Annotated in this window: 40 protein-coding genes; 22 read left to right on the top strand and 18 right to left on the bottom strand. The window is 38.2% G+C overall.

Annotated features, from left to right (window positions below):
• Positions 1 to 229 precede the first annotated feature (229 nt).
• Entirely contained in the window at positions 230 to 1,627 is a 1,398-nt protein-coding gene (locus VB797_RS26900; RefSeq protein ID WP_323240829.1) for an amidase, read from the top strand.
• 104 nt (positions 1,628 to 1,731) lie between these two features.
• On the opposite strand, the gene VB797_RS26895 is transcribed toward VB797_RS26900, so the two are convergent.
• Positions 1,732 to 2,562, bottom strand: coding sequence for an EndoU domain-containing protein (locus tag VB797_RS26895; protein ID WP_323240833.1), 831 nt, complete (start codon positions 2,560 to 2,562; stop codon positions 1,732 to 1,734).
• Positions 2,563 to 2,861: 299 nt separating this feature from the next.
• On the opposite strand from VB797_RS26895, the gene VB797_RS26890 reads away from it, so the two are divergent.
• On the top strand, positions 2,862 to 3,083 hold the full coding sequence (locus VB797_RS26890; RefSeq protein ID WP_323240828.1) for a hypothetical protein: 222 nt from the start codon (positions 2,862 to 2,864) through the stop codon (positions 3,081 to 3,083).
• A gap of 376 nt (positions 3,084 to 3,459) precedes the next feature.
• On the opposite strand, the gene ilvC is transcribed toward VB797_RS26890, so the two are convergent.
• From ilvC to VB797_RS26875, 3 genes are all read right to left on the bottom strand, one after another.
• Complete coding sequence (gene ilvC, locus VB797_RS26885) at positions 3,460 to 4,455, bottom strand: ketol-acid reductoisomerase (protein WP_323240832.1); 996 nt, start codon at positions 4,453 to 4,455, stop codon at positions 3,460 to 3,462.
• 131 nt (positions 4,456 to 4,586) lie between these two features.
• Entirely contained in the window at positions 4,587 to 5,237 is a 651-nt protein-coding gene (locus VB797_RS26880) for a hypothetical protein (protein ID WP_323240827.1), read from the bottom strand.
• A 345-nt stretch (positions 5,238 to 5,582) separates the two neighbouring features.
• Positions 5,583 to 6,452, bottom strand: coding sequence for an aldo/keto reductase (locus VB797_RS26875; RefSeq protein ID WP_323240826.1), 870 nt, complete (start codon positions 6,450 to 6,452; stop codon positions 5,583 to 5,585).
• A gap of 323 nt (positions 6,453 to 6,775) precedes the next feature.
• On the opposite strand from VB797_RS26875, the gene VB797_RS26870 reads away from it, so the two are divergent.
• The 3 genes from VB797_RS26870 (at position 6,776) to VB797_RS26860 (ending at position 11,308) form a co-directional block, all read left to right on the top strand.
• A complete protein-coding gene (locus tag VB797_RS26870; RefSeq protein WP_323240825.1) occupies positions 6,776 to 7,693 on the top strand; it encodes a DUF4349 domain-containing protein in 918 nt (305 codons plus the stop codon).
• Positions 7,694 to 8,199: 506 nt separating this feature from the next.
• Entirely contained in the window at positions 8,200 to 9,732 is a 1,533-nt protein-coding gene (locus VB797_RS26865) for a SagB/ThcOx family dehydrogenase (RefSeq protein ID WP_323240824.1), read from the top strand.
• 955 nt (positions 9,733 to 10,687) lie between these two features.
• On the top strand, positions 10,688 to 11,308 hold the full coding sequence (locus VB797_RS26860) for an NYN domain-containing protein (protein ID WP_416350940.1): 621 nt from the start codon (positions 10,688 to 10,690) through the stop codon (positions 11,306 to 11,308).
• Between the two features lie 277 nt (positions 11,309 to 11,585).
• Here VB797_RS26860 and VB797_RS26855 read toward each other — a convergent pair whose 3' ends face one another.
• On the bottom strand, positions 11,586 to 13,163 hold the full coding sequence (locus tag VB797_RS26855; RefSeq protein ID WP_323240822.1) for an alkaline phosphatase D family protein: 1,578 nt from the start codon (positions 13,161 to 13,163) through the stop codon (positions 11,586 to 11,588).
• A gap of 325 nt (positions 13,164 to 13,488) precedes the next feature.
• Between VB797_RS26855 and VB797_RS26850 the strand changes: the two genes are divergently transcribed.
• Positions 13,489 to 14,940, top strand: a complete 1,452-nt coding sequence (locus VB797_RS26850) for a serine/threonine-protein kinase (protein WP_323240821.1) — start codon at positions 13,489 to 13,491, stop codon at positions 14,938 to 14,940.
• A 284-nt stretch (positions 14,941 to 15,224) separates the two neighbouring features.
• Here the strand turns inward: VB797_RS26850 and VB797_RS26845 are convergent, their stop codons facing one another.
• Positions 15,225 to 15,524, bottom strand: a complete 300-nt coding sequence (locus VB797_RS26845; RefSeq protein WP_323240820.1) for a DUF6679 family protein — start codon at positions 15,522 to 15,524, stop codon at positions 15,225 to 15,227.
• A gap of 327 nt (positions 15,525 to 15,851) precedes the next feature.
• On the opposite strand from VB797_RS26845, the gene glgA reads away from it, so the two are divergent.
• Entirely contained in the window at positions 15,852 to 17,345 is a 1,494-nt protein-coding gene (glgA, locus tag VB797_RS26840; protein WP_323240819.1) for a glycogen synthase GlgA, read from the top strand.
• Positions 17,346 to 17,544: 199 nt separating this feature from the next.
• On the opposite strand, the gene VB797_RS26835 is transcribed toward glgA, so the two are convergent.
• A complete protein-coding gene (locus VB797_RS26835) occupies positions 17,545 to 18,456 on the bottom strand; it encodes a hypothetical protein (RefSeq protein WP_323240818.1) in 912 nt (303 codons plus the stop codon).
• Here VB797_RS26835 and VB797_RS26830 point away from each other — a divergent pair.
• The 3 genes from VB797_RS26830 (at position 18,446) to VB797_RS26820 (ending at position 21,038) form a co-directional block, all read left to right on the top strand.
• A complete protein-coding gene (locus VB797_RS26830; protein ID WP_323240817.1) occupies positions 18,446 to 19,369 on the top strand; it encodes an ATP adenylyltransferase family protein in 924 nt (307 codons plus the stop codon). The genes VB797_RS26835 and VB797_RS26830 overlap by 11 nt on opposite strands.
• 89 nt (positions 19,370 to 19,458) lie before the next feature.
• A complete protein-coding gene (locus VB797_RS26825) occupies positions 19,459 to 19,647 on the top strand; it encodes a DUF4089 domain-containing protein (RefSeq protein ID WP_323240816.1) in 189 nt (62 codons plus the stop codon).
• Between the two features lie 8 nt (positions 19,648 to 19,655).
• Positions 19,656 to 21,038, top strand: a complete 1,383-nt coding sequence (locus VB797_RS26820; RefSeq protein WP_323240815.1) for an AtzE family amidohydrolase — start codon at positions 19,656 to 19,658, stop codon at positions 21,036 to 21,038.
• 79 nt (positions 21,039 to 21,117) lie between these two features.
• On the opposite strand, the gene VB797_RS26815 is transcribed toward VB797_RS26820, so the two are convergent.
• The 4 genes from VB797_RS26815 to VB797_RS26800 all read right to left on the bottom strand — a co-directional run bounded on the left by VB797_RS26815 (position 21,118) and on the right by VB797_RS26800 (position 23,849).
• Positions 21,118 to 21,540, bottom strand: a complete 423-nt coding sequence (locus tag VB797_RS26815; RefSeq protein WP_323240814.1) for a DUF488 domain-containing protein — start codon at positions 21,538 to 21,540, stop codon at positions 21,118 to 21,120.
• A gap of 16 nt (positions 21,541 to 21,556) precedes the next feature.
• Positions 21,557 to 22,357 (bottom strand): hypothetical protein, encoded by an 801-nt coding sequence (locus VB797_RS26810; protein WP_323240813.1) that lies wholly within the window; start codon positions 22,355 to 22,357, stop codon positions 21,557 to 21,559.
• 228 nt (positions 22,358 to 22,585) lie between these two features.
• Complete coding sequence (locus tag VB797_RS26805) at positions 22,586 to 23,035, bottom strand: YbjN domain-containing protein (RefSeq protein ID WP_323240812.1); 450 nt, start codon at positions 23,033 to 23,035, stop codon at positions 22,586 to 22,588.
• 307 nt (positions 23,036 to 23,342) lie between these two features.
• Positions 23,343 to 23,849: an N-acetyltransferase gene (locus tag VB797_RS26800; RefSeq protein WP_323240811.1), complete on the bottom strand. Its 507-nt coding sequence runs from the start codon at positions 23,847 to 23,849 to the stop codon at positions 23,343 to 23,345.
• A 315-nt stretch (positions 23,850 to 24,164) separates the two neighbouring features.
• On the opposite strand from VB797_RS26800, the gene VB797_RS26795 reads away from it, so the two are divergent.
• The 5 genes from VB797_RS26795 (at position 24,165) to VB797_RS26775 (ending at position 29,484) form a co-directional block, all read left to right on the top strand.
• Positions 24,165 to 24,575, top strand: coding sequence for a DUF1499 domain-containing protein (locus VB797_RS26795; protein WP_323240810.1), 411 nt, complete (start codon positions 24,165 to 24,167; stop codon positions 24,573 to 24,575).
• A gap of 91 nt (positions 24,576 to 24,666) precedes the next feature.
• The gene (locus VB797_RS26790; RefSeq protein ID WP_323240809.1) at positions 24,667 to 25,038 is read left to right on the top strand and encodes a hypothetical protein; all 372 of its coding nucleotides are present in this window, start codon (positions 24,667 to 24,669) and stop codon (positions 25,036 to 25,038) included.
• A 302-nt stretch (positions 25,039 to 25,340) separates the two neighbouring features.
• The gene (locus VB797_RS26785) at positions 25,341 to 25,685 is read left to right on the top strand and encodes a YtxH domain-containing protein (RefSeq protein WP_323240808.1); all 345 of its coding nucleotides are present in this window, start codon (positions 25,341 to 25,343) and stop codon (positions 25,683 to 25,685) included.
• Between the two features lie 278 nt (positions 25,686 to 25,963).
• The gene (locus VB797_RS26780; RefSeq protein WP_323240807.1) at positions 25,964 to 26,377 is read left to right on the top strand and encodes a DUF948 domain-containing protein; all 414 of its coding nucleotides are present in this window, start codon (positions 25,964 to 25,966) and stop codon (positions 26,375 to 26,377) included.
• A gap of 230 nt (positions 26,378 to 26,607) precedes the next feature.
• The gene (locus VB797_RS26775) at positions 26,608 to 29,484 is read left to right on the top strand and encodes a GAF domain-containing protein (protein ID WP_416350939.1); all 2,877 of its coding nucleotides are present in this window, start codon (positions 26,608 to 26,610) and stop codon (positions 29,482 to 29,484) included.
• 88 nt (positions 29,485 to 29,572) lie between these two features.
• Here the strand turns inward: VB797_RS26775 and msrB are convergent, their stop codons facing one another.
• Positions 29,573 to 30,076, bottom strand: coding sequence for a peptide-methionine (R)-S-oxide reductase MsrB (msrB, locus tag VB797_RS26770; protein ID WP_323240806.1), 504 nt, complete (start codon positions 30,074 to 30,076; stop codon positions 29,573 to 29,575).
• 125 nt (positions 30,077 to 30,201) lie between these two features.
• Here msrB and glsA point away from each other — a divergent pair, with 125 nt between their 5' ends.
• Both glsA and VB797_RS26760 read left to right on the top strand, forming a co-directional pair.
• Complete coding sequence (gene glsA / locus VB797_RS26765) at positions 30,202 to 31,221, top strand: glutaminase A (RefSeq protein WP_323240805.1); 1,020 nt, start codon at positions 30,202 to 30,204, stop codon at positions 31,219 to 31,221.
• Between the two features lie 184 nt (positions 31,222 to 31,405).
• Positions 31,406 to 31,972 carry a peptidoglycan-binding domain-containing protein gene (locus VB797_RS26760; RefSeq protein WP_323240804.1) on the top strand — a complete coding sequence of 189 codons (567 nt, stop codon included), beginning with the start codon at positions 31,406 to 31,408 and terminating at the stop codon, positions 31,970 to 31,972.
• 11 nt (positions 31,973 to 31,983) lie between these two features.
• Here VB797_RS26760 and VB797_RS26755 read toward each other — a convergent pair whose 3' ends face one another.
• The 6 genes from VB797_RS26755 to VB797_RS26730 form a co-directional block, all read right to left on the bottom strand.
• The gene (locus VB797_RS26755; RefSeq protein ID WP_323240803.1) at positions 31,984 to 33,027 is read right to left on the bottom strand and encodes a WD40 repeat domain-containing protein; all 1,044 of its coding nucleotides are present in this window, start codon (positions 33,025 to 33,027) and stop codon (positions 31,984 to 31,986) included.
• Between the two features lie 266 nt (positions 33,028 to 33,293).
• Complete coding sequence (locus VB797_RS26750) at positions 33,294 to 35,378, bottom strand: protein kinase domain-containing protein (protein WP_416350938.1); 2,085 nt, start codon at positions 35,376 to 35,378, stop codon at positions 33,294 to 33,296.
• 273 nt (positions 35,379 to 35,651) lie between these two features.
• A complete protein-coding gene (locus VB797_RS26745) occupies positions 35,652 to 36,743 on the bottom strand; it encodes a serine/threonine-protein kinase (protein ID WP_323240801.1) in 1,092 nt (363 codons plus the stop codon).
• A 320-nt stretch (positions 36,744 to 37,063) separates the two neighbouring features.
• Positions 37,064 to 39,301: a glycoside hydrolase gene (locus tag VB797_RS26740; protein ID WP_323240800.1), complete on the bottom strand. Its 2,238-nt coding sequence runs from the start codon at positions 39,299 to 39,301 to the stop codon at positions 37,064 to 37,066.
• An 84-nt stretch (positions 39,302 to 39,385) separates the two neighbouring features.
• Positions 39,386 to 39,616, bottom strand: coding sequence for a NifU family protein (locus VB797_RS26735; protein ID WP_323240799.1), 231 nt, complete (start codon positions 39,614 to 39,616; stop codon positions 39,386 to 39,388).
• A 171-nt stretch (positions 39,617 to 39,787) separates the two neighbouring features.
• Complete coding sequence (locus VB797_RS26730; RefSeq protein ID WP_323240798.1) at positions 39,788 to 40,435, bottom strand: DUF3386 domain-containing protein; 648 nt, start codon at positions 40,433 to 40,435, stop codon at positions 39,788 to 39,790.
• Positions 40,436 to 40,991: 556 nt separating this feature from the next.
• On the opposite strand from VB797_RS26730, the gene VB797_RS26725 reads away from it, so the two are divergent.
• The 5 genes from VB797_RS26725 to VB797_RS26705 all read left to right on the top strand — a co-directional run.
• Positions 40,992 to 41,429, top strand: a complete 438-nt coding sequence (locus VB797_RS26725; protein ID WP_323240797.1) for a hypothetical protein — start codon at positions 40,992 to 40,994, stop codon at positions 41,427 to 41,429.
• 536 nt (positions 41,430 to 41,965) lie between these two features.
• On the top strand, positions 41,966 to 43,540 hold the full coding sequence (locus tag VB797_RS26720) for a carbohydrate porin (protein ID WP_323240796.1): 1,575 nt from the start codon (positions 41,966 to 41,968) through the stop codon (positions 43,538 to 43,540).
• Entirely contained in the window at positions 43,537 to 45,894 is a 2,358-nt protein-coding gene (locus VB797_RS26715; protein WP_323240795.1) for a tetratricopeptide repeat protein, read from the top strand. The genes VB797_RS26720 and VB797_RS26715 overlap by 4 nt, the downstream gene beginning before the upstream one ends.
• A gap of 70 nt (positions 45,895 to 45,964) precedes the next feature.
• Positions 45,965 to 47,173 (top strand): glycosyl hydrolase family 8, encoded by a 1,209-nt coding sequence (locus VB797_RS26710; protein ID WP_323240830.1) that lies wholly within the window; start codon positions 45,965 to 45,967, stop codon positions 47,171 to 47,173.
• A 189-nt stretch (positions 47,174 to 47,362) separates the two neighbouring features.
• Positions 47,363 to 48,038: cellulose biosynthesis cyclic di-GMP-binding regulatory protein BcsB (locus tag VB797_RS26705; protein ID WP_323240794.1), on the top strand; the 676-nt coding region annotated here is incomplete at its 3' end.

Genomic DNA, 48,038 nt, shown 5'->3' with positions numbered 1-48,038 from the left:
CTACAAGCTAAAGCTTCTGTTAAATCTGACATACAAATTCTCAGCAGTATTTCGGATAAATAAAAATGTAACAAGATATCCAGGCTACAAAAACTGAGTTAAACTGGATTATCGTACTCTTGCAATTGCTCCCAAACTTAGATTGTATGGGGATTGCAAGCAAGAGTAAAGAATTCAAGTTTGTTTGCTCCCATACGGTAAATTTTTGTTTTCGAGGTAGTTAAAATCAATGAATCAAGTTGATTTAGCGTTCGCACCAGCTTTAAAACAGTCAGAATTAATCCGTCGTAAGGAAGTTTCGCCGCTGGAGTTGGTGGAATTATATTTAGAACGCATTCAACAGTTTAATCCGCAGTTGGGAAGTTATTTTACTGTTACGGCAGAACAAGCGATTGATGACGCGAAAGTTAAAACCGAAATGCTGGCACAAACTGAAGATTTGCCGTTATTTTTCGGAGTTCCAATTTCAATTAAAGACCTGAATCCAGTTGCTGGTGTTCCTTGCAGTTACGGTAATGCAGCATTACTTGGTAATGTACCGGATTATGATGATGGTGTAGTTGTAAAAATTAAACAAGCCGGATTTATTGTATTAGGTAAAACGGCAAGCTCTGAATTAGGTTCATTTCCTTACACCGAAGCTACGGGTTTTCCCCCAACTAGAAATCCTTGGAATTTAGAATATACTTCTGGAGGTTCCAGCGGTGGGGCTGCGTCGGCACTTGCAGCAGGTTTGTGTGCGATCGCCCAAGGTTCTGATGGTGGCGGCTCGATTCGGGGGCCTGCGGCTTGTTGTAATTTAGTTGGTATCAAACCATCTAGAGGAAGAGTGACTCACGCACCAGTTGGCGATCGCCTCAACGGTATTGCTACAAATGGGCCTATAGGAAGGACTGTAGCCGATGCAGCCGCTTTGTTAGATGCCATGTCTGGCTATGTTACAGGGGATTCCTACTGGTTGCCAGAACCCGAAAAATCATTTTTAACTGCTAGTCAAGAAAAAGTAGAAAATCTTCGCATTGCTTTTTGTACAAGTATTCCCCCTTTAGGAGAAGCAGACGCTAGCTGTCATCAAGGTGTGATGCAAACTGTTAAATTATTAACCGAATTTGGTCATACAGTAAAAGAAGAATGTCCGGACATCAGTGGTTTAATAGAACCATTTCAAATAGTTTGGCAAAGCAATGTAGCCGCTTCTGGAGTTCCCCCAGAAGTTTTACAACCTCTAAATCGCTGGTTATTAGCAAGAAGTTGTTCTGCTGGTGAATACCTGCGAGCAGTCTACCAAATGCAGATGGTAGCGCGAAAAATCGTCATGTTTTTCGACAACATAGACGTATTAGTAATGCCAGTTTATTTACATTCACCTATCCGTATTGCTGAATGGGGTGCATTGAGTCCCGAAGAAACATTTGAAAACATAGTTCGATGGATTGCACCTTGTCCCGCAGCAAATGCAACCGGACAACCTGCAATATCGCTTCCCGTCGGCTTCGACGACAAAGGTTTACCCATAGCGGTACAGTTAATCGGCAAACCAACCGCAGAAGCAACTATCATTAGCCTCGCAGCACAGTTAGAAGCCGCAAACCCAATGTATGAAAAACGTCCTAACAGTTATCAGTGAACAGTTAGGAGTTAGGAGTTAAAAATTTTAGATTACTTTGAGGGAAGACGCTTTCGCGTTAATGGATTTTGGATTATAAATATTTTCCCTTGTTTCCTTATCTCCTAAACTTTACACTTTTTCCCTTTCGGAGTCGCATCAGGATAAAAGGTAATAATTCCTTGATTCTTTGCTACGAAAACTGTGGGAAAAGTTTTTCCTGTTTCTTGGTCTAACTGTTGATATATACAGGCTCCTTCGAGATTTTCTTGCTGTTTAAATACTTTAGTTACATCTACCAAAAGTTCTTCAGCGTTAGATAAATAACCATAACCTTTGATATCATCTCTTATGGTGCGATTGGGTTGTTTGATAATTACACCCATTGTATAAATTACACCTGGAACAACTTCTTGTCTTCCAGGATTTACCGGAAGTCTTCCAGCAATCTTTTCTTGTTGCAGTTGTAAATATCTACCAGCAAAATGCAATCCGCCGATATCATTTGCATTGTATATTTCACCACAGAATATATGTTCAAAACCTTTATTTTTGAACCAAACATTGGTTAAGTCTTGTAAAAATTCTGACTTACTTTTACGACCCGGACGCAATTCACCTTTGGTAGCTTGTTGAATTTTGGTTAATACTTCTGGGTGATTTGATAAAAGCTGTTTAAACTGATTCGAGCTAACTCGCGTACCTATGGGACCGCAAGTTTTAAGTACTGCTTTATCGAATGAATTTAGTTGAGGTGCAGGTGGTGTAATGTCTAATTTAGCTCCTGATGGATAGTTAACAGGAACCGGGTTATCTTGATTATCAAAGAAAGGTAAAAGTTCTGTATTTTGCTGCTGTGAATTAGCTGGACTGTTTAATCCAATTGAGGAAAGTAAGACTAAAGTTGTTAATCCGCTAAATATCCGTTTAAGCTTGGATGCAGTATTTGGTTTCATCGGAATTTCGGTATTTGACTCTGTGTGATACAAGTCTTTTAACATACCTTCGGGAAAAATAAGCCAAATCACCCTCACTCTAGCTATGGTGGGGTTACACAAACAAAGCCTAGATGGTGCGTGGACTACATTCGGCGCATCTTTAAAAGAAAATGGTATCAGCTTATCAGTTGATAAAACGAAGATAATCAAAATCTACTTGTATATACTGTTACAGTAAGCAATAAAGAGCGAATAAACTAAATCAATTAAACAATTAATTAATAATTTATTTACGTGTAACGCTTTTATATAAAAAAATGTTGAAGAAGCCTCCGATTATATTAATACTTTTAATATTTATACTATTCGTCGGTATCGGCGATAGTGTTTTACCCGAACCCATGAAATCTGCAAGCTTAAATACCCGCGAAAGCATCAATAAAAATTTACTTGGGTTATTCCCGACTTGGAAGTCAAAGCTCAAACCGAACGAACGAACTAATAAGGCTATAGAAGAAGCGGAGAAGAAAGGGAAATAAGGAGTTAGGAGTTATACCAATTCTGTATGAGTCTGGCTAAATTGCTCTCAAAGACGGAAGAGTGGGGCTACCCAAACAAAGCCTACCTGCGTAGGCTGAATTCGGTGCATCTTTATACAGAAACAGTATTAGAAGTTAAAAGTGAGAAATGAAAGCATCCTTGGAGGTATTAATTTGTTTGTAGTGGGAGCGTCTCGCTCACTGATTGCACCTAGCGAGCAAGATGCTGTTCTTTGGACACACTTCGTGAATCTGCGCTTACGCACACGCACTACGAATTTACGATTTATTATCTTTTTAAAAGGATATTCATGTTAAGAATTATTAACTCCTAACTCCTAACTCTTAACTCCTAACTCTTAACTCCTAACTTAAATCATGCTTCCTGCATCCAGCTAAACATGGCTCGTAAATCTTTACCAACCGCTTCGATGGGATGTTCGGATTCTTGACGACGCATAGCGGTAAATCCTGGCTTACCGGATTGATTTTCAACCACGAAATCCCGTGCAAATTCACCAGATTGGATTTCTTTGAGGATTTTACGCATTTCTGCTTTGGTTTGGTCAGTTACTATCCTCGGTCCTCTGGTGTAGTCGCCATATTCAGCAGTGTTTGAAATGCTATCGCGCATTTTGGCTAATCCACCTTCTACAACTAAGTCAACAATCAATTTGACTTCGTGTAAACATTCAAAATACGCTAATTCTGGTTGATAACCTGCTTCGACTAAGGTTTCAAAACCGGCTTTGATTAAAGCGCTCAAACCACCACATAATACTGCTTGTTCGCCGAATAGGTCGGTTTCGGTTTCTTCGCGGAAGGTGGTTTCTAAAATACCACCACGGGTTCCACCGATTCCTTTCGCGTAAGCCATCGCTTTATCCCGCGCTTGACCGGAATTATCTTGATAAACTGCAAATAAACAAGGTACTCCTTGTCCTTGTTCGTAAGTGCGACGTACTAAATGCCCCGGACCTTTAGGTGCGACCATTACCACGTCTACATTATCAGGTGGTACAACTTGTCCGAAGTGAATATTAAATCCGTGAGCAAACGCTAGAACGTTTCCTTCTTCTAAATTAGGTTCAATTTCTTCTTTATAAACGGTTTTTTGCACTTCGTCGGGTAACAAAATCATGATAAAATCGGCAGCTTTGGCAGCGTCAGCCACACTTTTAACAGTCAGCCCACCTTCTTTTGCTTTAGCTGCGGACTTACTACCCGGATATAGTCCAACAATTACATTCATGCCACTATCTTTAAGATTGAGGGCGTGGGCATGACCTTGAGAACCAAAGCCGATAATCGCTATGGTTTTTCCTGCTAAAAGGTCTAAATTAGCATCCGAATCGTAATACATCCGAGCCATAATTGCGTCTTGTGGGATAAGCATCCTGATTGATTGCAGACTTTTTATCTTACCGCAAAGTGGTTACTTAATTATTTTGTGGTTTGTAATTTGTAATTAAGGGAGTAGGGAATAGGGAATAGGGAGATTTTTTATGCCGAAAAACCGCCCATTATCCATCCAATTGCTAAGCCGACTGCGGCAATTCCGGTTAAACTTACCATTGCGGCATCAAAACTATTAAGTATACTTCTTAACCGTCTTCCAGATTTGTTTACGGTTACAACTAAGTTGCAATACCAAACTAAATGAAAAGCTAGTCTACCTAGACCACCTACTACTAATACAATAGAAAAAAATAATATAAAAAGAGGAACTACAAATCCGCGTGTTTTACAAACAAAAATTAATAAAAATATGAATAAAAATATATTGAAACCCAAAAATCCAAAAAATAATGGGCTAAAACTTGGTAGATGTATGTAACATAATGCAACAGCTAAAATAGTCTGCGAAGCAATTATCGAGAATACTAATACTTTAGTATTTTTAAAAAATATATAAACGGTAGCTGCTAAAGGAAAAACTGCAAAATAGATGACTATTATTTGTTTTAATAATGTTTCTTGTATATCTAAAAATCTTGGTTGTACCGAAGATACATTTACCATCCAGCCATTAAAGATAGAAATCATCAAAAAAGAAATCAGCCATCCCCAGTTCATTACTAAGGAATTTTTGGTGAATCGACGGTAAGATTCGTTATTATTGATTGTATTGTATACGATTCTAAGTGGTTGCATAAGTAGATGTTCTAGATGTTTTTGCAATTCCCGTTACTTAATTTAGCAGTAAATCAAGTCAAAAAAATGATATATGGAACACATATTATTTTGATTAATCCCATTAAATAAAAGTTAAAAACTGTATTTACCAGTTAATGTCAAATTAATTTATTTTTAACTTAAAATTGCTCACTTATTGATTCGATTAATTTATTTAACCTGTTAGCTAATCAAATGAAACTTTACAGTATTTCATTGAAAACTTTTACAAAAAAATAGTCATAAGAAACAATATAAAAATTTCTTACTCCTGCAAGTTTTATTGATCTTGAAACGGTGACGTACAAATAAAAAGTATGAATGCTATAAAGTTTCTCTATCGATTTTTTGGATTTCGACTGCGGATAATGTAATCTCAGCAGCCTTTACTGAGTCTTCAATACTGCTGGTTTTGCTAGCACCGGGAATCGGCAAAATACAAGAGGATTTGGAACGTAACCACGCTAAAACGATACAATATACCGATACGTTTTTTTCTTGAGCTAAATTGGCGATCGCCGGAATATTTGTTAAGTTCTCGTGACGACGACGACCCCCGAATGGACTCCAAGGAATAAAAGTTAAACCTTCGCGATCGCAATATTCTAGCACTCCATCTGTTTCTGACTGTCGCTGCCAAGGACTATATTGATTTTGCACTGAAACGATATCAACTACATCCTGTGCTTGCTCAATTTGTTCTACTGAAAAGTTGGAAACCCCAATCTCACGAATCATTCCGGCTTCTTGAGCTTCTTTTGCAGGTGTCAGAGATGCTTCGATGCTGTAATCTGGGTCTGGTGAATGATATTGCCAGATGTCGATGGGTTTATTACCGCCTAATGCCGCAAAACTAACTCGAATAGTTTCCCGTAAATGTTCTGGATTACCGTTGCGAGCCCAGCTTTGATTCGGACGCATCAAACCTCCTTTTGTCGCGACAACAACGTTACTTGTATCACCTTTATAAGTTTGTAAAGCTTTGTAAATCAATCGCTCGTTATGATGCTTGTCCGATTCATCTTTACAGTAAGAGTCGGCAGTGTCAATAAAGGTAATACCCAAGTCCAAGGCACGATGGATCACATTAATTGATTCCGATTCGGTTGGACGGTCATAAACTGACATTGGCATTCCACCCAAACCGATCGCGCTTACAGAAACACCGCTTTTTCCAAGTTGCGTGGTTTTCATACTTATAATCAAAATCCCCAGCGTTACTTATTGATTAAACAGGTGAATGGGGAATTTAGAAACCACCTAAAGACTATAATTTGAGTTTTTTATGAAAAAAATTGCTGTCTTAACTTTTTACCTGGGGAAGATGACTAAAAATCAATAATAGTCATTACTTACACTTAATAAACAGGGGTAGGACTATTACCCCTTGTTACATTCAGTAACTTTAAATTGAATACTTGATTCAAGACTTGTAGCTATATAGTCTTTCCTAAGCTATCTTAAATCAAGATAATAGTAAATTCACTATAAATCTAATAAGTATTAATACTCCTATTATGTTGAAATTATACACCAAGTTTTTTCCGAAATTAACAGGTAAAGCAAGTCTATTTCTGAGTCTTTTTTTAGGAAGTTTAATATTTACAAGTTGCGCTTCTGAGTCCTATGAAAAATCGAGCGCACCACAAAGTATAGTCTCATCTGATGCAGTTCAAGAAGTTGCGGATGTTGCCCAAGTAACCAAAGAACTACCAACTAAAAAACCACAGTTAATCAAAAAAGCTACAATCACTGTAATTGTTAATTCTTTAGATCAAAGCGTTGATGCTGTAGAGAAAATCATTAATCAACAAAAAGGCTACTTACTCAGTTTAGAAGAAACACAGCTTGATAGTTCCTACTCTCGTCCTAACGCTACAGTGCAAATGCGAGTCCCGCAAAATGTTTTGGAAACAACTCTTAATCAATTAGCCGAATTAGGAACTGTACAAAGTCGTAATATTAGCGCCGAAGATGTCGGGGAACAAATAGTAGATTTTCAAGCCAGATTGAGCAATTTACGCAGAACTGAAAGTAATTTGCAGAAAATTATGGATAAATCGGGTTCTGTTAAAGATATTCTCAGTGTTGCTCAAGAACTTAGTAACGTCCGAGAACAAATTGAACGAATTACCGCTCAATTAAAAAGTTTACAAAATCAAGTTGCTTACTCCACAATTACTTTAAATTTACAAGCAGCAGTTTCGAGTACTAATAATCAACCTGGATTACCTGCACAAATTCAAGATTCATGGAATAACTCGACTCGTTCTTTAAGTGAATTTACTGTCGGATTGATGAAGTTAGGTATTTGGTTGCTCGTTTACAGTCCATATTTATTAATTTTGGTTGCAGCAGGCTATTTTCTCAAACGTAAATTTCGTTCGCGACCTGTAACACCTACTCCACAGCCGAGGAATTCTGAGAATAGTTAATGGGAACAAGAAATGGGGCATTTAATATTAAATTAAAAGGGTAATTCATAAATTTTGCGATCGATATAATCCTGTAATATTGCTTAGCGGTCAAGAGAAATAAATACCGTATCTCAACAAAAATACCCGCAGCCTAGAAGGCTGGGGCTAATATTACAAAGCCTACCTGCGTAGGCTGAATTAAGTGCATCTTTGTACATAAACGGTATAAGGATGTATTTTCTTACGTCCTATTTATTATTTTTGTGGAAAAAGAAAATCTCCGGATGTACTTTTAGAAATATTGAAGTGTTCGGTAATTTATTTCTTAAAAAAAAGTAATAATTAAAGGTTAAAAATCATATATTTATATCCCATGCCCTATGCCCTATACCCAATCCCCAATGCCCTATTCCCACTCATAAAAGTTTACAAAACAATAAAAGAACTAAACTTTGTACTTTTTATCACGAAATAATGACCTTTAGGAATGCCAAAATATGTTTTAGCGCAAGCGTATACAAATTATGCCAGAATTACGTCAATCAATCGCTCAGCACTACCACGAACGTACTAAATACGACCCAGAAACGATATCAGCCAAAAATAAAGGCTTAGACTGGGCGAAACAACCCGTACCGTTTAAAGAGTACAAAATCGGTTCTACTTTTGATTTAAAACCCTATATCAAAGAAAAACCGGAGTCATTTACAGATAACTCGGAAGCGCAATGGTGGCAGAGACTTTCCCGAATGCTGTTTTGCAGCTACGGTTTGACTGCAAGAATGCCTTCAATGGGAAGTACGGTTTACCTGCGTGCAGCACCTTCTGCGGGAGGTTTGTATCCAGCGGAGATGTATTTGATTTCTAGGGGTACGTCGCTTTTACCTCCTGGTTTGTACAATTATCAATGTCGGACTCATTCCTTAATGCATTATTGGGAAAGTGATGTTTGGCAAAAGTTGCAATCGGCTTGTTTGGAACATTCTTCGCTACAAAGCACGAATCTCGCAATTGCGATCACTTCTGTTTTCTATCGTTCGGCTTGGCGTTATGAAGATCGAGCTTATCGGCGGATTTTTCTCGATACGGGTCATCTTTTGAGTAATATCGAATTAGCTGGCGCACTTACTGGCTATCGTCCCCATTTAATCGGCGGTTTTGTTGATGAAGATGTCAACGAACTACTTTATATTGATTCTAAACAGGAAGGCGCGATCGCAGTTGTTGGTTTAGCGGATTTGCAAGGGGATGAGCAAGATTGGAGCAGTGCGCGTACTGCTTTACCTTCGGCTACCGAAACCAATTATCCTCAAGTTCCCGATGGAGAACTACTCGATTATTTCCACTGTGCGACGCAGATTCAGCCCGGTACGAGTGGTAAGTTAAATCTACCGGAGGTCAAACAGGATAAGTCACTTGAGGACAAATACAATTTTAGTTTTTGCGATAAAGTTTCTACCGCGACAAAACCCATTTACTGGGGCAAAAAACTCGAAGATTTAGAGGAAACTATTCTCAAACGTCGTTCTACTCGTGCTTTTAATGGTGAAACTCTGCAATTTCATGAGTTAAAAGCTTTACTCGATTTCACTTACCAGCCCCAAAATTACATTAACCAAAATTTCGATAGTTCTCCAGATTATTTTGATTTAAATCTAATTGAAACCTTTATTGCTGTTTCTGGAGTAGAAGGTTTGGAAAGAGGTTGTTACTATTACGCTCCCAAAGCCCAAGAGTTGCGTCAAATCCGCTTTAAAAATTTTCGCAGAGAATTGCATTACCTTTGTTTGGGTCAGGATTTGGGACGAGATGCGGCTGCTGTGGTCTTTCATACTGCTGACCTGAAAACTGCCGTTGCTCAATATGGCGATCGCGTTTACCGCTATCTACATATGGATGCTGGCAAGTTAGGACAACGAATTAATTTAAGTGCGGTTCACTTGGGTTTGGGTGTTAGCGGGATCGGTGGCTTTTTTGATGACAAGGTAAATGAAGTTTTGGGTATTCCTGCTTCGGAAGCTGTTTTGTACATCACCACTCTCGGAAGACCCAGATAGTTAAGTTAAATATCGCGATGGTGTTGCCGATTCTTTGTAATTTTAAGCTTAATATTTGGGTTGATTATTAGCCCAAATGTAAAAGCTGTTTATTGAATTGTTAAGTAATATTAAGCTGAACTTTATTGAGGATCGGTATTATCTCTACCAATTTTTTTTGAGTGGGAAGCAAATCAAGAACAAAAGGCGATTATTTGCGTTTAAATACAGAGATATAGGATAAATCTCTAACAAAAACAATTTGAGGTTAAGAGGCGATCGTCACTCACAATAACTTCAAATTACGCCGGATAGCTAGTAAATACGAATAATCAAATGTTTGAGAACTAAATTTTTCTTTACATCCAATTACATAAAACTGAGTAAAATCATGTTTTACTGCTTTAATTCCAAGCAATTTGTCAAAAAAGTTGAGAAACATCACATAATATGAAGTTTATTTATAGTTTTCGGGTAATTATAAAATCTGATGTCAGTAAAATTATCACCGTATATTTACAGAGATTTTGTTGATTAGTTTTATTAATATCCACAAAACCGACATTTTTGAGTTATAACCTTTAAAATGAATTGTCAACCTGTAATATTACTTACCCAACTTTCGTTGATATCAGTGTTGTAATCGGTGGTCAAAGCCTTCTTTGGACTAATTGCTAATTTCGATTATTCCCGAATTATTAGCAAATATGCCGAATACTGTGTTTAGCATATGTAAAGTAAGAAAATATTACTTAAAACAATTTCGATTCAAGGATTAAGAAATCCCCCAGTTTATCTAGCTTTCGCGACAACTCAAATAAATTATTTGCTTTGACATTCAGAGGTATCAATGACTATTAATACTTTTACCAAAGAAAACAAACCAAAAAGGCCAATCAGACAGCAGTTGGAATATCAAAGACCAAATTTGATAGTCCCTGATGTTCCGAGCGTCCCCGATGTTCCCGAAGATTACATGGATACACCAGACCTTTACCCAGACGGGACTATTTTTACTTGTCCCAATCGCGGTAGAGTCGCGATTTTCATTGATGGTGCAAACTTATTTTATGCAGCATTGCAGCTTGGGATTGAAATCAACTATGCCAAATTACTTAGCTGCTTAGCAAAAGATTCAAAATTGTTGCGTGCATTCTTCTACACGGGAGTAGATCCAACCAACGAAAAACAGCAAGGTTTCTTGTTGTGGATGCGTCGGAATGGTTATCGGGTGATTACCAAAGATTTAGTGCAATTCCCAGATGGTTCCAAAAAAGCCAATCTAGATGTAGAAATTGCTGTAGACATGATGAATTTGGCTCCTTACTACGATACTGCGGTGTTAGTAAGTGGTGATGGAGATTTAGCTTATGCAGTAAATGCAGTTTCCTACCAAGGTTCCAGAGTAGAAGTAGTTAGTTTGCGCTCAATGACAAGCGAAAGCTTAATTGATGTTGCTGACTGCTTTGTTGATTTAGATGCAATCAAAAAACACATTCAAAAAGAATCAGATTCAGAGTACAGCTATAGACCGCTAACAACTTTTGAAATACATCCACCAATTCCTACCGAACAACCCCATTACCCAAAACCCTAATTAATAATTCGTGATTCGTAGTTGTGAGGCAATTTTAGATTTTAGATTTTAGATTGAAACTCGTGGAATTTCTATATAAATCGCAAATCTAAAATCTTTAAACCTTTGGATACACAGCAAATTTCATCTTAATTAAGTGCAATTGGACGGGTAAAGATGCCCACTAAATATTAAAATTCATTTTTGTGCTTCATTTAACAGCTGTAATCCAAAATCCATGTCATAGCTTAAAATCCAAAATTGAATCCAATCATAATTACGAATCACGATTTATAAGTTACGCAGCCGGTATTTCTACGCTGTAGAGGGTTTTTCCCTCAATATTGTGTAGTCCAACGGTCATAGCTCTGGTTTGAGAATTGATTTTTACCGTACCAAAAAACTGCAAACCATCTTTTGGAGACCTATTTGGTTTCATTGTCGAGTCTACGCTTTGAAACTTGACTTGCGGACCAAAAGTATTATCTAGCTGATTGGGTCCGAAGGTGCCGGAATTCAAAGGACCGGCAACAAACTCCCAAAACGGGTTAAATTCGGTAAACTGTGCCTTATTGGGGTCGTAATAATGGGCTGCTGCATAATGTACGTCAGCGGTTAAATAAACCACATTGCGGATATTTTTCTGTTTAATAAAACGCAATAAATCCGCAATCTCCAATTCTCGACCCAACGGTACACCATCACCATTTGATGCATTTTCAAAATTGGTTTCACCATCTTTAACTAATAATCCAATAGGCATATCGGACGCAATAACTTTCCAAGTTGCGCTTGAATTTAATAACTGATTTTTTAACCAGTGCAGTTGATAATTGCCCAAAAACGCCGTTTCTGCACTTACTTGTTGCTGACGGTTGGGTGTATTTGCTCCTCGGTAGCTGCGTTCGTCTAACATAAAAACTTCTAAATTAGACCCGTATTTATACGAGCGGTAAATTTGCTCTGGGTCATTGGAGTTAAAGCGGATGGGTGTATACTCCATGAAGGCTTGTTTAGCTCTGGCTGCTAATAGAGAGACGCTTTTTACTTTGTAGCGATCGTCTTCTAGAATTTCGCCGGGATACCAGTTATTCACAGTTTCGTGGTCGTCCCATTGCACCAATTGCGGAACTTCAGCATTAAAGCGCTTGACATTCTCATCCAGCAAATTATAAATATAGTTGCCGCGAAATTCCTGTAAAGTTTCCGCAACCTTGGACTTTTCCGGGGTGACAATATTCTGCCAAATACTGCCGTCATCCAGCTTCACCGTACTCTCAATAGGACTATCGGCATAGATATAATCACCAGAATGAATAAAAAAATCGGGTTTGATTTGCCGAATTGTCTCGTAGATTTTCATGCCACCAAAGTCAGTATTGATACCCCAACCTTGTCCAGCAGTATCTCCAGACCAAGCAAAATAGATATCGCCGTTTTGGGTGGGAGTTCGTAAACTTCCGATAGAAGGAGCGCTGTAAGTATTGATATCTGCTAAATCTTGGAAAGTAACGCGGTAAAAAACTTGTTCGCCGCTTGGTAGATTATTTAGATTAACTCGCGCTGTAAAATCGCTAACTTCCAAAGCCGCAGGACCGATAACTCGTTGGGCATTTTTGAAAGATTCATTGGTGGCATAATCAACAATCATCCTTCCTGGTTTATCGGTGCGGCTCCAAATTACCGCGCTATTAGCATTCACATCGCCGCTAGCTACACCGTAGGGTATTTTTGGACGCATTTTGTCAGATGTAATAATACCTGGTGCCTGGGCAAAGCTGACTTGGGGAAGTACATTTTTAGTAATGATTGCAGAAGTTGCGATCGCGCTACTCAGTAAAAATTGGCGACGGGATTGTAAAAGGTTAGATTTCATTTGTCCTTTGGGGGTTTTTGCCTACATTCTCGCTGATGAAATAGTTTTCCGCAATTTTACCCAGATTAATTTTAATAAATGTTGGGATACTGAAAATATCTAGTTTGTAGGTTGGCTTCACGGTGCATGAAAAATTATGATATTTAACAAGTAATTAGTATTGGCACCGTAACCCAACATCTTTATTATGAGTATTCCTAAATGTCTCAATTTAACCAAGGTGCTGGTGTTGGGTTACGACACGAATCATATATTCGCGTTACAAATTAAATTTTTCAATCGTGTCTAACCCAACCTACGAGTAAAAAAAATAAAAATAAAAATAATGACAAACCAAATATTACAAGAAAAATACGAAATTCAGCGACAACTAGGTAAAAATCCTGGACGAAAAACTTTGTTAGCAAAAGATTTAAAAACTCAAGATTTAGTAGTTGTCAAACTGCTTAACTTCGATATTGAATTTGATTGGCAAGATTTAAAGTTATTTGAAAGGGAAGCGCAAATTCTCGAACAACTTTCACATCCTGCAATTCCCAACTATATAGATTCATTTAAGGTTGATTTACCTAATTCCAAAGGCTTCGGTTTAGTACAAACATACATCCCGGCTCAGTCTTTGGAAGAACATTTGCAAGCGGGACGTACTTTTAGCGAAATAGAAGTTAAGCAAATTGGCAAAGCTTTATTGGAAGTATTAATCTATCTGCACTCCAGACAACCTGCCGTTATTCATCGCGACATCAAACCCAGCAATATTTTATTAGGAAATCGCTCTGGGAATCATCTTGGTAATCTTTATTTGGTCGATTTTGGGGCGGTGAAGACTACAGCACAGCAACAAGGTGGAACCATGACTGTGGTAGGTACTTACGGTTATATGGCTCAAGAACAGTTTGGCGGACGTAGTGTACCAGCTTCGGATTTATATAGTTTGGGTGCGACTTTGATTTATTTAGTTACTGGTAGTCATCCCGCCGATTTGTTAGGGAATGACATGATAATTCAATTTGAGGAATCGGTTAATTTAAGTTCTGATTTTATCAATTGGCTTAAATGGATGACACAACCTACTTTGAAAAATCGTCCATCTTCTGCGGAAGTTGCTTTGGAAGAATTGGAAAATCCGACGTTGGTAGATTCTAAGTTAGTTGTGAGTCAGCCCAAAGGTAGCAAGGTTGAATTCACGAAGGGGAAAGATGAGTTGGAAATATTAATTCCTCCACCGGGTTTTAGTTTAAAGCTAGGATTATTGTCCTTACTAATGACCTTTCAACTTCTGTTTTTAACCGCGTTAACAGTCGGCTCATTTGGGATGATTTTATTGTTAATAATCCCTATTTTAGTTTGGATTATGGTTCTCAGTGGATGGCTACAAATTATATTTACTTTATTTGGATGTATTCGTCTTGGGATTAATCAAGAGAAGATGCAAATAACTTACGAATTATTTGGTTTAAAATATAGACCACGTTTTATTCAAAAAAGCGATATTTGTAAATTAGAAATTGTCGGTAGAACTATAGATAAAAGTAAAAAAGGACAGCCAGAGATTCCATCTCGATTAATTATTTGGACTGGAACCCGTAGTTATGAACTAGGAACCTTTCTTCTCGATGGGAAATGGTATGGAGGAATCAACTTATTTCCCCAATATCTAAGTTTACCAGAGATAGATTGGTTAGCTGAAGAATTAAGCGATTATTTGGAATTACCTATTAGTAGAGATGCTGTTTCCATAAAACCTGGAATCAAAAATATTTTTTTTAGTTCGTAATTCGTAGGTTAGTTCGTAGTTCGTAGGTTGGGTTGAGCGCACGAAGAATCATGATATTTTACAAGTTGTTAAACAAAGCGCTCTAACCCAACATTTTATTTGGGATATTACAAAATATTTGAATTTACCCAAAATGGTGATGTTGGGTTACGACACGATTATGATAGATTCGCGTTACAAACGAAATTGATCTATGTCCTCCGGACACGCCCTCGCCGCACGCTTCGCGTGAACGCTAACGTGTCTAACCTAACCTACAAATTATGGTTGTTAAATATTCGGATTTATTCTTGCGATTCGGGAATTTCCTGTTCTAGTAGCTTAGAAAACTTTTGTCGTAAGTCTTGTATTTTTTTGTTGTCTTTTGGCATTGCCATTAGACGAATTTCTATTTCTGCTATGTTGTCAATTCTAGTTGTCTTTTCCCAAATTTTTTTATCTACGTCTGATTCCGATTCGTAACGGAAGGTAACAGTATCTGAATCAACATCCAAAATATCTACATTCTTTAGCCAACCGTTACTGGTTTTAACCAATAGCCAAACATTTTGTTGACCAATTAGTTCTTGAAGCTTAGTCTCCATGCAAGTTAAAGATAAATAGTGTGAGCTAAACAGAATCGATTAATTTGTCTTATTACCTATCTTAAGGCATATTTCTTTAGATATAAGATAATTGCGGACATTTTTTTTAAGTTAATCTTGCAGATAGATGCGTGACACGAGGTTACTTGGCTATAGTAGAGGGCTATACAAAATTGATGCCTCTACCTCTAGATTGTACTTTTGAGGATGTTGGGGGGATGCTAATTAAAGTTTTTTGTCCTATCTTGCTAGTCAAGTAAATTTTCTGTTTTGATTGAAAACATCATACAGTGAATTTTTGTTAAGCGGGTTAAGCAAGGAGTAGGAATGTACATTGTACAGATTGCCTCGGAATGCGCTCCTGTGATTAAAGCGGGGGGGTTGGGGGATGTTGTTTATGGACTTAGTACGGAATTAGAAAGCCGGGGGAATTGCGTAGAGTTAATTCTGCCTAAGTACGATTGTATGCGGTACGACCATATTTGGGGACTTCATGATGCTTACAAAGACTTATGGGTTCCCTGGTATAACGGAACTGTCCATTGTTCGGTGTACTGCGGTTGGGTACACGAACGAGTTTGTTTCTTTATCGAACCCCATTCGCAAGATAATTATTTTAATCGCGGTTGCTATTACGGTTGTGATGATGACAATATGCGCTTTGCGTTTTTCAGTCGAGCAGCATTAGAATTTTTATTACAAAGCAACAAGCGTCCTGATATTATCCACTGTCATGACTGGCAAACTGGTTTAGTCCCGGTGATGCTGTATGAGATTTACAAATATCATGGAATGGGAAATCAACGGGTTTGCTATACCATCCACAACTTTAAGCATCAAGGAATGGGTGGTGCGGAAATATTGCAAGCTACAGGTTTAAATCGCGAAGATTATTACTTCCAATATGATAAACTGCGGGATAATTTCAATCCTTTTGCGATCAACTTGATGAAAGGAGGAATTGTTTATTCCAATTCTGTAACTACTGTGTCTCCCCATCACGCTTGGGAAGCACATCATACAGATGTCGGTTGCGGTTTAAGTCATACTTTGCATTTGCATCAAGACAAGTTTCGCGGCATACTTAACGGTATCGATAATCACTTTTGGAATCCCGAAACCGATCGCCATATTCCCGAACATTACAGCATAGATAACATCGACGCAAAAACTAAAAATAAAAAAGCTCTACGGGAAAGGCTTCTGCTGCAAGAAGTTGATAAACCAATTGTGGCTTATATTGGTCGATTGGATGCTCAAAAGGGCGTTCGATTAGTACACCATTCGATTTACCATGCGCTGTATAAAGACGCACAGTATGTGTTGTTAGGTTCCGCAACGGGTGCTGATATTAATGCTCTATTTCAGCATGAGAAAAATTTCTTAAACGATAATCCCGATGTTCATTTAGAACTTGGTTTTAACGAAGAATTAGCTCATTTGATCTATGCAGGGGCAGACATGATTGTGGTTCCGAGCGATTACGAACCCTGTGGACTTACGCAGATGATTGGTTTGAAATATGGCACAGTACCGATTGTGCGGGCAGTTGGTGGGTTAGTTAATACCGTGTTTGATAGGGATTACGACTCAAATAAACCGCCCGAAAAACGCAACGGTTACGTGTTTAACAATACTGACAATCATGCGATCGAGTTTGCAATGGAGCGGGCTTTATGGCTGTGGCACAACGAGAAAGACGAATATCGGATGCTGATTAAGCAAGGTATGGAGTATGACTACTCGTGGAATCATCCAGCGAGTGATTACTTAGGGATTTACGAATCGATTCGAGAAAAGCGATCCGATTTTAGATTTTAGATTTTGGATTGTAAAAGGCTTTTATCTCAATAGTTTCCAAAATCTATCTGTTGCATTCATTTTTATTAATTACGCGCTCTTGACAGGGCGTTTTTTTGCCTTTTACATGATATTCTATTAGTCCTCTTAAGAGGGCTTTGGCTATTAGCCAGGGAATTTCATTCCCTGGTGATGAAATATTATAAAATAATAGGGTGCGTTACTTAATTTCTACAGTCAACTCATAACTAGCATTGCCGCGAGTTCCACCCACTACAACTTGATAATCTCCATTCGCTGGAAGTTTGGTACTCCAATTTGTTGCTTCTTGCTGTAAAGTTTTACTATCAGGAGAAACCACATCAAATACGGCGTTATTTTCTAAAGAGGTGATTTTCAAATTCATCTGCTGTCCTTTGTTTGCACCAATTAAATAAGTATCGCGGGTTCCTCTAACGACGGAATTTTTAATGGTTCTGGAAGTAGCACCTCGATCAAATTTTATTCTTACTGGTTTAATAGCAGAATCATCCTTTCCTAAAGTTGCACAATCAACTCTATTAAAAGTTTCTTGATCGCTCTTTAAAGTTGATTCTGTAATTGTCCAGGTTTCTTGGGCTTTTTGAGTATCCAATTCAATTTTTGTCACGATATCAAGCTTTGCTTTCTCTCCTTGTAAGGTTCCTTTCAATGTTTGATTGTAAGAGCTATAGTAACCTTCAGCTTTGTTCTGAATTGTTGCATTAACAGTTCCGTTGACTTGATTTGTTGGGTTGATAGTTATTTCTGCATCTGCATCAAGAGTTTCTGTTTTTGTCGTATAGCAGTAGGTACCGGGAGCTATCTGAGTTGGAGATATTTGAGAAACTGGATCTGTAGTTATTGGAGTTGATGTAACACTTGGATTTGATGTTTCAACAGGAGATATAGTCGCAGAATTTGAATTGTTTTCTCCGCAACCTGTTAGATATAGCAGTGCAATTAAAATTCCACCAGGTATTAATAGTTGATTTTTCATTGCTTTAAAGTTTATTATTGCTTGGGTAATAAGGTAAAACAGTAAAATTATAGATGATTCCGGTAAAGTTAGAGGTTTTATATATTCTTTGATTAATAAAAATATGACAGACACTCGATCGGTTAACCAAGAAATATTATTAACACCTGGTACTCTGTGGACAAGGCTTAAAGAACAAACTCAACACGGGCTGGAATGTGGTGCTTTACAGTCAATATCTACCGATTATGAATTTGTAGAAGAAAATGGAGTGAATTTTTTAGTACGTACTCTATCTAATTTAAGCCGCAAAGACGAAGCGAAAAAGAAGCAGGATAAAGCTGCTAAAAAAGGTCATGATTTCAATCCATTTCTTCCTTATGAGGAAGATTTATTTGTTGCGGGTATTTCCCCGACACATTTATGTTTGTTGAATAAATTTAATGTTGTGGATCATCATCTGTTAATTGTGACTCGTGAATTTGAGGAACAAGATAGTTTACTTAATTATCAAGATTTTCAAGCAATGTGGGCTTGTTTGGCGGAAATTGATGGTTTAGTGTTTTATAACGGTGGAAAAATTGCTGGTGCTTCTCAACGACATAAGCATTTACAACTTGTTCCGACTCCACTCGTACCGACTCAAAAAGAATCCGTTCCCATTGCAGCTTTATTCTCATCTGCTGTATTTGATGGTGATGTAGGAAGGGTTCCAGATTTACCTTTTGTTCACGGTTTTTGTCGTTTTGATGCCGATTTAATCAATCCAAATGATGCTGCTCAAATTACTCTTCAAATTTATTATAAATTGCTTAAAGCTGTTAATTTGTTCAGTGAAAATATGCAAAATAATTCTATAGCTTATAATCTTTTAGTAACTAGAGAATGGATGTTTATTGTACCGCGATCTCAAGAAGTTTTTGAGTCTATTTCTGTTAATTCGTTAGGGTTTGCTGGTACTTTGTTAGTAAGAAATGAGCAGCAAATGCAGATATTGAAGGATTATAAACCGATGACTATTTTGAAGCAGGTTGGAATAGGGAGTTAGGAGTTAGGAATGAGTAGTAAGTAAACTACCAATTCATTCTCTTAATCATCCTCCCTACGAGTTATTCAAAAATCAAAACAGAATCCTATATGAAAAACCAGAAATTTAATGCAGGGGAATATGTGGATCAAATGGCGTTATTATTGGATTTACAACTACCTGACGAATACCGCGATGGTGTGGTAGCGAATTTTGAGAGAATTCAAACTATCGCAAAGCTTGTAAATGAGTTTCCTTTGCCGGAAAATGTGGAAGCAGCACCAATCTTTGAACCATAATTTGAACTATGAATTTAAAAGCCGATGCGATCGCGATCGCAACTGCGGTACAGCAAGGTGAAATCACTGCGGTTGATGTTGTCAATACTACTTTAGATAGAATTGCGGCGCGGGATAAGCAATTAAACTGTTTTACTACCGTAACTGCGGAAACTGCTTTAAATGATGCAGCGCAAATTGATCGCGAAATTGCTCAAGGTAATAATCCCGGTTTGTTGGCTGGGGTACCTTTTGCTGTCAAAAACCTTTATGATATCGCTGGTTTAACAACTCTTGCTGGCTCAAAAATTAATGCTGAAAATCCCCCAGCGACTCAAGATGCAACGGCTGTGACTAAGTTGAAAAACGCCGGTGCAATACTTGTAGGAGCGTTGAATATGGATGAGTACGCATACGGTTTTGTTACCGAGAATTCTCATTACGGTGCTACTCATAATCCTCACGATTTAAACCGTGTAGCTGGTGGTTCATCAGGAGGTTCCGCTGCTGCTGTAGCTGCTGGTTTGGTTCCTTTAACTTTGGGTTCGGATACTAACGGTTCGATTCGCGTACCTGCGGCTTTGTGCGGGGTTTTCGGTTTGAAACCAACTTATGGTAGGTTGTCGCGGGCTGGTGTGGTGCTATTTTCCAGCAGTTTTGACCATATTGGACCATTTGCACGTTCGGTAAGAGACATTGCGATCGCCTTCGATTTGCTTCAGGGTGAAGATGCAAAAGACAGTGTTTGTACGAAACGTCCATGTGTAAATACGTTGCAGGTAATGACTCAAAATATTGATGGGTTAAAGATTGCGATCGCGGACGACTATTTCACTCAAAAAGCCGCACCGGAAGTGTTAATAACAGTCCAAAAAGTTGCCGATGCGTTGAATGTTACTGAGTACGTCTCCATTCCGGAAGCTCATCGCGCTCGTGCTGCTGCATACATAATTACCGCATCTGAAGGTGCAAATTTACACTTGGATAAATTAAAATCGCGTCCCCAAGATTTTGATTTTGCGACAAGAGATAGATTTATTGCGGGGGCTTTAATTCCTAGCAGTTGGTATATTCAAGCCCAAAGATTTAGAAGTTGGTATAAGCAAAAAGTTCGAGAAATATTTCAAAATGTCGATGTAATTATTGCTCCAACTACACCAATTTCAGCACCGGAAATAGGACAGGAAACGATGTTTTTAGATGGAGAAGAAATATTAGTTCGTCCGCATTTAGGCTTGTTTACTCAACCGCTATCATTTATTGGTTTACCCGTTTTATCAGTTCCAATTCAGCAAGCGAATGGTTTACCTTTGGGAGTGCAATTAATCGCTGCACCTTATAACGAAATGGCAATTTTACGAGTTGCGGCTGTACTGGAAAAAGCGGGTGTTATCTCGGCAGAAGTTGTTTGATATTAAGTTCAATTATATAAAAATAAAACCGCAGAGACGCTGAGAGCGCGGAGTAGGAGAAATTAAGGAGAAAGCCAAATTACAGTAAATGTTGCACCGGAAAATGTACTAACTTTTCCAGTTCATTCGCTACTTCTGTACGATGACATCTTTGCCAATCTTTTTCAGCACACATTAATAAAACAGTTCCATCAAAAGCTATTTCTGCAACTTCTTGTAACGATCTTTGAGCCTCTTGTTTATCTGCTGGTTCCCATTTTGCATTACCTGATGTATTACCTAAAGCTGATTTAGAAATATATCTAATTCCTTTGGAAAGACAAAGTTTTTCAACCCCATCACCGTACCATTTACGACTCCAAGCACGAGGACGAATTCTCACATCAATTACACATGAAACTTTGTATTGCTCAAGATATTCGATAAATTCTTGATAATCTTTACGATTTCCATATCCGAAAGTCAGGATATAGTTACTTGTATGTATTTTTGTATTGTTCATTTTATATTTTTTTGAATTAACTAAAAAGACTCAACTGCTCAAATTCTACTTTCGGTGGGTAAAATAAACCGATAATCATGAAAGTGTTTTTATGATTTTTTAAGTTACCTACTATAAAGTATAAATCCTTATTGTTCAAAAAATCATCTTCTAATTTTTGTCTTACTTTCTCTAAAGCATTTATTTCTTTTTCATCTTGCGTTACCTTTTCTGAATTATTTCTACAGTTTCTATATAATTGCATTATTTCCCAATCATTTATAGAATATTTGTGATGCTTTCCATCTTGAGCAAAAAAATCGTAGCAAAATTGGTAAGGTATTTTTTCTAACTCTACTGAAGGTTCAAATAAATCTAATTGGTCTTGAATAGCTTGTTGTCTAGAACTCCACTCACGGCTAGTTGTTCTATAAAAGTATTTTTTAATACTTTGAGGTTTAATGATTCCGAGAGATTTACCATTGTTTATAATTTCACTAACAGATTTAAATTCTAATGGTAAAACTAAGGATTTCCGTTCTCTCCAGTTATTCTTAGTATCAATTTTTCTCACTATATCTATAGAAGAGTCATTTATCCGAAAGCTTTCTTCTCTATAATCTTTTGTATTTCTCTCTATCTCAGCACTAATGATAGACCATCTTGGATAACGTTTATCTAAATTTAAAGATCGAAAACGAATAGGATAAATACGAATCCACTGTATCGGCTTTTCAGAATCATCCAGCAAAACCCCTGCTGTACAAACCGTTTCCTTGTACTTCCTACTAATTGAAGGGTAGGTCTTAGTTACAATTAAAACTTTTCTTCTCTGCATCTGACAAAATCTGAATTATTAGTTGTTATACTCAGTATAAAATAAGTAGTACGAAGACTCAAATAATATAAAAATAGCATAAATATTAGTATAAACGGACTTTTCTTTCAATGTTATTGATAATTTTATTTTCCTTTTAAAGCTAACAAAAAAAATTAAATACACAAAAAAGCTATTAACCAAACATCAGTTAATAGCAATTTAAATTACAAAAAAATATAAGTTTACTTACAAACCATGTTGTTGATGTACCCACATCCAGAATTGGAATCCACCGGAAACCATAATATCAGTCCAATCATCAAATAATTCTTGATGTACGCCAGGTTTTAGATGCAAATGTTGTTCTAATGCTACTATAGCGAGAGTTGCTTCAGATGTAATCCTGATATCAAGAAACGCTTTAGGAAAACGTTTTTCTTTGTTCCAGTCATTACACAAAGACATTACACGTTCCCATTCATCTTTAGGAATACGTTTACTAGAAATAAGTCTGACTGAATAAACGTCTTCTTGAGGACCTTCAGCACAAAAGACTAAAACGACTTCACACCCTAATTCTTCTTGGTATGGTAACTGCACCACAAAATCACCGTCTTCGTCTCTGTTAAATCGCAGTCCTCTATTAGTTAGATAAGTTTCTATTACGCTACGGTCGAAGTTTTTAACTGTAGCCATATTAGATTTGGTTAATTGTGGTTCTCTTTTATTATATAGTTTCAATAATTATTATTAAGTATATAAAATACGTGTATACACTTAATTTTGAGGTTTGTATTAAAATTAGTGTATTTCTTCAAACTTTTGAAGTTTAAAAGCTACAAGACGCTATTTTGTCAACGAATATTTATGCTTATAAATAATTATTTAGCAATAAAATATTTACATATTTTTTAAATTTAAAAACACTTTGTCGGCATAATATAAGATTAAATGTAAAATAAAATACAATAGATTTAACGTCTAATTTTTTTTTATTCTCTATCTATATGTTATGAAAACTTGGTGGATAAATTACACTACCTTTATATCTTGGATGATAATTTGCTAAAGGTTTCACCATAAAAACATCTTCGGGTACGGGAAATGGAGATTTTATTCCAAAATCAATCGAAGCTTTAAACCCGAAACGAGAATAAAATTCAGGATGACCTAATACAACAATTAAAGTTTCTCCTAATTCATTTGCTTTATTTAACCCAACATTTATTAATGCGCTACCTATACCTTGCTTTTGAAAATCTGGATGAACTGCTAAAGGTGCTAAACCTAAAACCTGAAATGTTTCTTGACCGACTAAATTAATATAGCTAAACATTATATGAGCAACTACAGAATTATTTATTTCTGCTACTAATGTAAGTTCCGAAATATAGTATTGAGAATTACGAATTTGTTCAACAAGTTGCGCTTCTTCTTCTCTACCAAAAGCTAATTTATTAACAAGCGCGATCGCACTTGTATCAGATGGTGTTTCAGGACGAATATTCATTTTGATGTTGAAACGGTATCACTCATTGTATAATTTTCTCACTTAATGTATATTTCATTTGTTCGGGTTTTTTGAAATAGCTAATTTGGAGACTCCAAAGTTTCTTCGCTATTTCAACCTTTACAAGTCGGTGTCGTTAAATTAGGAAATCGTTTGGTGTAGCAGTGCGGAGATCTCTACAAGATTTATGTGTGTGGAACAATATATTCCTGGTTGTGAAAGGATTTTGAATAAATCGATATAAATGTTTTTGATGTCTATGGTTCGTAATAAAGTAAAAAGTAGTCCACTTTACTTTTAAACAAAAAATCATCAATGATATTTTCAGGAACAAAACCGGATAACTTGGGTGTAAACAACGGTAAATTAGCAGCTTGTCCCAACTCCCCAAACTGCGTTTCTTCTCAAAGTCCAAGTTCGGATGAGACTCACTTTATTCAACCGCTGAAGTATAGTTCTACATCAGAAAAAGCTTTAGCTGACCTCAAAGCTGCGATCGAGTCGGAAGACAGAACCAAGATAATCAACGAATCGTCAGATTATTTATACGCAGAATTCAAAAGCGCTTTAATGGGTTTTGTGGATGATGTAGAATTTTATTTAGACAGCAGTAGCAATACTATTCACGTGCGTTCGGCTTCTCGGTTGGGACAAAGTGATTTAGGTGTTAACCGCAAACGGGTAGAGACAATTAGAACTAAGTTTAACCAGATGCAAGGTAGTTGAAAATATCTCTCTAAAACTGAAGACGCGATATATCGCGTCTCTAAAAAAATTCAGGTAATTTGGTAGAGTAAAAAGGATAAATTAGCCCTAAATGGTTATTCTTATTGTCAACCGTATTTTGTTACAAACAATGGTAACTATTATTGTCGTTATTAATATTTTAATTTCGCTGATACTGTTTTTTTGTACCTGGCAACTGTGTAAAATACGACCAAAATTAGTGCGATTAACCGCATTTTTCACAAACTGCGATCGCAATTCCTACGCACTACTGCATCGAAGACCAGAAGCGATTTATTTAGGTATACAGAATTTAAATAATCTGCGTCAGAGCAATCAAAGCTTACAAGTAAAACTACGACAGATAAAGCAAATTTTGGCACTGATTGTTTTCGGTAGACAAATTCTCTGGAATCGTCCCGGACTCAATTTAACTTCCAAATATTTGAGAAGAAAACTTTAGAAGGTCAAAGGTTAAAGGTCAAAGGTCAAAGGTTAAAGGTCAAAGGTTAAAGGTCAAAGGTCAAAGGTTAAAGGTCAAAGGTTAAAGGTTAAAGGTTAAAGGTCAAAGGTTAAAGGTCAAAACTCCTAACTCATAACTCCTAACTCTTGTCCCCCCATCCCCTCGTCCCCCGTTTCTTTTCACAGACTAATGCAACCAAAACGATTGATACCTTGTCAATAATAAAGAAAATAGTAAAATTTTTGAGAGTCTTGCAAGCCGTTCAAACCCGCCTAAAATGGGTTTAAGGAGAGAAAAGAAAAATGTCTAATAATCGTAGTGGAAGTTTTATTGGTGGTTTGATGCTAGGAGCTACCATTGGTGCCTTCACTGGGTTGCTGATGGCTCCTCGCACTGGACGCGAAACACGTAGATTGTTGAAAAAGTCCGCTTCGGCTTTACCAGACTTAGCAGAGGATTTATCAACAAGCGCTCAAATTCAAGCCGACCGTCTTTCTGAGAATGCTTTGCGTTCTTGGGATGAGACTTTGGAGCGATTGCAGCAAGCTATTCTTGCAGGAGTAGATGCTTCAGCACGAGAACATCAAGCATTGAAGCGGCAAAATCAGGATAACTCCAATTCTCTACCCCCACATATAAATAATTAGTTGAATTCTGTAGCTGATTCACCTAGTAAATTTTATCGGTTTGAAGTCCCTTTGTGTTTAGGGGGAGTTAATTACGAATTACGTTCACCGGAGGTGTCCCGTAGGGAAGGGTATTACGAATTATACTCACCCTCAACTTTGTGCAAATTGTTGTGAACAATTAAGTTAGGTCGGTAAAAATAAACCGCCACTATGTAACAGAATCTAAATTAGACCATACTCACTGCTTCCTTGTCATAACTACAATTTTTAACTCCGACATACTTAACAATATTAATGTGAGTGAACCTCTATTTTGGCTGGGATTATCTATTTTATTAGTTGCTGTTAGTTTAACTGCTTTGTTGGTAGCTGCTATTCCAGCTTTGCAGGAGGTAGCTTCTGCTGCTCGCAGTGCTGAAAAGTTATTTGACACTCTTTCGCGAGAGTTACCACCGACTTTAGAAGCTATCCGCTTGACTGGTTTGGAAATTACCGATTTAACTGATGATGTGAGTGACGGGATTAAAAGTGCTTCTGGAGTCGCTCAGCAAGTCGATCAAAGTCTTAATAGTGCGAAAAAACAAGCACAAAATGTGCAGTCCGGTACGCGCAGTGTTTTTGTTGGTGTAAAAGCCGCATGGAAAACTTTGACAAATCCTAAACCTTCTAGACGTACCATCGAACATCAAACATATTCTCGAAGACAGTGAGCAGTGAACAGTGACCAGTTATTAAGGTCGAATTTACAATTCCTAATTCCTAATACCAATTCTGTATGAGACTGCGCCAAATTCGCCCTCACTCTGGCTATGGTGGGGCTACACAAACAAAGCCCACCTTCGCGTTGCTCAATTTGGCGCATCTTTAAAATTGCATGGAAATTTACACATCAAAAAGGGGAACCATATTAATAAGATTTTAAATTTTTGATTAAATTATAATGATGGGTAAATTGCCAGACCAGTTATTAGGGACGACACAGGAAGGTTTATTACACCGTATTGCTAATCGGATTCGTCAGTCTTTGGAATTAAAAGAAATTTTGAATACGATGGTGGCGGAAGTCCGAGATTATTTGGGGACTGACCGTGTAAAAGTTTACCAGTTTAATCCTGACAGTAGTGGAGTTGTAATTGCTGAATCGATTAATAATTATCGGCTACCTTCTTTAGTAGGACTGCATTTTCCCGCTGATGATATCCCTCCCTACGCTCGCGAGTTGTTTTTGCGATCGCGTCAACGTTCGGTTGTAGATGTGACTAATTCTCAAATCGGTATTAGTCCTTTAGACCATCCGCAAACGGGTGAAACTCAACAAGAAAGCGATATTCGCTATCGTCCGTTAGATCCTTGTCATGCAGAATATTTAACTGCAATGGGGGTTAAGTCTTCCGTAGTAGTACCGATTGTCTTGGAAGAAATTTCTACCGGAAAAAAACAGCTTTCTTCCTCGAATCCCTCGGCTCAACTTTGGGGATTGCTAGCTTGTCATCATAGCGAGTCGCGTAATGTTACTGAAGAGGAATTACAGTTTATTCAAGCTGTTGTAGATCAAGTTGGAGTTGCGATCGCACAATCGATTTTGCTCAACCAAGTGCGATCGCAAGCCAAACAGGAAGCAAATATCAACCGGGTTACGGAGCTACTTTATACAAGTCCTACGGTTAAATCGCAAGCAGCACTTGAAGAAGCTGTGGCAACTTTTAATGGTTCTGGTGGTAGGCTTTATTTACTTGCGGATGAAAATCAACCAAGGGAACTTTATACCTATGGAAATCAACCAGATTTTTTAGATGTAGAACCAAATCGAGTTGTTGAAGAAAATTATCTTTGGAAGAATTTCCTACATTCGGTAATTGAACCTGGTTGCGATAGTACTGGTTATAAACCGTGGTCGGTACAGTGGATGCGTTCGGTATATAACTTGGGCAATTATAAAGAGGAAGTTAATAATCATCCCAATCTATGGGCAATTGATGATATTTACCGTGAACCTTTATTCCGTACATTAGCACCGTTTTTTGAATCTACCTCAGTTCGCGGTCTTTTAATTATTCCGTTGCACTATGGAAGTCATATTGTTGGTTGCTTAACAATTTTTAGAGATGAAGTAAATACGGAGATATTATGGTCGGGATGGCATAATCCCGATACTCGTCAACTTATGGCTCGGCAATCCTTTGAGGTGTGGAAGCAGGAAAAAAAGGGACAAGCTCAAGCTTGGACGGAAGAGGAAATTAAGTATGCTCAAGCACTCAGCGAACGGTTTTCTACAGCTATTAAGCAGTATAGACTGTATCAGCAAGTACAAGCTTTAAACGCCAACTTAGAGCAGCAGGTACAAGAAAGAACTGAGCAACTACAACAAAAGACTCAACAGTTAGAGCTTTCCAATCTAGAATTAGAAAACTTTATTTCCCGACAAAAAGCCCTTGCGAGTATTGTGGCAAAAATCCGCGATTCTCTTGATATTGAAGAAATTTTCCGAATTACTACCAAAGAACTGACTCAAGTATTAGATAGCGATCGCGTTTCGGTTTATCGGTTTAATTCGGATTGGGGTGGTGAATTTGTAGCTGATTTTGAATGTGTCACTCCCCGATGGCTCGATGTTGGTAATTTAGGTGTGAATACAGTTTGGGATGATACTTACCTGCAAGAAACCCAAGGTGGTAGATATCGTCAAGGTGAAGTTTTGGTCGTAAATGATATTTCTCAAGAAGATTTTTCTCAATGTCATCTTGATATATACGAGCAGTTTCATATCAAAGCTTTTATCACAGTACCTATTTTTTTCGAGCAAAGTCTTTGGGGTATTCTGGGAGTATATCAACATCAAGCATCACGATACTGGGAAAATTCCGAAGTTGAGTTTGTTAGTCAAATTGCAGCACAGTTAGGAGTTGCCATGCAGCACGCTTCTTTACTTACTCATAACCGTGAAAAAAGCGAACAACTATCTAAAACCTTGATTAATTTGCAAGAAACTCAAACTCAGCTGATCCAAACCGAAAAAATGTCGAGTTTGGGACAATTGGTAGCCGGAATTGCTCACGAAATCAATAACCCAGTTAATTTTATTCACGCTAATTTATCTCACCTTAAGGAATACACTGACAATATTTTGCGAGTATTAAGTAGCTACCAGGAATACTGTCCCGAACCTCCGACAGAAATGAAAACATTGCTTGAAGAAACTGACGTTGAATATATTGCGGAGGATTTACCAAAACTCTGTTCGTCTTTATCTATCGGAACTAAACGCATTCAGTCAATTGTTTTATCATTACGTAACTTCTCGCGTTTAGATGAAGCAGAAATGAAATCTGTAGATATTCACGATGGTATTGAAGGTACGCTATTAATTTTGCAGCATCGACTTAAAACTGATGCTTCCAAAGTTGCGATTAATATTGTCAAAGAATATGGCGAATTACCTTTAGTTGAATGCTATGCTGGGCAACTTAATCAAGTATTTATGAACTTGCTAGCAAATGCTATTGATGAAGTTCAATCAATAGAACCTGCTTCTGAAGAAGATAATGTTAAAACAATTAAGATTACAACTGAGTGTATAGATGAAAGAGTAAAAATCTCTATAAAAGATGATGGAAATGGGATTCCACCAGAAATTTTAGATAAACTATTTGACCCCTTTTTTACTACTAAACCAGTTGGTAAAGGTACGGGATTAGGATTGTCAATTAGCTATAAAATTATTGAAAAACACTTTGGTAAATTATATTGCAATTCTCAACCTGGTGGAGGTGCTGAATTTGCGATCGAGTTACCGATTAAATCTGCGCTGTGTACTTAAATAGGAGTAGGGAGTAGGATATTCCTCTCCCTTTATTGCCGCATCATCCGAAGGTTAAAGCCAATTCGGCTTGATTAGATTAATTGATTCAACTTTCGATAAATTTCAACGCTACCCCATTCATGCAGTAGCGTTTACCAGTTGGTTTGGGACCATCGTTAAATACATGACCTAAATGTCCGCCGCAGCGATGACAATGAACTTCAACACGGCTGATAAAAAATAACTTATCTATTGATGTACCAATTGCTCCATTTATGGGAGCATAAAAAGAAGGCCAACCAGTACCACTATTAAATTTAGTTTGAGACTTAAAAAGTGGTAAGTCACACCCAGCGCATAGGTAAGTACCGTTAGCATATTGTTTATCGAGGGAACTGGTATGAGCGCTTTCAGTTCCATGTTTACGCAACACGTAAAACTGTGAAGGTGTTAAAATTTTGCGCCACTGTTCTTCTGTTTTGGTAATTTCAAACTTATTAGAGGCAATTGCTACAACTTTTGACTTACCTGTTATACCTGCTAAATATGGCGATAACCATGCTACACCCAGCATTGCTGTTCCAGTTTTTAAAAAATATCGTTTTTTCATAATCTAATTGTCGTCTGAGTTAGCCTTCACTACAAGCATAACGATTAGTAATGATAATTATTCCGAAATAACTTAAGAATATGTCAAGATAAAATTTAGTTCATGTCAACTAAGTAAAATATGTAATGTCTGACTTTCCAGAGTTTATTAAGTTTCTTTATGAAGAATATCGCCATCTTAATTCAGGTTCTTTGGCTAGCTATATTCCCGAACTAACTAAAGCCGATCCAAACTGGTTTGCAATCTCCATTGTCACTAAAGAAGGAGAGATTTTTGAAATTGGAGATCACCTGCAAAATTTTACCATCCAATCTATATCTAAAGTTTTTGTCTACGGTATGGCTTTAGAAGATTGCGATCGCGAAACGTTGTTGGAAAAAATTGGTGTAGAACCCACTGGAGATCCCTTTAATTCAGTAATTCGCTTGGATGAAAACTCTAAACGTCCGGATAACCCGATGGTTAATGCTGGTGCTATTGCTACTGCTGGTTTAATCAAAGGTTCAAATGCTACCGAAAAGCTGAATCGGATGCTAGATATGTTTCGTCGCTATATCGGTCATGATGTATTTATCGACGCTCCGGTATTTATGTCCGAACGAGCTACCGGACATCGCAATCGAGCTTTAGCCAATTTACTGCTTAATTTTGACATCATTGAAAACAATATTGAAGAAATTCTTGACTTCTATTTTCAACAATGTGCTTTGGTTGTTAATTGCCACGATTTAGCGGTGATGGCTGCAACTTTGGCAAATCGAGGTATTAATCCGATCGCAAAAAAACAAGCCGTAAAACCTTGCTACGTTAGAGATATTTTAAGCGTTATGTATACCTGTGGAATGTACAACTATGCTGGGGAATGGGCTTATCGAGTCGGGATTCCGGCAAAAAGCGGAGTTTCAGGGGGAATAATTGGTGTAATTCCCGATCGCGCTGGTATTGCTGTGTTTTCCCCTTTAATTGACTCTAGAGGTAATAGTGTTAGAGGAATTAAAGTATTTGAAGCTTTATCGGATCAATTCAATCTTCATTTATTTGATTCTCCATTACCAAAATGTTCTTTTCTCGATATTTCTAAAAATTCAGAAGAATTAATATCTAAGCCATTAAAAGTTACATTTGATAAATCTAAATCTTTATGATTTTAGAAATATTAAACTTCCATCCAAGTCTACAAAAGCTTCGTGAGTTCTAAGTAGGAGGAATTCTATGGTCTATTTTTTCCTTGGAACTATCTTCTGAATATTTCTTTATATTTGTGCGTCCGGAATAGATAAATTAAAAAGTGATGTTAGATATCAGAACCAACAAAACATGATATAAACTATGAACGCTATCTATACTGTGCTTAGAGAAGGATCGATTGGTGCAGAAGTTACTAAGCTGCAAGAAGGTTTGAAGAAACTTAATTTTTATTCAGGTAGTATTGACGGTATTTTTGGAGCTAAAACTAAGCTTGCTGTGATCAACTTTCAATCAACACAACGATTAGTTACCGATGGGATTGTAGGCGAAAAAACTTGGTCTAAATTAAACGCAGCACTGCAAGAGAACAGCCCACGTTTGAATTTTCAAGTAATTAACGTAAAAGAATTTATTGCTACTAACCGCATTAAAGCTACTAATCCAAAAGCTGTAGCTGCACAATTATTTGGTAGCTTAGAAGAAGATGGAAGAAGTTATGAAGATATTTCAATTACATATGTTCGAGGAGAAACCGCTGTAATTGTACAAACCTTAGTCGGTTTAGCTGATGATTCATTAGCAGGAATACGATACCGCATCGAATTGAAACTTAACCAAAATAGATGGGAAATTGTTTGGGTGGGTCAACAATACAAGTGTCAACCAGGTCGAGGAAATCAAGACTGGTCTGATGTTATTTGCTCGTAATCTAGTTTTTACTACAACGCTTGCCAAATTTTGATAGTTTTATCCAAACTACTGCTAACAAGACTTTTACCATCCGGACTAAATGCTACAGACCAAATTCTTTGGGAATGTCCTCTAAGGGTGCTGATGCGTTTTCCGGTTTTTGCACTCCATAGCTTAATAGTTTTATCCCAACTACCGCTCGCAAGAGTTTTACCGTCGGGACTAAATGCAACTGACCAAATTTTTTGAGAATGTCCGTTTAAGGTACGCAGCACGCTTCCAGTTTTTAAATTCCATAACTTGATAGTTTTATCCCAACTACCACTGGCAAGAGTTTCACCATCGGGACTGAATGCTAAAGAACTAACTGCGTCCAAATGACCCGTTAAATATTTGGTTTTGGTTCCCGTGGCTAAATTCCATAGCTGAATCGTACCTTCAAAATGATTTCCTGTAGCAAAAGTCTGACCATCGGGGCTAATTGCGACTACATTTACGACATCACAATTACCTTGAAGACTGCGAATATTGGTTCCTGTAGCTGCATTCCACAAATTGATTTTTTGATCCCAACTGGTACTAACTATAAAGTTACCATCCGGGCTAAAAGCAATTGACACAACGGAGGCTGAATGTCCTTTAAGAGTGCGGATTTTCTCCCCCGTTGCCACATTCCACAATCGAATCATTTTGTCATCACCAGCAGAAGCCAGGATTTTTCCATCTGGACTAAAAGCGATCGCATTAACTGAGTCAGAATGTCCTTTAAGGATGCGGATTGGCTGTCTTGTTTCTAAATCCCACAACTTAATCGTTTTATCCCCGTCAATCGAAGCCATCACCTTTATTTGACTTCCTTCAACTGGATGCGGACTAATGGCGATCGCTCCAACTGAATCGGAATTTCCCGTTAATGTAAAACCTAGAGAATTGTTTTGCCACGGAGTAGATACACGATCCACATCGGAAGATATACTGCTAACAGCAGGAGAAGATTGCCAACTCCAAATTCTGACAAAGGCTAAAATTATTACTGCCGAACTTGTTAAGATTTTCAATATATAATTGGTCATTTTTTATAAACTTAATAAATTCTGGAGTCATGCGTAGGGGTTTAGCACTGCTAAACCCCTACGATGGATGTGTTTTTGCCACATTCATATTTTGTATTTTCTGTCAATGCGTATGCTTTATGCTCCCTCAAGCCCGGTAATCTTCTAATGAGATAATTTATCGGTAGAAGATCAATTCAATAAGATCTCGGAGAAATTTTCTAGCTTCGGACACATTCTTTACAAGTATTTTATATTAGCTTTATGATGTCTAATTTTCTTCACGGCTAAAAAATCGGTATTTGCCAAATTTTAATAGTTCTATCTTGAGCGGAACTAATTAAAATATTTCCTTCCCTGTTAAAAGCCAAAGATTCTACTGTAGCAGAATGCCCTCTTAAGGTAGCCAAAAGTTCTCCGGTGTGTAAATTCCACAGTTTGATTGTTTGGTCGCTACTACCCGAAGCAAGAAGATTGCTCCGAGGACTTACAGCAGTAGATGTCACCAATCGAGAATGTCCTCTAAAAGTACGTATTATCTCCCCAGTAAGAGGATTCCACATACGTATGATGTTATTGTAACTACCAATTACTGAGTTATTATTAGTTCTTCCGGATTTTTCGACGAAGTTAACTGAATAAACTTTGCTTGAACTATTCGATAAAGTGCGTAACAGCTTTTGAGTTACGATGTCCCAAATTTTGATCCTACCGTCACTACTACCGCTTGCCAGTATTTTTCCTACTGAGTCAAAAGCCAGAGAACTAATGCGATCGCGACCCTCAAACCTGGCAATTTCTTCCCCGGTGCTGACATTCCATAATTTAATGCTGTTGTCATCGCTTCCAGAAGCAAGTATTTTACCATCAGGACTGAAAGCTAAAGCGTGAATTTCCGAAGTATGTCCGCTTAGCGTCCGAATTTCTTGTCCTGTAGCCAAATTCCATATTTTGATGATTTTATCGTCACCAGCGCTGACAAATTTCGTTCCATATGGGTCGATCGCAACGACGTTAATTTTTAAACTGTGGTCGTTAAAAACAGATATTTCCTGTTTTGTGACCAAGCTCCATAGTTTTACACCGAAAATACTGTTTGTGACCATCGTCTTGCTATCTGGAGCGATCGCAATGGATGAAACTGAATCGTAGTTAAGGTTAAGGGTTTGAGCAGCTATTGCTTGTCCTAATGATTGATTCGTTTCTTCGGTTTTCGATAGCTGAACGTTTGGTTGAGCAATACTATCGGGATTGCTCCTTTGTGCTTCGCGGGTTTTCCAATACCAAAATTCCCCAGTTAAGAACATGGTAATAGCTGCGATCGCCATCAATACACTTTTTAACTTTTTTAAGTTCGGATATATAGGTTTTGCCGGGATTTCGGTTGGCGGTATAAATTGCTCGGAAGCAGATATTAAAGGTGGTAAAAATACAGGGTAATTTTGCGGTTGCTCCAAATCTGCAATTACTTCCGCAGCCGATTGGTAACGCTGTTCGATCTCTTTTTTTAATAATTTATCGAGAATATTGCCAAATTCATCGCTAACTGGGTAGTTTAAATATTTTTCCCAACTACTCATCCAGCCGTAACCATGTTCGGCCCATAATTGAAAAGGTGAAATACCAGTAATTAAATGGAAACTTGTAGCCCCGACGCTGAACAAATCGCTAGCAGGATAAGCTAACCCGTCCCGAATCTGCTCTATTGCCGAATAACCGTGAGAACCGATTGAGGTTCCTGCTTTTAACTTCAGTTTTGGCTGTAACTGTTTGGAAGAACCAAAATCTATTAAAACCAAATCTCCGAGCAAATCTTTCGGAGAACTGCGACGAATAATATTTTGCGGTTTAATATCTCGGTGAACCACTCCACATTCATGGATAAATTGAAGAACGGGTAATAAATTTAACAGGAATTCTCTAATTTCGGTTTCACTATAACAACGCAGCCAAGTATCATTTTCGCGTCGCGATTCTAATTCTTCCAGTAAATTTTGTCCGTCGATAAATTGCTGAACTAAATATAAACAACTGTCTTGTTCAAAGTAAGCTATAAGTTTGGGAATTTGGGGATGTTCTCCCAACTCTTGCAGTCGTTGCGCTTCTTTCTCAAACAACTCTACAGCTTTCTTTAACGCCCAGTTTCCTTCAATTCTAGGTGCTAATTGCTTGATAACGCACTGTTCGTTGAGTTTATCAGAATCTTGGGCTAAATAAGTTTTACCAAATCCGCCCTCTTGTGAAAGCACCCGGATAACTCGAAATCTATTTCGTAATAAGGGGAATAAAGCTGTATTACAGTTAACACAAACCTTATTTAAATCATCATTGAGAGAATGTGAACAATCGGGATTTAGGCAGCAGATAGTCATTGAATTCGGGCGACTGTATAGAACAGTATGTTAACAAAAGCCCCTAATTTTTCTTTGATAGGAAAAATTATTTTATCATTATACAAAATCTGTTCAAGAAAAATATCAACTTTAGGTTAAGATCGCCCATTTTTCTCATTATCCCGCTGCTATTACTGAATTTTAATGTATTAATAATAACCGTTTATTTTTCAATTAATAGTTTATCCGATCGTAAATCAAGCTTTCACTTAAATTCAATAGAAGTATTTGCTACATTCTAGTAATTTTAATTTATGTTAGTGAAGAATAAGGTCGAGACTTTCGTCTTGATTGCCTTGATTTTAGTTTGGCTTTCCATTCCCGAATCGCGATCGCAGTTCGTGCAAATGGAGGTAAATAACTGCTGTAATTATCCTCGAAGCTATTAGTTTTACCTTGAATCTCTGTAGGTTGAATCGCCAAGCAGTTAGTTAAGTGAGGTAAATGGGATTCCATACCCAGAGCAAACATGACTTCATTCGCTGACTTAAAGCGTTCCCTGACACTAACCTTGAGCATTTTATCCAAAACAGAGGCAAAGTGTTCGCTAACTTTTAATTGTTTTTGCCAACAGATTTCACCCGTATTTGTGTCGTAATCAAATTCTAAAGGTGCTTTTCCACTTAGCAAGTAAAGACAGGTGATACCTAATGCATAAATATCGCTGCTGTAAACCGGACGTAAAGAAAACTGTTCTGGAGGTGCAAATCCCATAGTCCCCACGAAATTAGTCGTCGCAGTCGTTTTCTCTTCAATTTCACCAATTAACGCTAACTCTTCTTTAACCGCACCAAAATCAATCAACACCAAACGTCCATCATCTTCGCATCGGAGTAGATTGTGGGGTTTGATATCGCGGTGAATTACATGATTTTTGTGGACATATTGTAATACCGGGAGAATTTCGTGCAAAAACTGTTTCACCGCAGCTTCACTCAAAGTACCGTTGCGTCTGACTTCCCTAGTCAAAGTACAGCCACGGACATACTCTTGAACCAGAAAAAACTCTTCTCCCATTTCAAAGTAATCTAAAAGCATGGGAATTTGAGAATGGTTTCCCAATTGACCTAAAGTCTTAGCTTCCTTTTCAAAACGTTCTTTAGCTTTTTGCCAACTTCTAGGACTGCTAACTTTAGGACAAAGCTGTTTGATCACGCACAAAGGATGTCCCGGTAGACTGACATTTCGAGCTAAAAAAGTAACACCAAAACCTCCTCTACCCAAAATACGTAAAATCGCATAGCGATCGCGAAATAAAGTTTTAGAACCACATAATTGTCCTAATTTACTATTTGTCAACAGGTCTGAATGAAGAGTTGATATTTTTTGAGAAAAACGATTCATTATAATCAAAGATATTATTTACATCGCGACTTCACGATTTTCTCAATGTAACTACGATCGGTATTTGTCGCCAGTAGAATTACCGTATCTTTGCATAATCCTAAATTTTACCCGACTTTTTCTTCAAAACTCCGGATGGGGGGATGGGGAGATGGGGGGATGGGGAGATGGTGAACCCACTCTCGTGCGGAGGTTCCCTCCGTTGAGAGAAGTGGTGAACCCGAAGGGGGAGATGGGGAGATGGGGGGACAACGAGTTTTAAATTAGCAATTACCAATTCCCAATTCCCAATTACCAATTACCAATTCCCAATTCCCTTTTCAAGTTAATTCAATGGCGATCAATCCGTTTTGCGGTAAATAATTACGAAAGCGTCCTTTGTCCGATAGTACTAAAACAAGTCGGAGCGGAGATTCTGGGGGTTGCTGCAAATCTGTCCACGGTACTGCTATTTCTAATGAAGTGTTTAAAGCTGTTTTGGCGTTACTTTCGCGGGGATACCATTGCGAATGTTCGCCAGCTTGCTGAAATTGAATTGAGTGCGTTACCAAATCAATTTCTAAATGGTGATGAAATAAATAATTAACTGGTGCTGCATCCGGTACATCTGTTAAAGGTAAAGGACTGTTGTGCATGGTTTTGTAAGGATAAAACCACAACAAATTTAATTGTGGTGGTAAATCTTTTCCTGGCTGGACTGCGCTTTTAAAATCCATGCGTAAGTAGAAATTTGACTGGTCTAATCCATACCACAACCGTTGGATGGCGCTGCTGCTGTGCATGGTTCCCCGCGCACCACCGATTTCTAAACGTCCGGCTTTTCCCCAACCTCGTTCATCACCGCTACCGTTAATTTCTGGATGAATATATCCGGTACTGCGATGATCTGCTCGTGCTTCGTGAATTTCTAAGGGTTGCATTAAATAACTCGGCACGGGTTCGTTTAATGCTTGATAAATTCCCCGCAAATGCAACCGAAATAGCTGGTCAAAAATCGCATCTTGATTTGATGAATGTCCTTCACCGAACCACCAAAACCAGTCGGAACCTTCTGCTGCGTATAAAGCTTCCCAAACGGAGGGATTGTTCTCTTCTGTGGCTTCGGGATGATTCGCTAACATAAGTCTAGCTTGAGTTAAGTAATCCCAAGCTCGATTTTTTACCGGGTCGCCAATCCAGGTAGTAAAACTACCGTCTACCCAAGAACCGCTGTGCAATTGTTCTCCCTTCATCGTAGCTGTAGGAGGAAACTGTTGGATAAATTCGGAAACTGTAACCAATTTTAATTGCGGTTCGTTGCTGAAACCTTCGTACAAAGCTTCTAAGAACGGTTTACCATCTTGCTCGTAAAACTCCCAACAGTTTTCACCATCCAAAGCGATCGTAACTAACCAAGGCTGTTCGTCACTACTTTGCTGCTGCATTTGAGCGATTTTTTGCAATCGTCCAATCAAATCTTGCGCTCCGTCTTGAGGAGACATTCCGCTGTAGGTAAAGCCGATTAGATCAGATAATGCATGGTCGCGGAAAACTATTGATACATCTCCAACCGCAGTTTGCAAGCTGTAAGGACGGTAAAGTAATTCCGGTTGTTGAATATTTCCGGCTTCATCGCGGTGAAAGAACTGCTGTAAACTCCATCCCAACACTGCTTCATCTGAGCATATCCACTGAAATCCCTGTTTTACAATATACGGTAATACTGCCGGACTTACCGACTGTTCCGAGGGCCATAATCCACGCGGTTCTCGTTGAAATCTATCTTTATATATTTCCCATCCTTTGTGTAGATGACGAGGAATATCTTCAGCCCAGGTAAAACGTTGTTGCGGCAAAATCATATTAGGCACCGCTACGCGACCGGCATCAGTATCCGCAAGTAAAGGTAAAATTGGGTGAGTATAAGGTGTAGTCATCACTTCCAACTGACCAGTTTCCTGCATTTTGCGGTGTTGCGGGATAATGCGACTTAAAATTTCGCGCTGCTTCGAGTAAATACGCTGGCGATCGCCCATACTAAAATTGCGTCCCTGCTTCAACCAAACCGCAATTTCGCGATCGTCCCAAAACAACGGGTCAATCCACGCTAAATTATGCCAAGCCAATAAATCGCTATAATCTTGCAAATCCCAATGAGCCAAACACCAAGCTTCTCCCTTCTCCTGACGCATTTGGTAAAGCTCTCTATAGCGGGGATGAGGTTTGATTAAAGTCTCGTAATTCGCATCAAAAAAATGTTCAAGAATAAATTCCAACTGTCCCTGAGTTAGTTGTTCTGTAGGGGTCAAGCTAACTTCTAAATAAGGGTCAAAAGCAGTACCAGCAATATAATCTTCAATCTGCAATATCAACGATGGTACCAAATTCACAGTTTGATGCAGCTTAGGATACCGTTCCAGCATCAACACCAAATCTAAATAATCCTTAGTACCGTGTAACCGCACCCAAGGTAAGCGATATCTTCCAGTACCAGAATACGAAGCAGCATTTCCTTCAGGAGACTTATACAGCGGCTGATGTTGATGCCAAATAAAAGCGACGTGCAAAGGGTGAGACATAAGTCAGGGAGGAGTTAGGAGCTAGGAGTTAAAAGTTAAGAATTAGGAGTTAGGTAAAAAAAACCTAATTCCCAACTTTTACTTCTACACTACTTGTTCCACTTCTGCAATTTCTGGAATCATTTCTCTCAGACGACGTTCGATACCCATTCTCAAAGTCATAGCAGAACTAGGACAGGAACCACAGGCACCTTGTAAACGTAATTTAACAACGGGACCATCAAGTTCCACAAGTTCCACATTGCCACCATCAGACATTAAGTATGGGCGCAACTCATCAAGAACTGTTTCCACATTTTCGTTCGTTAATTCCATAATCTTTGACCTGTGTTAAGTGACATTTGTTTTCAAAGCTTGTTAATTACATACTAGACCAATTGTGGTGAAGTGATGGGGGACAAAGGGACAAGGGGATGGGGGGATGGGGGGATGGGGGGATGGGGGGATAATTACCAATTACCAATTACCAATTCCCAATGCCCATTTTTACATCATCGCCGATTCCTGTAGCTTAATGTCGGAATAGCTAAACTCGGCTATGGTGTCTTTAACGTCTTGAGAATCTTGTACCACTTGCTTGATCATCAAATAGTAGTTACCTACTTTCTCATAGGTATCTTCAAATTTGAGAATGCTTTGAATTTCATTGGTTTTTAGATCGCGAAAAATAGCATCGTAGCGATTTGCAATATAACCTTCACCTGTATCCAAATTCTCGTGGGTATCAATGACAAAAGCCGTGCTTCCCTTTACGCGAGTTTCTTGACAAATTTCCCTCCCTTTGATCTTGTAAGTAGAGTTTAACGATTCCCCTTTAACAATAATGACTGTTGCTTGGGTATCGTCTGTTGATTGGATAAACTCATGTTCCCCATATTCCTCATTAAAAGAAGCGGGTTTGCAATGGGTAACAACATTCCGCAGTTGAATGTAAATCCCTTCTTGTACCTCAATATCGGAAATTCCGCTTACTTCTACACTCAAGTCACGGTGGATAAAGATTTTGCCCGTGTAAGTTTCTTGTCCCTGGATTAACTGCACCTTAGCGCTGTAACCGGGAAAGTCTTCGTCCCAAGTGTAACGACTCTCAAAAGCGGTTTGAAATAACTCTTGTGCTGTTTTTGAAGTTTTCATGTAAGCACTGGAATTTCACTTTTTCTTGCTTTTACCAGTTTAGCGAATAGAAAAAATTATCAAACTTTATAAGTAAGTCGGCACAAATAAACCGAATCATGTAACAGGATGTAAACAATCATCAAACCCCTGCGATTGCTGAGTCCCAAGGGGACACGCTCCGCGAACGTTTCACTCCGTTCTACTCGCAATGACATACCTTGCTTTTTTTACGCCGACTTACTTATCTACTTTAAATATTACCCGATTTCTTAATACTAACTTCATCAATATTATTCTGGAGAGGATTGTATGTGATTAAGATAACTTGATATTAACACCCATCCGGGATAGGATTTCCTATAGCTTTTAAAGCTAGATCTAAATAGCTATAACGAGTCAGGAACTACGTCTGAATATAATTCGCGATCGTCAAGCCGGATTCTGAAGATTACCTTTAGAAATTTCTCTTGTACTAATCAGTTTCACCTTGGTAGCCTTCTAAGGGGAAATGATTGTTTGAAGGATGGGTGCATACTATTGTTCGTCTAATACATCTACCTATTAGGTTGTAAAAATGACTTTATCTGCATCAAGTAAATTTGTTCTACCAGCTGCGATCGCCTGCGGTATCGTGTTTGCTGTAATGACCGTTCCTCTTGCCGTAATGGGCGAAAGCCAGGTTGGAATTAGAATTGAAGAAGAATCTTTCTTTAATGGTAAATTAAGAGATGTCGCTGCACCTTATGTTGTATTTGCTACTTTAATAAGTTTTGGTGCGGGAATCTCTGTTGCGGCTTTAACCAGATTGCAACAGTTGAGTAGCAATTCCTTAAATGATAAAAATAAGTTAGCTCAGTTAGAGAAAAATTTACTGCACAAGGAAAAATTCCTTGAAGAATTTAAGCTTTCTGAATCTCGTTTGCAAGCTTTAGGACTCAGCAGTTTTCTAAACGATCAAAGCATGGTGAAGGATTCTTCAGAGTTAAAAATCTCCACAGCAGTATCTGAGTAGAGCCTGAATCCTGCCGTTGACTTAGCTCCTCAACCGCAAATTACCTAGATACATTGCCAGCCTCCGGTGTTTTCCTTGATGGCTAATAGCAAGCAGCAAGTCTTTTGTTTTAGAGACTTGCTTGTGTGTGTTTCTGAGAAAACATAAATACTTTTGATACCAGGATGTAAGTTATTAGCGTCCTTGAAGATTTTTTCGCTCATGCAGCTAAAAGTTATCTTTGACAAAAGTTTCGGCTAGTGTTTCTTTACTTTTGAGTTTTAACTTCTGAACTTGGATATTGATTGCGCTAATATTCCAGACAGCTTATGAAGGGTAAAACATTCGTAGTGTCGGGGTCTTGCTCCCTGGTGTCAACAAGAACGCTGCGAAGACGGCACTACAAATTTCTTACCGATCAAAATAAAATGTATTTTGGAAAAAAATTTACTTGATCTACAGAAATAAAAGCTGTAAAGTATCCTCAAATTACATCAGTGTTCCCTCGGAAGTATTTATTGTTTCGTAATAGATTATACCTATCATGCCATCAGGTAATGAGCCAAAAAGTATTGCATTTTCATCAAAATATCGACTCGAAACCTAGTTCTAAGATTTATTCTCTGTTTTGTTCTGCTTCGTTTTCAATCCTGTGGATGATGACATTCAGCAGTTCGGCAATTGCACAAATTAGTTCTTCATCGACAAGTGATAGGATCGTTCGAGCAACACCAATAAATCGACTGGAAAGTAGACTACAATCTCCGAAGAAACACGATATTCAAGACTTAGATCGCTCTATCGAACAGATAACAGTTCCTATTTCTGTTGAGAAGCTTCCAAGCAGGATAAGTGAATTCAAGCATAGTCCTAACAGTTCGTTAGAAAGTGACACTTTTTTTAACGACTTCACAGCAGTTACAGCACGAGACATAATTCAGCTTGCTTTTGAATTACCACAATTTAAATCTCAAAGCTGCAATGTTGATAGCGACTGCACGCAGACAACATCAACTTTCAATCAACAACTGAATCTGCAAACACCATCCCAACAACAGTTAGATGATACTCAAGCGGTACAAGAAATAGTGCCGTTAAGTATTCAACAGTCAATCCAAAAGCCAGCAGAGCAAGAGCCTGAAGGAAAACGCACTTTAAGAGAACCATCTGCGATCCTCCAAGGAGTTTATGTAACTCAAGGTGGGAATAGTTCAGCACGAGCAAGAGTTACAGGAATTTATCCGTTGAATACTCAAAGTTTAGTTGGTGGCACTTTAGACTTAAGCAGTGACAACAACAGCTTTGATGACTCCCGTGGTAGAGGTTTGAATATCAACGAACTTTATTACGCGACTTCTTTAAAGGGATTGCCTAACTTACGCTTTGTTGTCGGTCAAATGGATTTAACTTCTTATTTTGACCGGAATAGCTTTGCTAAAGATGGAGCAAGTCAGTTTTTCAATCCAGTTTTTCAAACAAATCCAGCCTTGTCTTCTACAGGTATTGGTTCGCGTCCGGGTTTTTTGGTTAACTGGAACGCGACTGATAACATCGTGGCTAAAGCTGCAATCTTTTCTTCTTCAAAGGGATTGAGTAACTTGAGTTTGGATGGATTTGCTGGTGAGGTTGGTATCCGTTATGGTAATGCCATTATTCGCGGGACTTATTCCACAGATAGGGATGCAGGTAATCGCGATTCCTTCGCAGAAAGCTTTGGAATTGCCAGAGGAAATAATCAGTTTGGACTATTGGAGGACGATCGCGAATCAGGTTATGGAATCAATGCTGAAGTTTTTATTCCGCAGTATAAATTAGGTTTGTTTGGACGTTACGGTCGTTACGAAAATCATGATTTAGGAGCAGGTGGGGATACTTATTCTTTGGGATTGAGTTTCTTGGATTTGTTCGCACCCGATGACCGACTTGGTTTAGCCTACGGCAGCGCTCTCTCTAACGGTGTCCGTCAAGGTAAAAAACCAGATGTAGTGGAACTTTTTTACGATCTGAAATTACTTCCCAATCTGCGTTTTGGTTTGTCTTTTCAAGGAAGGGACAGTTTTAACGAGTCGGTTTTGGGTGTGAGAGTAAAATCTGAATTCGATATTACTCCAAAGAGGAGAAAGGTTCGATGAGTAAGGAATTTATAAATCAACATCATTCTTGTCCGCAGCAGTCTGTCCAGACAAAAAGTAAAATATACAAATTGATTGTTCCTATTTACTTTTTATTATTAACAATTTCTCTTGTTACCGTACCGATCTTTAACAATATTGCACCCGTTCAAGCCCAAAAATCTACATCCAGCTTAGTAGAGCAAGGGAATAGACTTTTGAAAAAAGGATGGGTAAACGATGCAATTCAAGTTTTTCGTCAAGCCATTAAAACCAATCCCCAATCAGTCAAGGCAAATTTAGGATTGGCGATCGCCTATAATCGTGCCGGAAAAATTGATGCTGCTTGGAATTCCTACCAACGTGTATTAGAACTCGACCCCAATTACCAACCCGCTCTCAAAACTGTAGGTTTGTTGGGAACCTATCGTCCGGAGTGGCAAGCCAAGGGTATAGCAGCGCTGACTACTTTATTAAATAGCAGTCCTAACGATTTAGAAGCTCGGAGTTTGCGGGCTGTACTCTACTACTACCAAGGTAGAATTAACGATTCAGTCGCAGATTACCAAGTTTTACTGACTAAAAATCCCACTCCAGAGATTCTTGTCAAAGCTGCGGAAACTTTTGCCTACGCTGGCAATTATCAACAAGCCCTAGAACTCTTTAAACGCTATGGTTCCACGGGAAAAGGCATTACTGGAAATGCAGCGATCGCTTACGGTAGAACTTTACAAAAAACTGGAAATCCCACGGAAGCAATACAGGTTTTAAAAGCTCAATTAGCTCGTTCCAATAGTCTCGATTTGTTAGCAATTACAACTCGTGCCGAACTATCCCAAGCTTATATTGCTAATAATCAACAGGCTGAGGCTTTGGCTGTATTGCAACCTTTGCACGGTAAACCGGATGCTAGGTTACTTTTAGCTCGGTCTTTAAATGAAATTCGTAAAACTGAAACTAAGAATGATTCTGTTTTAGTAAAAGAAGTAGCTAGTTTATACCGGCAAGTACTTGCCGATAATCCCAATCCTCCAACTTCCTTAATGCTGGAAGTTGCCGATGTATTTTCCGGTTTACCGCAACAGGAACAAACCGCGTTACAACTTTACCAACAAGCTGCGGCAAAATTACCAAACGATAAAAGTTTGGTTTTACGTCAGTTAGCGTTACAGAACAAGCTAGATTTAATTAGTCAAAAGGATTTGAAGTCAAGGTTAATTAGTTTACTACAAAACCTGCCTCAAGACCCCGGAGAATTACACAACTTCGCGAATGCATTAGTACAAATTAATACTCGCGATTCAGAACTTATTCCTAGCTATCAAAGTGTTTTGCAGAAGGGTGTTGAGGCTCCTTTTCTCAATTTCCGCATTGCTCAAATGTATTTACGGCAAAAGGATACAGCTTCTGCTAGACAAGCTTTAGCAGCTTATCAAGCCACTCCTGAAGGTGCAAATAACTTAGCTACTCAGTTGTTAACAGCAGAAATTGAGTTACAGGAAGGTAACTTAGAAGCGGGTGCTTTAATTTACCAAAATGTATTAGATAAAAAACCAGACGATGAAATTTACAACGGTGCTTTAAGAGCATTAGCGGGAATCCGTTCGCAACAAAAGCGTTTTGATGAAGCTTTAGCGGCTTACGGTCAACTACGAACTCGTCAACCGCAAAATTTAACCTATCAGTTAGGACAAGTTAGTGTTGCCTATCAAGCCAAACGAATCGATCGACAGCAAGCGACTACGGTAGTTAATAACTGGTTAGCAACCCAAAAAGTAACTTCAACTCCCCCGGAATTATATAGTTTGGTAGGGCAACTTCCTGCTGTTGCAGAATGGGAGCCTCTATATAACTATCTTTTGCAAGGGGATACTAACTTACAAATCCAAAAGCGGTTGTTACAAGTTGTCAATAAACGCGACCCCGCACAAGCAAGAGATTTAGTCAAGCAGTTGGCGACAAATCCCAGGGAACAGGGAGAATTGTCGAAAGCGATTGGAGATTTAGATTTAGCCGGAATTGCCTATGAGAAAATTTTGACAAATCAAGCAAATGACATCGATGCTTTAACAGCATTAGGGGGAATACGTTTTGAACAGCGTCGATATGAAGTAGCCCAGAAAATTTATTCCCAGATATTAACGCAACAGCCCCAAGATCGAACAGCAAAAATGGCGATCGCCGATCTGTATGCAATTTTAGATCGTCCTTTAGCTGCATTATCACAGATGGAGCAATTACAAAATCAAAAAAATCAAGAGGGTGTAATAGATAAAAAACTATCTCGCAGGATGCAACAAATCCACGAAGATTTTCTGCTTCGACGCGGTTTTCAACCGTATTGGGAAGACCCAAATCGACGGATTAGGGATTAATTTTATGATGAAATTTCGTCCTTACTACTTAGACAAAATTAGCAAAAATTTAACAAACAAGTTTTTTTCGATGCGATATTTGTCAGTATTAGCTGCAATTACCATCCCCATTGGCTTATATAGCTGTATTTTTGGTAGGGTCGTCAGTTCCCGAACCTTGAGTCAAGATAGCGTATTTCTTGCAGCTTTACCCCAAAATCCGAATCGGGAGTTGATCGTAGAAAGTTGGGATAGCTACCGTCGTACATTTATCCAAGGTGATGGTCGAGTCATTGACTACCAAGCCGCATATCGTTCTACCAGCGAAGGTCAAGCTTACGCTATGCTGCGAGCAGTTTTAATCGATGACCCCTCAACTTTTGCTAAAACTTTAAACTGGTCAGAGAATAATCTCCGACGACAAGAGAATGGTCAAAAAACAGATAATTTGTGGGCTTGGAAATGGGGCAAAAAAGCCGACGGTAGTTGGGGTACTATCGACAATAATTTTGCTAGCGACGGAGATATTGATGCGATTACAGCCTTAATTTTTGCTCACAGACGCTGGAATCGTCCTGAATACTTACGATTAGCTCAAGCGAAATTACAAGATTTGTGGAAACTTTCTACCGTTGGCGATCGCGGTAAACGCTATTTACTACCAGGACCAAAGGATGCTTTTATTCCCAATTCTTCCACTATTTATCTCAATCCTTCTTATTTCGCTCCCTATGCTTTTCGGATTTTTTCCCAAGTCGATCCAAAGCGTGACTGGTTGAGTTTGGTAGATAGTAGTTATGAGATATTAGAAAAATCCTTAAGTCTTTCTGCTGTAAATTTACCAAGTGACTGGGTAGCTCTAAATACAGCCAACGGCGAATTTCAAGCCCTACCTTCCTCAAGAAAAATTGAAACTTTATACAGTTTTGATGCGTATCGAGTTTGGTGGCGAGTAACACTTGATGCAGTGTGGTTTAATTCATCACCAGCAAAAAGCTATCTCCAGAAATCTACTCAACATCTGCAACAATTATGGCAGCAAAAATCATACTTGCCCGCACGGATTGATTTAGAGGGAAAGGCATTAGTAGATTATGACGCAACATCGCAATACGCGATGTTTTATGTAGCTATGCGGCTTTTACAACCGAAAATAGCCCAGGAAGTATTAGCAAAAAAAATATTACCCAACTATAAAAAAGGAATTTGGGGCGATCGCGCGGCTTATTATACTCAAAATCTTGTTTGGTTAAGTTTACTACATCCGAATGACATACCAAGAAAACTGATTCAGAAATAGTGGTCAGACAATTTTGGATTTTAGATTTTAGATTGACCCTGTATCTAAAGTCAGGGGTAAGTCAGCGCTATTTTGGATTTTGAATCTTCAATCCATTCGGGTAGCGTGTCCGTAGGACAAATCCAAAATACGATGAAATTTGTACTCAAAAACACCAGTAAACCCGTCATTACAAAACACAATCAACTCATGAAACGACTATTTTATTTCCAAGCCAGTACAAAAATATTTATTATTTTTTGTTTACTATCTCCCTATTCCTTATTAGACGCTCAAGCGCTCGAACGAGGTCAGAAAGAATCATTAATTTCCCAAGCAAACCCTGGGGATGCGGATAAAGAAATAATATTAACTGAAGCAAATTCAACCAAGTCAGTAAATTCTGAAAAGAACATCACTACTTATAACTTGGAATTTAACCGTGCTCCCATTGAGGGTAAAAAGATACGCTTAAGAGGAATTTCTTCTGAAGGTAGTATAGATTTTACCCGTCCCCGCAATTGGGATGTAGCTAGTGTAAAAGCTTTAATTCGGTTTAAACATTCAACAGCACTTTATGCTAACCGTTCCAACTTAACCGTTTTGGTTAACGACACGGCTGTAGGTAGCATACCTCTAGACCGCAAACAGTCCCAACTCGGTCAACTACTGGTTGATATTCCACCTAGTTTACTTCGAGACTATAACGAACTCAAAATAATTGCCCAGCAAAGAAATGCTGAAGTTTGTGTAGATCCTTACGATCCAAGCCTCTGGACGGAGATTCAGCCAGATTCCAAATTAGTCTTCAACTATAAACTCAAAAAAGCTTCCGAAAACTTTAGCCGTTATCCTTATCCGATTATTGACGAATTAGATTTGAAAT

The organism is Rivularia sp. UHCC 0363 (assembly GCF_034931125.1).
Lineage (GTDB): Bacteria > Cyanobacteriota > Cyanobacteriia > Cyanobacteriales > Nostocaceae > Rivularia.
Note: the sequence above shows the minus strand (reverse complement) of the source record. Positions and strands in the feature narration are given on the sequence as shown.

What these genes read in the sequence shown, in the direction of transcription:
- VB797_RS26800 (WP_323240811.1), bottom strand. Translation starts at nt 23,849, where the DNA reads ATGAATATTCGTCCTGAAACACCATCTGATACAAGTGCGATCGCGCTT.
- VB797_RS26815 (WP_323240814.1), bottom strand. Translation starts at nt 21,540, where the DNA reads ATGAACAATACAAAAATACATACAAGTAACTATATCCTGACTTTCGGA.
- VB797_RS26805 (WP_323240812.1), bottom strand. Translation starts at nt 23,035, where the DNA reads ATGGCTACAGTTAAAAACTTCGACCGTAGCGTAATAGAAACTTATCTA.
- VB797_RS26785 (WP_323240808.1), top strand. Translation starts at nt 25,341, where the DNA reads ATGTCTAATAATCGTAGTGGAAGTTTTATTGGTGGTTTGATGCTAGGA.
- VB797_RS26855 (WP_323240822.1), bottom strand. Translation starts at nt 13,163, where the DNA reads ATGAAATCTAACCTTTTACAATCCCGTCGCCAATTTTTACTGAGTAGC.
- VB797_RS26820 (WP_323240815.1), top strand. Translation starts at nt 19,656, where the DNA reads ATGAATTTAAAAGCCGATGCGATCGCGATCGCAACTGCGGTACAGCAA.
- VB797_RS26890 (WP_323240828.1), top strand. Translation starts at nt 2,862, where the DNA reads ATGTTGAAGAAGCCTCCGATTATATTAATACTTTTAATATTTATACTA.
- VB797_RS26860 (WP_416350940.1), top strand. Translation starts at nt 10,688, where the DNA reads ATGGATACACCAGACCTTTACCCAGACGGGACTATTTTTACTTGTCCC.
- VB797_RS26880 (WP_323240827.1), bottom strand. Translation starts at nt 5,237, where the DNA reads ATGCAACCACTTAGAATCGTATACAATACAATCAATAATAACGAATCT.
- VB797_RS26830 (WP_323240817.1), top strand. Translation starts at nt 18,446, where the DNA reads ATGACAGACACTCGATCGGTTAACCAAGAAATATTATTAACACCTGGT.
- VB797_RS26750 (WP_416350938.1), bottom strand. Translation starts at nt 35,378, where the DNA reads ATGACTATCTGCTGCCTAAATCCCGATTGTTCACATTCTCTCAATGAT.
- VB797_RS26755 (WP_323240803.1), bottom strand. Translation starts at nt 33,027, where the DNA reads ATGACCAATTATATATTGAAAATCTTAACAAGTTCGGCAGTAATAATT.
- VB797_RS26795 (WP_323240810.1), top strand. Translation starts at nt 24,165, where the DNA reads ATGATATTTTCAGGAACAAAACCGGATAACTTGGGTGTAAACAACGGT.
- VB797_RS26775 (WP_416350939.1), top strand. Translation starts at nt 26,608, where the DNA reads ATGATGGGTAAATTGCCAGACCAGTTATTAGGGACGACACAGGAAGGT.
- msrB (WP_323240806.1), bottom strand. Translation starts at nt 30,076, where the DNA reads ATGAAAAAACGATATTTTTTAAAAACTGGAACAGCAATGCTGGGTGTA.
- VB797_RS26760 (WP_323240804.1), top strand. Translation starts at nt 31,406, where the DNA reads ATGAACGCTATCTATACTGTGCTTAGAGAAGGATCGATTGGTGCAGAA.
- VB797_RS26715 (WP_323240795.1), top strand. Translation starts at nt 43,537, where the DNA reads ATGAGTAAGGAATTTATAAATCAACATCATTCTTGTCCGCAGCAGTCT.
- VB797_RS26825 (WP_323240816.1), top strand. Translation starts at nt 19,459, where the DNA reads ATGAAAAACCAGAAATTTAATGCAGGGGAATATGTGGATCAAATGGCG.
- VB797_RS26725 (WP_323240797.1), top strand. Translation starts at nt 40,992, where the DNA reads ATGACTTTATCTGCATCAAGTAAATTTGTTCTACCAGCTGCGATCGCC.
- VB797_RS26730 (WP_323240798.1), bottom strand. Translation starts at nt 40,435, where the DNA reads ATGAAAACTTCAAAAACAGCACAAGAGTTATTTCAAACCGCTTTTGAG.
- VB797_RS26745 (WP_323240801.1), bottom strand. Translation starts at nt 36,743, where the DNA reads ATGAATCGTTTTTCTCAAAAAATATCAACTCTTCATTCAGACCTGTTG.
- VB797_RS26900 (WP_323240829.1), top strand. Translation starts at nt 230, where the DNA reads ATGAATCAAGTTGATTTAGCGTTCGCACCAGCTTTAAAACAGTCAGAA.
- VB797_RS26850 (WP_323240821.1), top strand. Translation starts at nt 13,489, where the DNA reads ATGACAAACCAAATATTACAAGAAAAATACGAAATTCAGCGACAACTA.
- VB797_RS26845 (WP_323240820.1), bottom strand. Translation starts at nt 15,524, where the DNA reads ATGGAGACTAAGCTTCAAGAACTAATTGGTCAACAAAATGTTTGGCTA.
- glsA (WP_323240805.1), top strand. Translation starts at nt 30,202, where the DNA reads ATGTCTGACTTTCCAGAGTTTATTAAGTTTCTTTATGAAGAATATCGC.
- VB797_RS26710 (WP_323240830.1), top strand. Translation starts at nt 45,965, where the DNA reads ATGCGATATTTGTCAGTATTAGCTGCAATTACCATCCCCATTGGCTTA.
- VB797_RS26810 (WP_323240813.1), bottom strand. Translation starts at nt 22,357, where the DNA reads ATGCAGAGAAGAAAAGTTTTAATTGTAACTAAGACCTACCCTTCAATT.
- VB797_RS26735 (WP_323240799.1), bottom strand. Translation starts at nt 39,616, where the DNA reads ATGGAATTAACGAACGAAAATGTGGAAACAGTTCTTGATGAGTTGCGC.
- glgA (WP_323240819.1), top strand. Translation starts at nt 15,852, where the DNA reads ATGTACATTGTACAGATTGCCTCGGAATGCGCTCCTGTGATTAAAGCG.
- VB797_RS26895 (WP_323240833.1), bottom strand. Translation starts at nt 2,562, where the DNA reads ATGAAACCAAATACTGCATCCAAGCTTAAACGGATATTTAGCGGATTA.
- VB797_RS26720 (WP_323240796.1), top strand. Translation starts at nt 41,966, where the DNA reads ATGAGCCAAAAAGTATTGCATTTTCATCAAAATATCGACTCGAAACCT.
- VB797_RS26790 (WP_323240809.1), top strand. Translation starts at nt 24,667, where the DNA reads ATGGTTATTCTTATTGTCAACCGTATTTTGTTACAAACAATGGTAACT.
- ilvC (WP_323240832.1), bottom strand. Translation starts at nt 4,455, where the DNA reads ATGGCTCGGATGTATTACGATTCGGATGCTAATTTAGACCTTTTAGCA.
- VB797_RS26875 (WP_323240826.1), bottom strand. Translation starts at nt 6,452, where the DNA reads ATGAAAACCACGCAACTTGGAAAAAGCGGTGTTTCTGTAAGCGCGATC.
- VB797_RS26740 (WP_323240800.1), bottom strand. Translation starts at nt 39,301, where the DNA reads ATGTCTCACCCTTTGCACGTCGCTTTTATTTGGCATCAACATCAGCCG.
- VB797_RS26865 (WP_323240824.1), top strand. Translation starts at nt 8,200, where the DNA reads ATGCCAGAATTACGTCAATCAATCGCTCAGCACTACCACGAACGTACT.
- VB797_RS26870 (WP_323240825.1), top strand. Translation starts at nt 6,776, where the DNA reads ATGTTGAAATTATACACCAAGTTTTTTCCGAAATTAACAGGTAAAGCA.